Source organism: Pigmentiphaga soli, assembly GCF_039541095.1.
Taxonomy (GTDB): domain Bacteria; phylum Pseudomonadota; class Gammaproteobacteria; order Burkholderiales; family Burkholderiaceae_B; genus Pigmentiphaga; species Pigmentiphaga soli.
Genome location: NZ_BAABFO010000013.1, coordinates 1 through 56,299, shown reverse-complemented (window position 1 = coordinate 56,299; position 56,299 = coordinate 1). Strand labels below are relative to the sequence as shown.

The following is a 56,299-nucleotide window of genomic DNA, read 5'->3' as shown; positions in this document are numbered from 1 at the left end:
AGCAGCTGCGGCGTGGGTTCGGGCTCGGGCGCCGGGGCCTCGAACGCGCCGGCCACCTGGCGCAGGCTGAACTCGTCCTTGGCCAGCGCGATGTAGAGGTCTTCGGTGCAGGCGAAGCCGAGCTGCTGGGCAAGCTGGTCGAGATTGGCGGCCGTCTTGCCCAGGCGCTGCAATTCCTTTTCCAGCATCGCCTGGCCTTGCGCGATGCGCTCCTGGATGTCGATCGCGTTGAACCAGGCGCGCACCTTGGCGCGCGAGCGCTGGCTGGCCAGGTAGCCGAGCTGCGGGTTGAGCCAGTCGCGCGACGGGCCGCCCGACTTGGCGGCAATGATTTCCACCGTCTGGCCGGTGACCAGCCGCGTGTTCAGCGGCACCATCGCGCCGTCGACGCGCGCGCCGCGGCAGCGGTGGCCCAGGTCGGTGTGGACCTGGTAGGCGAAGTCGACCGGCGTGGCGCCGGGCGGCAGCTCGATCACGCGCGCCTGCGGCGTCAGCACGTAGATGTTGTCGTCCAGCGCGTCGAGCGCGGCCGGGCCGAGCTCGTCGTCCACCTGGACGTCGGACTTCCAGGCCAGCAGCTGGCGGATCCAGCCCAGCTTGCGGTCGTAGTCGGAATCGGCCGCCACCTGGCCGCCCTTGGCGCCGGCTTCCTTGTAGCGCCAGTGCGCGGCCATGCCGAACTCGGCGAACTGGTGCATTTCCTGAGTGCGGATCTGCACCTCGAACGGCCGGCCGTCGTCGTCGTACACCACCGTGTGCAGCGAGCGGTAGCCGTTGGGCTTGGGCCGGGTGATGTAGTCGTCGAATTCGTTGGGCACCGGGGTCCACAGGCTGTGGATCAGGCCGAGCGCGGTGAAGCAGGTGCGGATGTCGTCGACGATGATGCGCAGGGCGCGCAGGTCGTACAGCTGCGCGAAATCCATGTGCTTGGTGCGCATCTTGTTCCAGATGCTGTAGATGTGCTTGGGCCGGCCGGTCACGTCGGCCTTGATGCCGGCGGCCGACAGCGCCGCCTGCACGCGCTCGATGGCATGCGCTATGAAGGCCTCGCGCTCGACCCGCTTTTCTTCCAGCAGGCGGGCGATTTCCTTGTAGCGCACCGGTTCCAGGAAGCGGAAGGCGGTGTCTTCCATTTCCCATTTGATCTGCCAGATGCCCAGGCGGTTGGCCAGCGGCGCGTACAGATCGAGCGTTTCGCGCGCCAGCGAGGCCGGCAGCGGCACCTTGTGCTGGGCGTGCCAGCGCAGGGTCTGCAGCCGCGAGGCCAGCCGCATCAGCACGATGCGCAGGTCGGCCGCCATCGCCAGCAGCATCTTGCGCAGCATTTCCGACTGCGCGCCGCTGCCGGCCGAGGAATCGCTGGCGTCGCGCGTGACCTGGCCGAGCCGCATCAGCGCCCGGTAGCCGCGCACCAGGCGGCCCACCTCGGCGCCGAACTGCAGGGTGACGGGATCCTTGGCGGAGACGGCGAGCTCGCGGTCGGTTACCGCCATCGCCAGCAGCGCGGCCATGCGCGTGTGGCCGTCGACCTGCAGGCCGGCCAGGATCGCCACCAGCCCGGCGGCGTGGTCGGCCAGCGATTCGCCCTCTTCTTCTCCCGCCTGTCGCGCATAGCGCGGCAGCGCCCAGGCCAGCGCCTGGCGCAGCTCGCCGCACGCGGACGCCGACAACCCGGCGTCGGCCAGGCTTTGCCAGGCTTCGCCGAACGGCGCAGGAAAGATCGCCTGCGCGGCGGGAACCGAATCGTTCATCGTCTTACACTTCAGGTTGCGCCATCCGGCCAGCCCCCGCGGGCCGCGTCTGGCGCTGGCCGCATCGACCAGGAAAGATATATGTTGGGATGGCTGTTTGCGCGTGGCGCATCGAAAGCCGCCGCCGCGCGGATGCAGGCGCGCATCACCCCTGAATTATGGACCCAAACCGTTGCCGCGCATGCGTTTCTGCAGCGCCTGGACGAGGGCCGGCTCGAACGCCTGAAGGAACGCACGGCGTGGTTCCTGGCCAGCAAGACGATGACGGCCGAGGGCGGGCTGGTATTGAGCGACGAGATCCGGCTGTCGATCGCGGTGCAGGCGGCGCTGCCCATTCTCGAACTGGACCCGGCGCTGTACGAGGGATGGAGCGAGGTGATCGTCTATCCCGGCGGCTTCCTGATCCCGCGCACCGACCAGGACGAGGACGGCGTGGTGCACGAATACCTGCAGGAAGCCGCCGGCGAGGCCTGGGACGGCGGGCCGGTGGTGCTGTCGTGGGAAGACGCGGCCCCGCGCCCGGCCGACGGCGGCTGGCGCGGCGGCTTCAATGCGGTCATCCATGAGTTCGCCCACAAGCTCGACCTGGCATATGGCGGGGCCGACGGCATGCCCAGCCTGCACGCCCACCCGGGGTTGGCGGCGCGGCATTGGCGGCGCGTGCTGGACGATAGCTTCGGGCGCTTCGTGCGCCAGCTCGAAGAGGTCGAGGCGTCGATCCCGCCCGACGTCGATCCGGAATCGGACGCGGCCGACGCCTGGTACGACGAATTGCCGCTGGATCCCTACGCGGCGGCCGACGAGGCCGAGTTCTTCGCGGTCAGTTCCGAGGCGTTCTTCGTGCATCCCTGGCCCTTGAAGGAGGCCATGCCGGATTGGTACGGGCTGCTCAAGCAGTATTACCGGCAGGATCCGCTGGCGGAAGGCTGATCGCGGCCGGACGCCTGCGCGCCACGCAAGCGTCCGCCGGGGCCCGCCGGAGCGGACGGGCGCCCGGCCTGCCCGGCCTCATGGATTCTTCAGGAACGCGCGCTTGACGAACGGCAGCCACTTGTCGTTTTCGCCGTCGACGTAGGCGGCGAATTCCGCGCGCGGCAGCACGAAGGGCTGCAATCCTTGCGGCTGGTAGCCGCGCAGCAGATCCGGATCCTTCGATATCGCGCGCAGCGCGTCATTCATGCGTTCGAGGATGGAAACGGGCGTGGCGGCCGGCGCGAACAGCCCCGTCCAGGTCACTGCTTCCATGCCTTGCAGGCCCGCCTCGGCCAGCGTGGGCGTGTCGGGCAGCAGCGGCGAGCGCTCCCTGGACGACACCGCGATGGCCCTGATGCGCCGGTCCTTGATGAAGGGCAGCGCGGCGGAAATCTGCTCGATGCTGAAATCGACTTCTCCGCTGGACACCGACACCACGGTCTGGGCGTTGCCCTTGTACGGAACGCTGGTCCAGGCCACGCCGGTGCGCTCCTGGATCAGCTGGCTGAGCAGGTCGTTGGTGCTGCCGGTCCCGGCCGAGGCCATGAACAGCTTTCTTTCCTTGGCCAGCTTCAGCAGCTCGTCCATGCCCCTGGCGGGCAGCGCGGGATTGGCGACCACCACGATGGGCGTGAACGCCACCGGGCCGGCTACCGCGAAGTCGCGCTTCCATTCGAAGTCTTTCTTGCCGGCGATGACCGGGGCGAACAACAGGGGCCCGTTGCTGCCCACGAAGAACGTATAGCCGTCCGGCGCGGCGCGCGAGACCTGGTCGGCCGCGATCGCGCCGCCGGCGCCGGGCTTGTTGCTGACCACCACCGGTTGCCCCAGCACCTTCTGCAGTTTTTCGCCGATCAGGCGGGCGATGATGTCTACGTTGCCGCCGGGGGCGAACGGCACCACCAGCTGAACCGGATTGCGCGGCCAGTCCTGGGCGGCGACGCCGCCGCCCATACAGGCCATCGCGATCATTGCCAAAAGACGTTTCACGATTGTCTCCTCGTTATTGTGTCCGGCCGCTGCGCTAGGCCGGCGGCAGCTCTCGTCTCAGGTCCGCATCGGCGACCCGCCTGCCGATTTCCTTCAGCAATTCCGCATCGAGATCGGGCCTGGCCGCCCGCGGGGCGTCCAGCACCGTGTTCTGCGTCCTCGTCCGCAGCCGCTTCACGCCGTCGCGCGCGATGCCGGTGGGGTCGCGCCCGGCCTGCACGGCCCGTATCTCGCGGCGCAGGTGGTCGCGGAACAGGATGACGCCGCGGTCGCTGACGGCCAGGTTCTCGTAGGCGTGGATGTTGATGGGGCCCTGGCTGGTCATCGCGTCGTAGTCGCCCGGATGGCGCTGACGCTCGGCATAGGGGCGGTCGTTGGCCTGCCCGAAGGCGCGCACCTTCTGGTAGTCCTTCAGCGGCGCGCGCTCGTCTTCGAGCAGCAGGTAGAAACGCTTGGTGTTCCCGTCGTCGATCGGCACGGCCCAGATGATGGTGAACGGGCCTTGCGACACGCCGGCCTTCGCGCCTTCCTGGTCGTCCGGCGGGATCAGCGACATATTGCCCAGCATCAGGTCGACGATCCGCACCCACACGCGGTCCCCCACGCGGCGCGACGCGATGTAGTGCACGCCGTCGTCGAGCTCTCGGAACTCCAGTTCCGGCACGATGCCCATTTCTTCGGAAAAGCCGCGCTGCTTGCCGCTGACCAGCACGTGCAGGAAAGCGGTGTGCACCGGGTCCATGCCGTTTTCCTGGATCTGCAGCCAGTTGCATTCCATGATCCCGGTCCGCGCGGGCGCGGCCTCCACATGGATATGCTCGAAATCGTACACATCCAGCAGCGGGAACGGGGGTTTCTTGTCGGGCGGCCCCATGTACGCGAAGATCATGCCGTGGAACACGAAGGTCGGATAGGCGCCGTGCACCACTTCGCCGCCCAGCGGCGCGCCGCCGGGCGTTTCCAGCACGGTGCCATCGATGTCGTACTTCCAGCCGTGGTAGAAGCAGCGCACGCCCCGCTTCTCGATCACGGCATATTCCAGCGACGCGCCGCGATGGCTACAGTGCAGCGCCAGCAGGCCGATGTTGCCTTCCTGGTCGCGGAACAGGGCCAGGTCTTCGCCCAGGACGCGGATGCGGGTCGGCACGTCGCCCAGTTCCTCGACGAAACCGACGGGCTGCCAGAAACGGCGCAGGTATTCGCCGGCCGGCGTGCCGCGGCCGACCCGGGTCAGTTCCGCGTCTTCTTCGTATCCGCCCGTGGAAAGATAGGCGCCCCAGCGCGGCAAAGCTTGCTTGCTCATATCGCTCCTTCATGGTGATGGACGAGCCTGCCACGCCGTGGCCGACCGGCGATGCCGGCGTGCATGCGCTGTGCGCAGCGCGCAGCCAGGCAGGGCGTGTCGCCGATTTGAAACCCTTGCCACGCCTTTGCTCAAGGGATGTAATACAGTGTTCGGCATGCGCACATTTGGCGGACACGGCCGCCGGGCCGTGCCCTGCCGCCGGCCACACGAGGGATTCCGCCGATGCAATCGAAAGACTTCGTCGCCTCGCTCGAGCATGGCCTTGCGGTCATGGAAGCGTTCGACGCGACCCACCCTCGCATGACGCTTTCCGAGGTCGCGGCCCGCACCGGCCTGACCCGGGCCGCGGCGCGGCGCTATCTGCTGACGCTGGCAAAACTCGGCTATGCCGACTACGACGGCAAGCATTTCCGGCCGGCGCTGCGCGTGATGCGGCTCGGCTACAGCCTGCTGTCGACGTCTCCCCTGCCCTTGATGGCGCAGTCCATACTCGACGAACTGGCGCGCGAGACCGGGGAAGTCACGTCGCTGGCCGTGCTCGACGAGCGGGAAGTGGTATTCCTGGCCCGTTCGCAGAGCCAGCGCGTCCTCATGCCGACCATAGGCGTGGGAACGCGCCTGCCGGTGCATAGTTCGGCGTCGGGGCGCGCCATCCTCTCGCAGAAGAGCGACGCGGAGGTCCAGCTGCTGCTGGGCCATCTGCCCATCGCGGCCTGGACGCCCAAGACCGAACTGGACCCGCGCGCCATCCTGCGCCATGTCCAGCGCGCACGGCGGCTGGGCTACGCGATCAGCGAAGAGGAACTGGAACTGGGCGTGACCGGGCTCTCGATTCCCGTGCCCAGCCTGCGCGAGCGCCACCGGATCGCGCTCACCGTCAGCACCTCGGTCTTCAGGATGGGGACAGAGGAAATGATCGAGCGCTTCCTGCCGCCACTGCGCGACGGCCGGGACCTGCTGGCGCCCATGCTGTGAGGCGCGCCTACGCGCGCGGCTGCCGGATCCGCTTGGCCGCCAGCCTCAGGCGGGGCAGGATGTCTTCAGTGGCGCGCCGGCCGGCGTCGCGGTCGACCACCAGGCTGACGTTGAGCGCCGCGATCGCCCTGCCCGCGCCGTCGGCCAGCGGCACGGCGATGCCGCAGTAGTTTTCTTCGTATTGGCGCGAGGTCAGCGACCAGCCCTGGCGCCGGGCAGCCAGGATCTGTTCGCGCAGTTCGGCCTTGCCGGTGATCGAGAACGGCGTCACCGGCGAAAGCTCCACCTGGTCCAGGTAGGCGTCGAGATCGTCATCGGGCAGCGCGGCCAGCAGCAGGTGGCCGATGGAATGGAGGTGGGCCGGCACCCGGCTGCCGATGCTGGAATCGAAGGTCAGGAAACGCTTGGCCGGCACGCGCAGCACGAATACCACCTCGGTGGCGTCGAGCACGCCGATCGACACCGTTTCATTCAATTCGTCCGACAGGGCTTCCAGCACCGGATACGCGGCGGCCCAGAACGGCAGCGCGCCCAGGTAGTGGTAGCCGAAGGTCAGCACGCGCGGCGTCAGCGAGAACTTCTTGCCGGCCTGTCTGGTGTAGCCCAGGTGGGTCAGCGTCAGTACCGCGCGGCGGGCGGAAGCGCGGTCCTGCCCGGTTCTTTCGGCGATGTCGGCGATGCTCAGCTCGGGGGTGTCCACCGTGAACGCATTGAGCACCGCCAGGCCCTTTTCCAGCGATTGCAGATAGGCATCCTTGCGCAGGAGCGGCGCGGGCGTCCGCTTGCCGCCCGCCGGCGCCGCGGCGAGAGACGTCCCCTCGGCGGCAGCGCCGCCGCGCGGCGGCGAACGTGGGGGTCTTTTCTTGTCGGCGGTCATCGAAGCGTCGGGCGCGGCTTGCGGAGACAGGATTGTACGGGAACCCGCAAGCCGGGCGCGGCCGCGCAAGGCATCAGGCCAGGTGTTCCAGCACCCGCGCCAGCGTCTTGTCGCGATGCTCGCGCGCGGGGTTGTGGCCGCAGCGCGGGAATACGGCCAGTTCGCAGCCCGGGATGTGGCGCAGCAAATAGACGGCGTTGTCCTCGTACGGGCACGGCCGGTCGTCGCGGCCGTGGATCAGCAGCACCGGCGCGCGGATCCGGCCCAGCTGCTCCGGCGACAGGCGCGCCGAATCCAGCAGCGCTTGCCTGTCGCCCTCCATCATCGCGCGGAAATAAGGACCCGCGTCGCCGTCGCGCAGCGTCGCGAATCGGCCAGCGACCAGATCGTCGGTGACGGCCGCCGGGTCGAACATCGAGCCCAGCATGGCCGCCTTCAGCTCCGCTTCCGACGACGGGAACTGCCAGAAGGCATCGAGCGCGGGGTTGACCCTGTGCTGGCCGCCGCCAGTGCCGGTGGCCACCATGCTCGACAGCAGGCCGGTTTCGGCTGCCAGCCGCAGCGCGATCGCGCCGCCCATCGAATGGCCCCAGGCACGGATGGCGGCCTCGCCCGACCGCTCGGCGATGCGGGCTGCGGCGAACGCGGCCTGCCGCACCCATAGCTCGAAGTCGAACAGCGGCGCGGCAGTCTTGCGAGCCGAGGCGCCCATGCCGATCAGGTCGATGCCATAGACTTCGAAACGCTCGGCCAGGGCATCGAACACGCCCGAGAAATTGGCCGGGATCGAGGTACCGGGCCCGATGCCGTGCAACAGCAGCAGCGCCGGACCGCGGCCGCCGCGGTAGACGCGCATGTCGTAGTCTTCGAACTTCCAGTCTTCGGTTCGCATCGCTTGCTCCTAGGCGACCACCGCATCGTGCAGGTCCGGCAGCAGCCGGCACGACGGTTCGATGGGCCGCCCGGCGCGCACCGTCAGCCACGGCAGCAGCCGTTCCGACACGGCCAGCGATTCGCCCTGCCCGTCCATGAACTGCCAGGGCTCCTGCACCACGTCGAGGACCGACACGTCGGCCAGCGACCCCGGCGCCAGCGTTCCGATTTCGTGCGCCTCTCCCAGTACCTGCGCCGGATGCAGCGTGGCGCGCCGGATCACCTCGGGCAGCGGCATGCCCAGGCCCCACAGCCGGCTCATCGCGCCCAGCAGGCTGTAGTCGAGGATCGATACGTCGTGGTAGCTGTTGAAGTCGCCGTGGAGATCGCTGCTGATGGTGTGCGGGTAGACGCCGCCGGCCATCATCATGCGGGCGATGCGATAGCTGAAGTTGACCCCGTAGCCTATGTCGAAATGGATGCCGCGAGCCAGGGCCTCGCCCACCAGCGGCGGTATCTCGCTGCCGGCGCCGACGATGCCGTCGGGCATCGCGCTGTAAATGTGCGCCATGGTGTCGCCCGCCTTCAGCAGGGGCAGCACGGCCGCCAGCACGGTGTCGGGCTCTGGGCGGCGGTCTTCCATCACCGGGAACAGCTCGCCCGTGTGCACGTACAGCGGCACGCCCGCCTTGCGGCCGGCGGCGGCGGCGGCCTCCAGCACCTGCGTGCCCCAGTGCGACAGCGCCCCCGACTCGCCGTGGCATTTGATGCCCTTGACCAGGCGCGGGTGGCGGGCGATGAGCGCCAGCAGCGAGGGCTCGTCGGTCATGCCGGGGTTGTGCAGCACGTCGCCCTTCATGCCGCCCATCAGGGCGCCGGCCACGTTGACCGAGACGAAGGCGCGCACGTCGGTCTGGGACTTGTCGATCACGTGCGCCTTGAAGCCGCCGAAGGTCCAGGCGCCGCTGCTGCCCTGGTCGACCACGGTAGTGACGCCGGCATGCACGCCGGCCTCGTCGGCGCAGACGCCGAAGTTCGTCACCCATTCGTAGACGTGCACGTGCAGGTCGATCAGGCCGGGACAGACCAGCTTGCCGGCGGCGTCGATGCGGCGCGCGGCGCGCGGCGCCAGGTTCTTGCCGACGGCGGCGATGCGGTCGCCGGCGATGGCAACGTCGGCGACGGCGTCCAGGCCGCTGGCCGGATCGATGACCCGGCCGCCGGTGATGACGAGGTCGAACCCTGCCGCCGGCTCCGGTTGGGGGGATGATGAAAACGATTGGTGCATCGAGGTCTCCGGCCCCGTCCGCGCGGACGGGGCATGTGTCGAATCGGCGCGGCCGGCGTGCCGGTCGCGAACGTCGGAATGGCGGCCCGGGACCCCGCGGGCGCGGACCATGCCGCATGGCCCCCGGGGTGCGGACCCGGCGGCCGCGGTCAGTCGACCCGCAGCCCCGCCTTGTCGGCCACCGCCTTCCAGCGCAGGTTCTCCTGCCTGACGTAAGCGGCGAATTGCGCCGAATCGCGGATGTCGGGTTCGGCGCCCACTTTGCGTAGCGCCTCCTGCATCTGCGGTTCGCCGGCCATCCTGACCAGCATGGCCGACAGCTTGTCGACCACGCCCTGCGGTGTGCCGGCCGGCGCGAAGAAGCCGAACCAGCCGCGCACCACGAAATCGGGCATGCCGGCCTCGGCCGAGGTCGGCACCGACGGCGCAGCCGCCGAGCGGGTCGGCGAGGTGACGGCCAGCGCCCTCAGCTGGCCCGACTGCACATAGGGCAGAAGCGCAGGCAGGTTGTCGATCGTCATCTGGATCTGCCCGGCCACCAGGTCGACCACCGCGGCCGACGTACCTTTGTACGGAATGTGCGTGATGTCCACCCCGGCCTGGGACTTCAGCAGTTCGCCCGCCATATGGGCGGTGGTGCCGTTGCCGGCGGAGCCGTAGTTCAGCTGGCCGGGCTTGCTGCGCGCCAGGGCTACCAGCTGGCTCAGGTTGGCGGCGGGCAGCGACGGATGCACGGCCACCAGGTTGGGCACCGATGCCACCGAGGCCAGCGCGACGAACTGCTTTTCCACGTCGTAGGGCACGGTGGAGATGTGCGGACTCATCGACAGCGGGCCGGCCGCGCCCAGCAGCAGCGTATAGCCGTCGGGCGCCGCCTTGGCTACCATGACGCCGCCGATGGTGGCGCCGGCGCCCGGCTTGTTGTCGACCACCCACGGCTGGCCGGTGGCGGCCGCCGCGCGCTCGGCCACCAGGCGGGCCACGATGTCGCTGGCGCCGCCGGCAGGGAATGGCACGATGACGCGCACCGGCCGGCTCGGATACGACGCCGCCGGATCCTGCGCCTGCGTCGCGATGGAGAATGTGGCGGCCAGTGCGCCGAACAGCATGAACAACGGTTTCATGGCGGGAAGTCCTGTTCAGAGAGGAATCACTATCAGCATGTCGATCAGGGATGCGTCGCAGACCACCGTCCGCGACTTCAGCCTGGGCCCGCCGTCGTCCACCAGCAGGTCGTCGTAGTAGCCGCACAGAAAGGGTTCGGACTGGCGCGCGGCCATCGTGCGCATCACCATGAAAGCGGTCTTCACCCGCAGGCCGCCTGGCTCGCGGCCCAGCACGCGCGGCAGGCTCAGCACATGGCGGTAGGTGTGGGGCTCGAACACGTTGGCCGAGGTCAGCGCATAGATGCGATCGCGCATCATCGGCTTGCCGATGCAGTCGATCATCCCGGCCGGGTAGCCCTTGCTGCGGTTCTCGGCCGTGGTTACGCTGTAGCGGGCATCGTCGGTGAAGAACGACGGCCATTCGTCGAAATGCCCGTCGTCCAGGCTGTCGCAATAGGCGGTCAGGAAGTCGGCCAAGGTGTCGCGGTCGAAGGCCGGCCGGCCTGCAAGCAGGGCGCTCATTGCGGGTCTCCCATGCAATCCCGGTAGGCTTTCCAGAAGCCGCGCACCGCGGTTTCGGTCACGCGCGACTGCACACTGGCGACTTCGTCGCCGCCCATCCGGATGACCGCCTTGTCACCGGGGGCCGCGTGGCGGATGCCGCGCTGGATGAAGTTGCCGATGATGCCGTCCTCCAGCGAGACCAGCCCGGCCGGACCGACCAGGTTGGCCTGCTTGATGCGGGCCAGGTGGCGCTCCTGGTCGTCGTCCTGGGCGCCCAGCAGGATCCAGACCAGTTCGCATTCGCCCGGGCCGCGCGGGATCAATTGCCGCACCGCCAGTGAATTGCCGATCTGCTGCATGATCAGGTTGGGAAAGACCGACGTAATCGAGCTGACGATGCGATCGTCGAATTCCTTGAACTGCTTGACCATGCTCGGATCGGCCAGCTTCGTGCCGGACTGCAGCGCGCGATTGCCGTTGTAGGCGGCGTCGTCGAACGACTCGACCGATTCGGTATAGCTGATGCTGTTCCACTGGTTCTCGCTGATCGCCATGCCACCTTCCATGTCGAGCCGATTCAGGCGGAACGTGGTGAAGAACACGTGCAGCAGGCTCGCGTGGTACGAGTCTCGCGTGTTCTCCATGTACAGCTTCCAGTTGTTGTGCATCTGCTGGCGATAGGTGCCGATGATCTTCATCGGCCGCCCGATCGTGCGCCGGATGTGGTGCCGCACGCGGCTGCCCAGGTATTCCTCGATGGCGGGAGGCGAGGGATCGAAGCTGGCGAAGATCAGCCCGGCGAAGATGGCTACCGACAGGCGACGCAGGCCGTTCCGGGCATAGTCGAAATCGGCCGGCAAGCCGCCCTTGCCTCGCACTCCATTGGCAAACGCCACGCGCTCCAGGTCGCCTTTCAGGTCGTATACCCAGTTGTGGTACGGACAGCTCAGCGTCTTGGCCGTGCCTTCCTGCTGGAAGCAGATCAGCGAACCCTTGTGGGCGCAGCGGTTGACCAGCACGCGGATCTCGCCGTCCTCGTCCCTGAGGACGATCACCGGGGTGCTGCCGACCCAGGTCGTCTTGAAGCTGCCAGGGCCGGCGAGCTCCAGATCCAGCCCGACATAGACCCAGGCGCGTCCTTCGAAAATGCACCGCTGCTCCCGGACCTCGATATCGGGCGCGGTATGCAGCGCATAGGGGACCCGTGCGACATCGAGTTGGGCGATGTCGCGGGGCGAGAGGGTGGCTGTGGCAGTCATGGCCTTCTGCTCTGAGGAAACGGACTCCCTACAGAGCAGCAACCATGCCACCGGGTCTGTGAAGACCCAGTGGGAATGCCCTAAGGCATTGATTGCTCGGGACTTATTTTTTCGCGGTGCGGCAGGCGGCCTGCCCGGCGGATGACTTGGGCAGGGCAGGCCGGCACGGCGGGAGCCATTCTTTGCACCAAACTGGGTTTTTATGTTCTATGAATAAACATCACCGCACCTTAAGTGCACATTTAGAACCCTACACAACAAAATGTTCTAATATAGAACAATTACTCAGATCGCGGCGGTGACGACGATTTCGACCTGGTACTGCGGTGCGGCCAGGCGCGCCTCGACGGTGGCGCGCGCCGGCGTATCGCCCTGCGGCACCCAGGCGTCCCACACTTCGTTCATCGCGCCGAAGTTGGCCATGTCGGCCAGGAAGATCTCGGCGCGGATGATGCGGGTCTTGTCGGAACCGGCTTCGGCCAGCAGCTTGTCGATCTCGGCCAGCACCTGCCGGGTCTGGCCGGCCACGTCCTGGCTGGGATCGGCGGCCACCTGGCCGGCCAGGTAGGCGACGCCGTTGTGGACGACCATCTCGGACATGCGCTTGCCGGTGGCGTAGCGTTTCAGGGTCATGGGATTCCTCGGTTTCGTGGGGGTTGGCGGCCGCGGGGATGCGGCCGCGGAGGCGCGATCTTGACACAAGTCGCGGCAAAGGACGGTCAGTCGCCGGCCAGAAGAAAGCGGCGGGCGAGCCCGATCTGGTCTTCGTGCATGAAGGTAGGCGCGTGCCCGATACCCGCGATCTCCACCGTGTGGGTATGCGGGTTGCGGGCCGCCATCTCCGCCACGGTGTCGCGCCCGAGCAGATCGGACTGCGCCCCGCGCACCACCAGGATCGGGCAGGCGATGCTTGCGTATCCCTGCCACAGCGTCGTTTCCGCGGCGGCCAGCACTTCCGGCGCCATCGGCCGGAAAACCACCGCGATCGACGGGTCGTAGTGCAGCGTCCACCTGCCCTGCCCGCCTTCGGCCGGGCGCAGCGCGAAGCGGTTCAGTTCGCTCCATTCGTCGTCGGTGTGCGGGCCGAACGACGCATGCACGGAACGCAGATAGGCCAGCGCCGCGTCGACGCTGTCGAATTCGGGATGGCGGCCCACGTATTGGCCGATGCGGGCCAGGGCGGCCGGGTCGAGCCGGGGGCCGACGTCGTTGAGGACCAATCTGGAAATCGGCGTGCCGGGCAGGCTGGCCAGGCCCATGCCGATCAGGCCGCCCATCGAGGTGCCGAACCAGTGCAGCGTGGCGGCCTGCAGGCGGGCCAGCAACGGCATCATGTCGGACACGTACTGGGGCACGGTGTAGAAGGCCGGGTCGACCAGCCAGTCGGAGGCGCCGCGGCCGGCGACGTCGGGGCAGACCACCCGGTATTCGCCGCACAGGCTGCGGGCCAGGCGGTCGAAATCACGGCCGTTGCGGGTCAGGCCGTGCACGCACAGCAGGACTTTGTCGTTGCCGGGGTCGCCCCATTCCCAGTAGGCCATGCGGTGCAGGCCGGCGGGGCTCAGGCAGGTAACGAAATCGAGCCGGGGCTGGTCGTTGCTGGCGGTCGGATGCTGCATCGCTGGCTACCTGGAAAAGTCGTTGCGCCGTCCCGGACGGGCGGACGATGCTTCATTTTATGCCTCGGCGGCCGCGTGGCGCCGCGTCAGCGGGCCTGCCACATGCGGCGCCGCCGTTCGCGTTCGCGGACCACGTTCAGCGCACCGCCGGCGGACTCGGCCACCACCGCGCCGTCGCGGTCGGTGCGGTGCACCCGGGTGCCGGCGGCCTGCCAGCGGCCGATCGCGTCGGGATGCGGGTGGTGGTAGCGGTTCAGGTAGCCGGCCTGGGCGATCGCGTGGGCGGCGTGTACCGCGGCGACGAAATCGGCTCCCGAGGCATGGCGCGAACCATGGTGCGGCATCATTGCCACATCCGCGCGCAGGCCGCCTGACTGCCGGCTGCGGCGCAGCAGTTGCCGTTCCTCGGCCAGCGAAATGTCGCCCGTCAGCAGGGCGGCGTGCCGGCGGCCCTGTATTTTCAGGACGCAGCTGGCGGCATTGCGGTCAGCGGAGTTCGCGGCCGCGGCGCGCCGGCCCGGGGACGGCGCCAATACGGTGAACCGCACGCCGTCGCGCATCCACTCCTGGCCCGCCATGCAGGGGACGAAGCGCCAGGGCCGGGCTGCTTCTTGGCCTGCTGCCGCCTCCAGGCTGGCCGGCAGGTCGTACGAGGCGGTCAGGGCATCCACCGGCAAGGCCGCCACCAGCGACGCCGCGCCGCCGGCATGGTCCATGTCGCCGTGCGAAACCATCAGCGTCTGCACGCGGCCGATGCCACGCGCCCGCAGATAGGGCCAGACGATCCGCGCGCCGGCGTCGCCGCCCGCCCCGTAGCGGGGCCCGGTGTCGTAGACCAGCGTGGCGTGCGCGGTCTCCACGACGATCGCGGCGCCCTGGCCGACGTCGAGCGCGGTCAGGCGCCAGTCGCCCGGTGCCGGGCGCGGCGGGCGCCACACCAGCGCCGGCAGCAACAGCGCAAGCGCCGCGAACCGGCCCGGCAACCCGCGCGGCTGCAAGGCCCAGGCCACGCCGGCCAGCGCCAGCGCGGTCAGCGGCCACGGCGTGGCGGCGGTCGACCACGCGGCGACGGGCAGTTCGGACAAGGCCTGCATCGGCCCCATCATCCATTCGAACACCGCATGCGCGGCGCGCGCGAGCCATCCGCCTACCGGCGCCAGGCCCGGCGTCGCGCACAGCAGCATCGCCGCCAGCGCCAGCGGCGTGACCAGCAGGCTGACCAGCGGAATCGCCAGCGCATTGGCCAGCGGCGATACCAGCGAGACCTGCTGGAACAGCAGCGCGGTCAATGGGGTCATGCCGATCGTGATCGCCAGTTGCAGGCGCGCCGCCTCGCGCAGGTTGGCGACCAGGCCCCTTGCGCGGCCGCGCCAGCCCGTTGCGCCGGCCGTGGCCGGGCGCCGCCAACGCCCTTCGGCCAGCGTCAGCAGCATCGCGACCGCGCCGAACGAGAGCCAGAAGCCCGGCGCCACCGGCGCCCATGGGTCGAGCGCGCAGACCAGCGCGGCGGCGGCCACCAGCACCCGCGAGCCGGACCACGGCAGGCGCGCGATGGCGGCGCCGGCCACCACGGCCAGCATGAAGAACGTGCGCCGCGCCGGCACGCCCCAGCCGGCGATCAGGCAATAGGCGCCGGCCACCGCCACCGCGGCGGCCGCGGCGGCGATCTGCGCCGGCGTGCGTTCCGACAGCGCCAGCCCGCGCCACGACCAGCGTTTCCATTCCGCCAACACCGCGGCGGCGGCCAGCGCGGCCAGCATCGTCACGTGCAATCCGCTGATCGACACCAGGTGGGTGATGCCGACCCGGCTGAATACCGCCCAGTCTTCGGCCGGCACGCCGGCCTGGTCGCCCATCGCCAGCGCGACGACGACCGCGCCGTAGCGCGCCCGCGCCAGGGGTTCGCGCAAGGCGCGGCGCAATCCGTGGCGGATGCGCTGGACCGCGATGTCGGCATCGGCCCAGGGCCGGTCGCCGACCAGCCGGGGCGTGCCGCGCAGCGTGCCGGTGGCACGCAGGCCACGCTCGAACAGCAAGGCCTCGTAGTCGAAGCCGTCCGGGTTGGCATTGCCGTGCGGCCGCTTGAGCACGGCCTGCGCCTGCCACAGCTGGCCCGGCAGCATCTCGGGCACGCGGCCGGGCGGCGCGTACCACGACAGCAGTACGCGCGACGGAACGCCGCGGGGCGGCTCCAGCACCAGCGCCTCGAAACGCTGGCCCAGCGCGTCGGCCGAAGGCAGCGAAGCGACCTGGAAGCGCAAGGCCAGCGGCCGGTTCTCTCGCTGCGGCGCCAGCGCGTCGGCCAGGCGCAGGTCGGCGCGGATGGCGGTCCAGCCCGCGCCCAGCGCCAGGCACAGCAGCGCTGCGCCCGCCCGGCCGGCGTTGCGGCCGGCCGTTCGCGCCCACGCGGCCAAGACGGCGCAGGCGGCCAGCGCGCCCAGCGTGACGGGCCATGGCGGCACCGACGCAAACAGGTGCGCCGCGGCAATGCCGGCGACGAAGGCCAGGAGATGAATGCGGAACATGCGCGGACCGGGACGGAAGACCCCGGCATGCTAGGCGCAAGCCGACGTTGCGGGAGGCCTTTGGGGACGGGAATGTCCTTGAGGGTTAATACGGGCCGTGGCCGGCGCTGCCGCCGACGCCGCGATGGCGACGGCCCGGCGACGACCGCGGCTACGCGCGCTGGGCCTTCACGCGGTTGCGCGCGAACGGTCTTCCTATGCGCCGCGCATGCCCGCCAACGCCCCCAGCCGCGGCAACACCCGCAAGGCATTGGCCCCGGTGCGCGCGACCAGTTCCGCCACCGGCAGGCCGCGCAGCGCGGCCAGTTCGGACGCGATGCGGGCCACCTCCGCCGGCGCGTTGCGCCGCCGCGGATTCGACAGCCACGCCGGCGGGATGTCGGGCGCATCGGTTTCCAGCACCAGGCTGTCGATCCCGCACTGCGCGGCCAGCCGCCGGATGTTGCGCGAGCGTTCGTAGGTCAGTTCCCCGCCCATGCCCAGCGCGAAGCCGCGCTCGATGAAGGCGTCCGCCTGCTGGCGGCTGCCGTTGAAGGCGTGGGCGATGCCGCCCGGCACCGGCACGCGGCGCAGGTATTTGAGCAGGATGTCTTGCGAGCGGCGCACGTGCAGCAGCACGGGCAGGCCGAGCCCGGCAGCGATCTTCAACTGGGCTTCGTAGAAGCGTTCCTGCCGCTCGCGCGCGGCGCCCGAGGCGATTTCCTCGACGAAGAAGTCGAGTCCGATCTCGCCGATCGCCACGAAGCGCGGGTCGGCCATCGCCCGCCGCGCGGCCTCGCGCAAGGCGTCGAGGTCGCCGTCGGCCGACGCCATCACCCGCATCGGATGGATGCCCAGCGCATAGCAGCCGCCGTCGAAGCCGTGCGCCAGCCCGCGCACGGCTGCGAAATTGCCCGCATCGATGGCCGGGATGACGATGACGCGCACGCCGGCTTGCTGCGCCGCGCGGATCACGGCGTCGCGGTCGGCGTCGAATTCGCCGGCGTCCAGGTGGCAGTGGGTATCGATCAGCACGCCGCCTGCCCTCCCCGCCCTACCCGGCGTCGAGCGCCCCGGCCAGCTGCAGCAGCCCGTCGGCCATGCGCCATTGGCGATCGGCCTGGGCCGCCAGTTCCACGTCGTGGGTGACGATGACGAAGGCCATTCCCAATTCGCGGTTCAGGCGCTTGAGCAGGGCGAATACCTCGCGCGCGGTATGGCGGTCGAGATTGCCGGTGGGCTCGTCGGCCAGCACGCAGGCCGGCCGGGTGACCAGGGCCCGCGCCAGCGCCACGCGCTGCCGTTCGCCGCCGGACAACTGGCCCGGGTAGTGCGAGGCGCGCGCGGCCAGCCCCACCTGTTCCAGCATTTCGGCGGCGGCGCGGCGGGCGTCGTCGCGCGTCAGGCGGCGGATGATGAGCGGCATCGCCACGTTGTCGAGCGCCGAGAACTCCGGCAGCAGATGGTGGAACTGGTAGACGAAGCCCAGGCTGCGGTTGCGCACCGCGCTGCGCTCGCGTTCGTCCAGGCCGTCGGCGGAGCGGCCGTCGACCGCGACGCTGCCCGCCGTGGGCGTATCCAGCAGGCCCAGCAGATGCAGCAGCGTGCTCTTGCCCGAACCCGACGCGCCCACCAGCGCGACCATTTCGCCGGCGTGCACGTCAAGGTCCACGCCGCGCAGCACGGCGACCCGGGCGGGACCTTCCGCGTAGGTCTTGGCCAGGCCGCGGCCGGCCAGCACGATGCGCGGCGTCGTGGCTTCAGTCATGGTGGCTTCAGTCATGGCGCAGCACCTCCGCCGGCTGCAGGCGCGAGGCCCGCCAGCTGGGATACAAGGTGGCGAGGAAGGACAGCACCAGCGAGGTGACGGCGATCGCAATAATGTCGGACAGCTCCGGGGCGGACGGCAGTTCGGTGATGAGGTAGATGTCTTTGGGCAGGAACTGGATGCCGAGCACGTGTTCGATGGCCGGCACGATGACGTCGATGTTGTAGGCCACCAGCACGCCGCCGGCCACGCCCAGCAGCGTGCCGATCACGCCGATCAGCGCGCCCTGCACGACGAAGATGCGCGCCACTTCGCGCGGCCCCGCGCCCAGCGTGCGCATGATCGCGATGTCGGCCTGCTTGTCGTTGACCGCCATCACCAGCGATGAGAGCAGGTTGAACGCCGCCACCGCGACGATCAGGGCCAGGATGATGAACATCATGCGTTTTTCGGTCTGCACCGCGGCGAACCAGGTGCGGTTGTTGCGCGACCAGTCGGAGACCGCGATCGAAGGCGGCATCAGCTCGGCGATCTGGCGCGCCACCTGCGGCGCGCGCTGCATGTCGGCGATGCGCAGCCGCACGCCGCCGATGCCGGTGTCGCGGAACAGCCGCGCGGCGTCGTCGACGTTGACGAAGGCCAGGCTGGAGTCGTACTCGTAGTGGCCCACCTCGAACACCCCGGCCACGGTGAACTGCCGCATGCGCGGCGAGAAGCCGGCCGGCGATACCGAGCCCTGCGGCGCCAGCATCAGCACCGGGTCGCCCACCGATACGCCCAGGCCGTCGGCCAGCGCGCGGCCGAGGACCACGCCGTAGCTGCCGGGCGTGAGCGCGTCCAGCGAGCCTTCGCGCATCTGGCCGGCCACGTCGGACACGGCGCGTTCGGCCTGCGGGTCGATGCCGCGCACCTGCACGCCGCGCAGCACCTGGTCCCGCACCAGCATGGCCTGCGCCGCCACGTACGGGGCGCCGGCGCGGACTTCCGGATTCTGCTTGGCGACTTCGGTCAGGTGGCGCCAGTCGGCCAGCGCGGCGCCGCGGTCGCCGCTGGCCGCGTACAGCTCGATGTGGGGGAGCACGGCCAGCATGCGGTCCCGTACTTCTTTCTGGAAGCCGTTCATCACCGACAGCACGATGATCAGGGCGGCGACGCCGAGCCCGATGCCTGCCATCGAACTGGCCGAAATGAAGGAGATGAAGCGGTCGCGCCGCCGCCCGCGGCCGGCGCGCGTATAGCGCCAGCCGACCCAGAATTCATAAGGTAGTTTCACTCGACCATTATAGGATAGGCCCACCCCTGCGCGGCCTGCGGCCGCTCCCCCTCGAGGGGCGGCGCCGGCGGACCGCCGGAGCCGGATCCGCGGCGCCCTGGATCGGGTATCGCGCGGGCCGCGGCGGGGATGATGCGCAAGGCCGGGGACAACTACAATGTCGCGATTGTGTGGCCGCCGCGTGCGGCTTTTGTCCTATCGCGTTTTCGCCTAGAGCCGCCGTGTCCGATCCGTCCGTCCTGACCCTGGTGCTGCCGGGAGCCCTGCCTTCCGCGCCGATCGCGGCCGAACTGGCCCGCCAGCTGGAGGCGCCGGACGGTCCGGCTCCCACGCTGGTGCAGTGGCTGCGGCGCGCGCGTGTCGTCCAGGCCGCGTTCGATCCCGATGATGCCGGCTGCACCGCCACCGAGGCCTGGTTTTTTGCGCGGGCGGGCTTCGCGTCGGGCCATGCCGGCCTGCGGCCTGGCGCCGCGCTGGCTTCGCTGCTGGTGCCGGACGAGGCCGCCGCGCAGGCGGCCGAACCGGTGTGGGTCGCTGAACTGGCGCATGTGCAGGTCGGCCGCGACGGCCTGGTGCTGACCGATCCGGGCGGGCTGCGGGTCGATGCCGCCGAGAGCGCGGCGCTGCTCGATAGCGCGCGCGGCTTGTTCGACGAGGCCGGTTTTGGCGTCGAACCCGCCGCGCCGGGACGGTGGCGCGTACGGCCGCCGTCCGGCGTAGGCGTGCCGGCGGCCACGCCGGCGGTCGTGGCCGGCACCGGCCTGGACCGCTGGTGGCCGCGCGATGCCGGCGCGCGGCCTTGGCGCCGCCTGGTCAACGAGATCCAGATGACCTGGCACGAGCATCCCGTCAACCTGGACCGCGAAGCGCGCGGCGAAGTGGCCGTCAACGGCCTGTGGCTGCACGGCGGCGCGCCGGCGTGGACACCGCGCTGGCAGCCGGCCCCGGCCCGGCTGGTGGGCGGTCCGCCGTGGCTGCGCGCGCTGGCCGGGCGCGCTGGCTTGCCCTGGTCGCCCGCTGGCGCCTCTGCCGTCGACGTCTCGGCCGCCAGCGTCCCGCCTGTCCATGATCCGGCCGCTCATGTCCCTGCTTGCGCCTGGGAGCCGGGCACCATCGCCGCGCTGCCCGACCTCGACGTCCCCTGCCGCGACGCCGCTTGGGCCGAATGGCTCGACGCCTTGCGCCGGCTGCAACGCGACTGTTTCGCGCCGCTGGCCCGCCGCCAGGCCGCGGGCGAACTGGCGGCGATCGAACTGGTGCTGCCGGCGGCGCAGCGCATCGTCACCGCCCGCATCGACCGGCGGCCCGCGCTGCTGCGCTGGCTGCCGGCCCCCCGACACGACTGGAAAACCTGGTGGCTCCGCCCCGCATCCTGATCCGCAACGCCGAGCCCGGCGCCCGCCGCCGCCTGGAACAGGCCGGCATCCATCCGCTGCTGGCCCGCCTGTGGGCGGCGCGCGGCGTGGTTTCGCCGGCCGACACCCGCCCCGAATGGACCTCGATGCTGCCGCCGGCTTCGCTCACGCATGCCGGCCGCGCGGCCGCGCTGCTGGCCGACGCGATCGCGGCCGGCCGGCGCCTGCTGATCGTGGCCGACTACGACTGCGACGGCGCCACCGCCTGCGCGGTCGGCCTGCGCGGATTGCGGGCGATGGGCGCCGACGTCGATTTCATCGTGCCGAACCGGTTCGAGACCGGCTACGGCCTGTCGCCGGCCGTGGTACGCATGGCCGCGGCGCACCGGCGCGGCAAGCCCGACCTCATCATCACCGTCGACAATGGCATCGCCAGCATCGACGGCGTGGAGGCCGCGCGCCGGCTCGGCATCGGAGTCATCGTCACCGACCACCACCTGCCCGGCGAGCGCCTGCCCGACGCGCTGGCCATCGTCAATCCGAACCAGCCGGGCTGCGGCTTCCCGTCCAAGCATCTGGCCGGCGTGGGCGTCATGTTCTACCTGCTGCTGGCGCTGCGCGCCGAGCTGCGGCGGCGCGGCACCTACCCGCCGGACGGCGGGCCGCGGCTGGACGCGCTGACCGATCTGGTGGCCCTGGGCACCGTGGCCGACGTGGTCCGGCTCGACGCCAACAACCGGCTGCTGGTGGCGCAGGGCCTCAAGCGCATCCGCGCCGGCCGCATGCAGCCCGGGCTGCACGCGCTGTTCGCGGTCAGCGGCCGCGCCGCGCGCGCCGCCACCACCTTCGACCTCGGCTTCGCGCTGGGCCCGCGCATCAACGCCGCCGGCCGGCTGGCCGACATGAGCCTGGGCATCCGCTGCCTGGCCACCGACGACCAGGACGAGGCGGTAGAACTGGCGCGCGAACTCGACGCGATGAACCGCGAGCGGCGCGACATCGAGGCCGGCATGCGCGAGCAGGCGCTGGCCGAGGTCGAGCACCTGGCCGCGGCGATGAACGCCAGCCTGTGCGTCACGCATCCGTCCTGGCACCAGGGCGTGGTGGGGCTGGTGGCCTCGCGCCTGAAGGACAGGTTCTGGTGCCCCACCCTCGCCTTCGCGCCGGCCGGCGACGGCGAGCTGCGCGGCTCGGGGCGCTCGGTGCCCGACGTGCACCTGCGCGACGCGCTCGATCTCGTCTCCAAGCGCCACCCCTCGCTGATCCTGAAGTTCGGCGGCCATGCGATGGCCGCCGGGCTGACGCTGCGCGAGGGCGACCTGGAGATCTTCGCGCCGGCCTTCGACGCCGCCGTGCGGGAACTGACCGGCCGCAGCCGCTTCGAGCCCGCGCTGGAAACCGACGGCCCGCTCGAACCGGACTACGCCAATGCCGAGGTCGCCACGCTGCTGGAGCAGGAGGTGTGGGGCTCCGGCTTTCCGGCGCCGGTATTCGTCGACACTTTCGTGGTCCGCAGCCAGCGGCTGGTGGGCGAACGCCACCTGAAGCTGGCGCTGGAACGCGGCCCGCAGCGCTTCGACGCCATCTGGTTCGGCCACGACGAGCCGCTGCCCCCTTCGGTGGCGGTGGCCTACCGGCTGGGCCTGAACAACTGGAACGGCATGGTGTCCGTGCAACTGATGGTGGAGCACGCAGAGGAAGCCCCGGCCGGACCACGGCCGTAGGGACCTGCTGCGCTAAACTAGCGGATTCTTTATTTCGGTTCCCCACCGCCGCCCTCCAGGATGCGGCGGATCCGGCTCCGCCGGTCCGCTCGCATGGCCCCCTGGGGGGCGCGCGCAAGCGCGCAGGGGGGGCCACACTCGAGACCGATCCCAGCATGGAAGCCGAACGCATCAACCAGCTCCAGAACCACCTCCAGGACCTGGGTGCCCGCACCCAGGATCTTCGGAGGTATCTTTGACTACGATGTCAAGGATGAACGCCTGCAGGTCGTGAACGCCGAGCTCGAAAGCGCCGACGTCTGGAACGACCCCAAGCACGCCCAGGAGCTGGGCCGCGAAAAGAAAGCCCTCGAAACGGTGGTGCTGACCATCTCCGAGATCGAGTCCGGCCTGCGCGATGCCGCCGAGCTGTTCGAAATGGCGCGCGCCGACGATGACGACGCCACGCTCGAATCCATCGCGGCCGACGCCGCGGCGCTGGAACAAAAAGTGGGCGGCCTGGAATTCCGCCGCATGTTCGCCAACCCGGCCGACCCGCTCAACTGCTTCCTCGACATCCAGGCCGGCGCCGGCGGCACCGAGGCGCAGGACTGGGCCGCGATGCTGCTGCGCCAGTACCTGAAGTACGCCGAGCGCAAGGGCTTCAAGGCCGAGGTGATGGAAGAGTCCGAAGGCGAAGTGGCCGGCATCAAGTCGGCCACCATCAAGCTCGAAGGCGAGTACGCCTTCGGCTACCTGCGCACCGAAACCGGCGTGCACCGCCTGGTGCGCAAGAGCCCGTTCGATTCCTCCGGCGGCCGCCACACCTCGTTCGCCAGCGTCTTCGTCTATCCCGAGGTGGACGATTCCTTCGAGATCGAGATCAACCCGGCCGACCTGCGCGTGGACACCTTCCGCGCCTCGGGCGCCGGCGGCCAGCACATCAACAAGACGGACTCGGCGGTGCGCATCACGCACATTCCGACCGGCATCGTCGTGCAGTGCCAGAACGACCGCTCGCAGCACCGCAACCGCGCCGAGGCGATGCAGATGCTGAAATCGCGGCTGTTCGAACTGGAGATGCGCAAGCGCATGGCCGAGCAGCAGAAGCTGGAAGACTCCAAGACCGACGTCGGCTGGGGTCACCAGATCCGCTCCTACGTGCTGGACCAGAGCCGCATCAAGGACCTGCGCACCAACGTCGAAATCTCGAACACCCAGAAAGTGCTCGACGGCGACCTCGACCCGTTCATCGAGGCCAGCCTGAAACAGGGCGTCTGAGCGGCCCGCAGCCGCCCGCATGCCCGAACGTTCCGGGCGCGACCCCGGCTCCGGCCGGCCGCGCCGCCCGCATCCACCGATACCGCCATGACCGACAACCGGCCTACCCCGACCGACACCGCCGCCGACGAAAACCAGATCATCGCCGAGCGGCGCGCCAAACTCGCCCGCCTGCGCGCCGCCGGCCCGGCCTTCCCGAACGACTTCGTGCCCGCCGACCGCGCCGCCGACCTGCACGCCCGCTATGGCGAGCAGGACAAGGACGCGCTGGAGGCCGCGCGCACGCCGGCCAGCGTGGCCGGCCGCATGATGCTCAAGCGCGTGATGGGCAAGGCCAGCTTCGCCACGCTGCAGGACGCCAGCGGCCGGATCCAGGTCTACCTGAGCCGCGAAGCGGTCGGCGCCGAAGTCTACGAGGCCTTCAAGCACTGGGACATCGGCGACATCATCGGCGTGCGCGGCCACGTGTTCAAGACCAACAAGGGCGAATTGTCGGTGCATGCCGAGGAAGTGCGGCTGCTGACCAAGTCGCTGCGGCCGCTGCCCGACAAGTTCCACGGCATCGCCGACCAGGAAACCCGCTATCGCCAGCGCTACGTCGATCTCATCATGACCGAGTCGACGCGCCAGACCTTCGTCGCGCGCAGCAAGGCGGTCGCCTCGATCCGCCGCTACATGACCGACGCCGGCTTCCTGGAGGTGGAGACGCCGATGCTGCACGCCATTCCCGGCGGCGCCGCGGCCAAGCCCTTCGTCACCCACCACAACGCGCTCGACATGCAGATGTTCCTGCGCATCGCGCCCGAGCTGTACCTGAAGCGGCTGATCGTGGGCGGCTTCGAGCGCGTGTTCGAGCTGAACCGCAACTTCCGCAACGAAGGCGTCAGCCCGCGCCACAACCCCGAATTCACGATGATGGAGTTCTACGCGGCCTATGGCGACTACCGCTGGCTGATGGACTTCGTCGAGAAACTGATCCGCCAGGCCGCGATCGACGCCACCGGCAGCGCCGTGCTGAACTACCAGGGCCGCGAGCTGGACCTGGGCAAGCCGTTCGACCGCCTGACCATCACCGGGGCGATCCTGAAGTACGCACCGGAATACACCGCGGCCCAGCTGGAAGACGAGGCCTTCGTGCGGGCCGAACTGAAGCGCCTGGGCGCCCACGTGGACGGCCCGCAGCTGGCGCGCGCCGGCCTGGGCGCGCTGCAGCTGGCGCTGTTCGAGGAAACGGCCGAAGCCAAGCTGTGGGATCCCACCTACATCATCGACTATCCGGTGGAAGTGTCGCCGCTGGCCCGCGAATCGGACACCCGGCCCGGCATTACCGAGCGCTTCGAACTGTTCATGGTCGGGCGCGAGATCGCCAACGGCTTCTCGGAGCTGAACGACGCCGAAGACCAGGCCGAGCGCTTCCGCCGCCAGGTGGAGGCCAAGGACGCCGGCGACGAGGAAGCCATGTACTACGACGCCGACTACGTGCGCGCGCTGGAATACGGCATGCCGCCCACCGCCGGCTGCGGCATCGGCATCGACCGCCTGGTCATGCTGCTGACCGACAGCGCGAGCATCCGCGACGTCATCCTCTTCCCTCATCTGCGGATAGAGTCCCCCCCCACGCGCTGACGCTGCCCCCCCGGGGGCGATGCGGGCGGACCGGAAGGGGGGCCCACCCCGCGCGGCCTGCGGCCGCACCCGCTCAAGGGGATGATGCGGGCGGACCGGCGGAGCCGGATCCGCCGCATCCTGGGTGGCTCACGGCCAGGGGATCTGGTAGTTGAGCAAGGCCGAGATCGAGCGGGCGGCGCCGCCGGTGCAGGCGTCGGTGTAGCAGTAGGCCCAATAGTTCTGGGCGAACAGGTTGCTGGCGGTGGCGCGGAATTTGAGGCCTTTGAGGTCGGGGCTGAGGCGGCCGAAGTCGTAGCCGATGCCGGCGTCTACCAGCAGGTAAGAGGCCTCGACCGGCGCGCCCAGGCCGCCGTAGGCGGCGCCGGTGTGGCCGACGCGGCCGTCCAGAGTGAGGCCGGCCAGGGTGCCGTCCGATACCGCGTAGTTGGCGCGCAGCGATACCTGCTGCTGCGAAACCGAGGGATAGCGGTTGGTCAGCATCACCGTATAGGCGTCGGCGCTGGCCGACGACACCACCGAATTGCTGGCCGCGTAGGAGGCAGTCAGGTTCAGGCCGTCCAGCGGCTGGAAGCGGCTTTCGATCGAGGCGCCGCGGATGCGCAGGTCGGCCCAGGCGCGGCAGCCGCCGGCGGCGGCGCAGCCGGATTCGGCGTCGGGAGCCTGGGCGTTGTTCTGGAACTGGTTGTAGGCCGTCATCGTCAGCAGCTGGCCCAGCGCCGGGGGCTGGAAGCGAACGCCGGTTTCGATCTGCTGCCCGGTGCTGGTCGCGGCGGCGCTGCCCAGCAGCGTCGTGCTTTGCGAATAATTCAGGTAAGGCGACAGGCCGTTGTCGAACTGGTAGCGCAGCCCGGCGCGCGCGCTCAGCGCCTGGTCGTCCTGCAGGATGGCGTCGCCCTCGGGCGTGGCGAGGTCGACGGTCCGGTTGCCGAGCTGGTCGCGCCGGCCCACCAGCGACAGCGTCCAGCGGTGGAGCTGGATCTGGTCCTGCACGTACAGCCCGAGCGAGCTGCGTTCGGAATAGGCGCGCGCCGCCATGCGCGGCGCCGCCACCGCCGAGCCGTAGCGGGGGTCGAGGATGTCGAGCGAAGCCGAGGGTTCGACCCGGTTTTCGAAAATGTCGCGCGCCTTCAGGTAGTCGAATCCGAATTGCACCTGGTGCTGCAGGCCGAAGGTGCGGACCGTGCCATGGACCTGGCTGCCGACCGTATAGGTGCCCAGCCCCGGCAGCGTCGGGTCCTCGGGCCGGCCGGGGTCGACCCAATTGCCGGCGGGCTGGTTGTCGGGGCGGCCATAGCGCACCGATTGCTTGACCTGCCAGTCGTCGTCGAGCTTCTGCTCGAATTCGTAGGCCGCCTGGCTGGCAGCCGGCTGGCCTTGCCCCGTCACGTCGACTCCGGCCCCGAGCGAAGTACGCGGCCCCGGCGCCCAGCCCGGTCCCGCCTCCGGCACCCGGGCCCCCGGTACCGTGCCCGGCTCCAGCACCGCGAACGACTGCGCCACCGGCGCGCGCCACAGCCCCCGGTCGCGATCGGCGGCCGCCTCCGTGGCTTGCCTCTCGGCCACCACCCGGTCCGGCCCTCCAGCCGCGATCCGGCCCCGCCAGCCGGCCGCCCCGTCCTGCCCGGCGGCCGCGGCCCCGTCCTGGCCGCCGTCCGCGCCCTGCGGCGGCTCGTCGAGCGAAACCCGCGACGCGCAGCCCCACACACCCGCCAGCAGCGCCACCGCCAAGGCAGCCCGCCATTTACCTCTACTCAAGCGTGTCGGAAAAGAAACAGCCATTCTCCATCCCCGCGCCGGCCTGCAAACCGCGCCAACCAAAGCGCGATGCGCCTACATTTCCTCGATCCAGGCGGCCTGGATCGCCTCCAGCACCTTCTCGCCCGCGCGCTTGGGATCGCCCACGAACCCCGGAAGTTCCAGCACCCACCGATGCAATTCGATAAACCGCAGCTGCCGTGGATCGACATCGGGATGAGCATCCGCCAACGCCGCTGCAATCTCGTGAATATCAGTCCATTCCATAACGCCTCTCGCCCCCCGCAAAAACCCGACCCCACCCAGGATGCGGCGGATCCGGCTCCGCCGGTCCGCCCGCATCGCCCCCTTGAGGGGGGCGGCCGCAGGCCGCCGGGGGTGGGCTTCCCTTCCGGTCCGCCCGCATCGCCCCCTTGAGGGGGGCGGCCGCAGGCCGCCCGGGGGTGGGTTTCCCTTCCGGTCCGCCCGCATCGCCCCCTTGAGGGGGGCGGCCGCAGGCCGCCCGGGGGTGGGTTTTCCTTCCGGTCCGCCCGCATCGCCCCCTGGGGGGCGCGCGTAAGCGCGTAGGGAGGGCATTCTAGGAGGTCATTCTTTAGCGTGGTTGATGGTGTATTTGGGGATCTCTATCGTGAGGTCGGTATCGGCGATCACCGCCTGGCACGACAGGCGGGATGTGGAGGTCAGCCCCCAGGCCTTGTCGAGCATATCTTCCTCGTTGTCGCTGGCATCCGCCAGCGACGAAAACCCTTCCTTCACGATAACGTGACAGGTCGTGCACGCGCACGACAATTCGCAGGCATGCTCGATTTCGATATGGTTGTCGAGCAACACGCGGCAGATGGACTTGCCGCTCGGCGCGTCTTCGATTACGGCCCCTTGCGGGCACAGTTCCTGGTGCGGCAGCACCGTCAATTTGGGCATGTTCTGAACCTGATCCTTGCTGGAACGGCGCGCGGCCGGTGCCGCGCGCCGTTTCATGCGACTTCGTCGATGCGGCGGCCGGCCAGCGCGGCGCGTATGCTGCGGTCCATCCGGCGGGCGGCGAAGGCCTCGGTGGCATGCGACAGGGTTTCGACCGCCTGGCGCACGGCCTCGGCATCCTCGCCCTGCTCCGCCTGGCGGGCGCCGGCCAGCGCGGCGTCGATGACGGCGCGCTCGTCGGGCGCCAGCAGGTCGCCGTCGGCCGCCAGCGCGGCCTCCACCGATTCCGCCAGCCGGCGCGCCTCGACCTGCTGTTCCCGCAGCGCGCGCGAACGCATGTCGGCGTCGGCGCTCTGCATGCCGGCCGCCAGCATGGCGGCGATCTCGTCGTCGCCCAGGCCGTACGACGGCTTGACCGAGATCGACGCTTCCACGCCCGAGCTTTGTTCGCGGGCCGTGACGTTGAGCAGGCCGTCGGCATCGACCTGGAAGGTAACGCGGATGCGCGCGGCGCCGGCCACCATCGGCGGGATGCCATGCAGCTCGAAACGCGCCAGCGAACGGCAGTCGGACACCAGTTCGCGCTCGCCCTGGACCACGTGGATGGCCATCGCCGTCTGGCCGTCCTTGAAGGTGGTGAATTCCTGCGCGCGCGCCACCGGGATGGTGCTGTTGCGGGCGATGATGCGCTCGACCAGCCCGCCCATGGTTTCCAGGCCCAGCGACAGCGGAATGACGTCGAGCAGCAGCCAGTCGTCGCCCGGCGCGCGGTTGCCGGCCAGCATATTGGCCTGCATCGCCGCGCCCAGCGCCACCACCTGGTCGGGATCGAGGTCGATCAGCGGCTCGGTGCCGAACAGCTCGCCCACCATGCGGCGCACGATGGGCATGCGGGTGGCGCCGCCCACCATCACCACGCCCTTGACCTCGTCGGCGCGCAGCCCGGCGTCGCGCAGCGCGCGCCGCACGCTGGCCAGCGTGCGCGCCACCAGCGGCCGGGCCATCTCTTCGAACGCCTCGCGGGTGAGCCGGGCCGCCACCGGCTGCCCGGTGGACAGCGTCAGCGCACATTCGGCGACGTCCTGCGAAGACAGCGTTTCGCGCAGCGCGCGCGCCGCCACCAGCAGCGCGCGGCGGTCTTCCGGCACCAGCGCGCCGGCTTCCTCGTGGTGTGCCATCCAGTCGGCGATCAGGGCGTCGAAATCGTCGCCGCCCAGGGCGGTGTCGCCGCCGGTGGCGATGACCTCGAACACGCCCAGCGACAGCCGCAGGATGGAGATGTCGAACGTGCCGCCGCCCAGGTCGTAGACCGCGTAGATGCCCTCGGCGGCATTGTCGAGCCCGTAGGCGACGGCCGCCGCGGTCGGCTCGTTCAGCAGCCGCAGCACGTTCAGGCCGGCCAGCCGGGCCGCGTCTTTCGTGGCCTGGCGCTGGGCGTCGTCGAAATAGGCCGGCACGGTAATGACCGCGCCCACCAGTTCATCGCCCAGGCGGTCTTCGGCCAGCTGCCGCAGCCTGGCCAGGATCTGGGCCGAGACCTCGACCGGGCTCTTGTCGCCCTGCACCGTGCCGATGCGAACCATGCCAGGCGCCTCGACGAAGCGGTACGGCACGTTCTGCCGCTGCGCATCGTCCAGCCCGCGCCCCATGAAGCGCTTGACGGAAACGACGGTGTTGAGCGGGTCGGTGGCCTGCGCTTCGAGCGCGGCGCGGCCGATGCGCACGCCGCCGTCGGCCAGGTAGCGGACCGCCGACGGCAGCAGCGCATGGCCGTCCTCGTCGCGCAGCACTTCGGCCACGCCATTGCGCACCGAGGCCACCAGCGAATTGGTCGTGCCCAGGTCGATGCCCACCGCCAACCGCCGCTGGTGCGGGGCCTCGGACATTCCGGGTTCTGCGATCTGCAAAAGCGCCATGCGTCAGGTCTTTCTCAATTCAGGTCCGACAGAGTATCGGATGCGGTATCGATCTCTTCGGAAAATTTTTCCAGGAACATCCATTCGCGGATGCGGGCGGCCGCCGTGGCGTAGTCGTGCCGGTCGTCCAGCAAAGCGCTCACTTCGTCGGTCATGCGGCGGCGGGCGGCGGCCACGTCGTCGGCCAGGGCCTGGAGCGCCGCGGCGTCGCGCGCCGCGCGGGCGTCGTCGAGAGCCTCGCGCCATTCCATCTGCTGCATCAGGAAGGCCGGCGTCATCGCGGTGTTGGTCTCGACCTGCAGGTCGACCCCGGCACGCTCGCACAGGTAGCGCGCCCGCGCGAGCGGCGACCGCAGCGTGCGGTAGGCCTCGTTGGCGCGCGACGCCCATTGCATCGCGATGCGGCGCTCCTGCTCCGAACCGGCGGCGTGCCGGTCGGGGTGCACCTTGGACTGCACTTCGCGCCAGGCGGCGTCGAGCGCGTCGCGGTCGAGCGCGAAGCGCGCCGGCAGGCCCAGCAGTTCGAAATGATCGGGAACCTGCTGCATCAGACGGTGAAAGACTCACCGCAGCCGCAGGTTGCCTTCTCGTTGGGGTTGTTGAACTTGAAGCCTTCGTTGAGCCCTTCGCGGGTGTAGTCGAGCTGCGTGCCGGCCAGGTAAGGCAGGCTCTTGGGATCGACGAACACCTTCACGCCCTCGCTTTCGAACACCTGGTCGTCCGGCTCGGCCTGGTCGACGTACTCGAGCTTGTAGGCCAGGCCCGAGCAGCCGGTGGTCTTCACGCCCAGGCGCAGGCCGAGGCCCTTGCCGCGCTTTTCCAGGTAGCGGGTGACGTGCCGGGCGGCGCTGGCGGTCAGCGATACCGACATGGCTGTTTCCTTCAGTTGGACGACGACCCGCCGCGCTTGGCGCGGTAGTCGTTGACGGCGGCCTTGATGGCGTCTTCGGCCAGGATCGAGCAGTGGATCTTGACCGGCGGCAGCGCCAGTTCCTGCGCGATCTGCGTGTTGCGGATGTCGAGCGCCTGGTCGAGCGTCTTGCCCTTGACCCATTCGGTCACCAGCGAACTGGAGGCGATGGCCGAGCCGCAGCCGTAGGTCTTGAAGCGCGCGTCTTCGATGATGCCCTGCTCGTTGACCTTGATCTGCAGCTTCATCACGTCGCCACAGGCCGGCGCGCCGACCATGCCGGTGCCGACCGATTCGTCGCCCTTGTCGAAGGCGCCGACGTTGCGGGGGTTCTCGTAATGATCGATGACTTTTTCGCTATATGCCATTTCAGTTCTCCATTGCGCAGCGCGCCTTCCATGACGCATCGAGCTGCGCCGATCGACCCAGGGCACCGCGGACCCGGCTCTGCCGGTCCGCCGGTGCCGCCCCCTCGAGGGGGCGCGCGAAGCGCGTAGGGGGTGGGTTCATCCAATGCTCCTGGTTCAGTGTGCAGCCCACTGCACCGTATTGATATCGATGCCGTCCTTGGCCATTTCCCACAGCGGCGACATGTCGCGCAGTTTGCCGACCTTGTCGCGCAGCAGCGCGACGGCGAAGTCGATTTCTTCCTCGGTCGTGAAACGGCCCAGCGTGAAGCGGATCGAGCTGTGCGCCAGTTCGTCGCTGCGGCCCAGCGCGCGCAGCACGTACGAGGGCTCCAGGCTGGCCGAGGTGCAGGCCGAGCCGCTGGAGACGGCGATGTCCTTGACGGCCATGATCAGCGATTCGCCTTCGACGTAGTTGAAGCTGACGTTCAGGTTGTGCGGGATGCGCCGCTCCATGTCGCCGTTGAGGTAGACCTCTTCGATGGCCGACAGGCCCGCCCACAGGCGGTCGCGCAGCATGCGGACGCGATCGTTCTCGACCGCCATTTCTTCGCGCGCGATGCGGTAGGTCTCGCCCATGCCGACGATCTGGTGCGTGGCCAGCGTGCCCGAGCGCATGCCCCGTTCGTGGCCGCCGCCGTGCATCTGCGCCTCGATCCGCACGCGCGGCTTGCGCCGCACGTACAACGCGCCGATGCCCTTGGGGCCGCACATCTTGTGCGCGCAGAATGACATCAGGTCCACCTTCAGTTGCTGGAGGTCGATCACGACCTTGCCGGTGGCCTGCGCCGCGTCGACGTGGAAGATGATCTTGCGTTCGCGGCAGATCTCGCCCAGCTGTTCGATGTCCTGGATCACGCCGATTTCGTTGTTGACGTACATCACCGAGGCCAGGATGGTGTCGGGCCGGATCGCCGCCTTGAAGGCGTCGATGTCGAGCAGGCCGTTTTCCTGCACGTCGAGGTAGGTGACCTCGAAGCCGTCGCGTTCCAGTTCGCGACAGGTATCGAGCACGGCCTTGTGCTCGGTCTTGACGGTGATGATGTGCCGGCCGCGTTCCTTGTAGAAGGCGGCCGCGCCCTTGATGGCGAGGTTGTCGGACTCGGTGGCGCCGGAGGTCCACACGATTTCGCGCGGATCGGCGTTGACCAGCGCGGCGACCTGCTCGCGCGCGTTTTCCACCGCCTTTTCGGCGTCCCAGCCGTAGGCGTGGCTGCGCGAGGCCGGGTTGCCGAATTTCTCGTACAGCCAGGGGACCATGGCGTCGACCACGCGCGGGTCGACCGGCGTGGTGGCCGAGTAGTCGAGATAGACAGGTTTCTTGATCATGACTTCGATTGCCTCATAACTTGGCGTTCCGGCAGCGCCGGAACCGCGCGCCGGATGCGACCCGCCCACGCCTACAGCGCGGCGCCGGTGGCTTCCGGGCTGCCCGCGCGGCGGTCCACCATGACCGACTTGGCGGCGGTGGCCTCGTGCAGTTCGCGCATGCGTTGCTGGTCGACCAGGTCCTGCAGCGACACCGAATCGAGGTACTCGACCATCTTGCGGTTGAGCGTGGCCCACAGCTCGTGCGTCATGCACTTGCCGGCCTTGCCGTCGTTGCCGCGGGTACAGTCCTGCTTGCCGCCGCAATCGGTGGCGTCGAGCGGTTCGTCGACCGCGAAGATGATGTCGGCCACCGTGACGTGCCGCGCCAGCTTGGCCAGCGAATAGCCGCCGCCGGGGCCGCGCATGCTGTCGACCAGTTCGTGTCGCCGCAGCTTGCCGAACAGTTGCTCGAGGTAGGACAGCGAAATGTTCTGCCTCTGGCTGATTGCGGAAAGCGTGACCGGGCCACTGTGCTGGCGCAGGGCCAGGTCGATCATGGCGGTGACGGCGAACCGTCCTTTCGTGGTGAGTCGCATTCAGAACCCCTGTTGATGCTGACACCGCCGGGAAATGCGCCGTGTTTGCGGCACAATTCCCTAACGTTTTCGTCAAGTATAGCGAAATCCCGAATATTTTTCTAGGGATTCAGTCGGGAAATTTCGCTCGGGGTGCGGCGGGCGCAGCGGACGCTGCCCGCAAAGAGCAAGGCCCGGACATACCGGGCTTATGGCGGTTGGGATGGACCAGGCCGCCCGCGGCGGCCTGGATCAGGCTGCCTGGTACTGGGTGGCGCGCTTGCGCACGACTTCGAGCAGGCCCTGGCAGGCGTCTTCGATATAATCGAGGACTTTGGAGAAACCTTCGGGGCCGCCGTAGTACGGATCGGGCACCGTGGCTTCTTCATACTCGTTGGCGAAGCGCATCAGCAGCATCAGCTTATGCTGGTACTGCTTGGGCGACTGCTGCTGCAGCAGCGACAGGTTGTCCCAATCCATCGCGAGGATCATGTCGAACTCGCGGAAATCTTCCGGACGGACCTGGCGCGCGCGGCATTCGCCGATGTCATAGCCGCGTTTCCTGGCGGCTGCCTGCGCTCTGGCGTCGGGCGGCTCTCCGAGGTGGAACGCATGCGTCGCGGCCGATTCGATTCGGACAACGTCGGAAAGACCGGCGTCTTTCACCAGGCGGCGAAACACGCCCTCTGCGCTCGGCGAGCGACAGATGTTGCCCATGCACACAAAGAGTACCTTCGTCATCATGTCCGAAAGTGTGCGGGAAAACCCCGGATAGTTCAAGCTTTTTTTAAATTCATGCAGAAAACTGGTGCAAAAAAATTCCCTTTAAAATCAATAAGTTATAAGCACTTACACTAGGTTTCGAGGTTTTACCGGGCAAGCGCGCACAACTGTGGTACGAAAAGCGCAACAATTCTGTCACCGGCTGCCGCCCCAAAATGGGGCCGATTCATCTCGCGATGCACCATTGCGATCCGCGGCTCAATTGCCGGCATCCAGCGCTTCCTGGTCGGCCTGCTGGCCGCCGGCGCCGAACGCTTTTTCCTTCAGCGCGAGCAATTGATCGCGGGCCTTGGCGGCCTTTTCGAATTCCAGATTGCGGGCATATTCCAGCATGGCCTTTTCCAGTTTGCGGATTTCCCTGGCCATCTGTTTTTCGCCCATTGCCTCGAACCGGGCCTCGTCGGCCAGCCGCGCGATGTCTACGTCGCCGGCGGCGTAGACGCCGTCGATCAGCTCCCGCACTTCCTTGCGCACCCCCTTGGGGGTGATGCCGTGTTCCTGGTTGAAGAGCAATTGCTTTTCGCGCCGGCGATTGGTTTCGTCGATCGCCCGCCGCATCGAATCGGTGATGCGGTCGGCGTACAGGATGGCCTTGCCGTTCAGATTGCGCGCGGCGCGGCCGATGGTCTGGATCAGGCTGCGTTCGGAGCGCAGGAAGCCCTCCTTGTCGGCATCGAGAATGGCCACCAGCGACACTTCCGGGATGTCGAGCCCTTCGCGCAGCAGGTTGATGCCGACCAGCACGTCGAAGGTGCCCAGCCGCAGGTCGCGCAGGATCTCCACCCGCTCCACCGTGTCGATGTCGGAATGCAGGTAGCGCACCTTGACCCCGTGGTCGGTCAGGAAGTCGGTCAGGTCTTCGGCCATGCGCTTGGTGAGCGTGGTGATCAGCACCCGCTCCTGCTTGGCCACGCGTTCGGTGATCTCGCCCAGCACGTCGTCGACCTGGGCCACCGCCGGACGCACCTCCACTTCCGGGTCGACCAGGCCGGTGGGCCGCACCACCTGTTCGACCACGTTGTCGGCGTGCTCTTTCTCGTAGGCGGCCGGGGTGGCCGAGACGAAAATGCACTGGCGCATCTTGGCCTCGAACTCGGTGAACTTCAGCGGCCGGTTGTCGAGCGCCGACGGCAGGCGGAAACCGTAGTTGACCAGGGTTTCCTTGCGCGAGCGGTCGCCCTTGTACATGGCGCCCACCTGGCCGATGGTGACGTGGCTTTCGTCGATGATCATCAGCGCGTCGGCCGGCAGGTAATCCACCAGCGTGGGAGGCGGCTCGCCCGGCCGGGCGCCGGACAGGTGGCGCGAGTAGTTTTCGATGCCTTTGCAGAACCCCAGTTCCTGCAGCATTTCCAGGTCGAACCGGGTGCGCTGCTCCAGCCGCTGGGCCTCGACCAGCTTGCCTTCGTCCACGAACGAGCGGCTGCGCTCGCGCAGCTCGGCCTTGATGGTGTCGATCGCCCGCATCACGGTGGCGCGCGGGGTCACGTAGTGCGAACCCGGGTAGACCGTGAAGCGCAGGATCTTCTGCCGCACGCGGCCGGTAAGCGGATCGAACAGCTCCAGCGATTCGATTTCGTCGTCGAACAGGGTGATGCGCAGCGCGAGCTCTGCGTGTTCGGCCGGGAACACGTCGATCAGCTCGCCGCGCACGCGGAAGGTGCCGCGCATGAATTCGGTGTCGTTGCGCGTGTACTGCATGGACACCAGGCGCGCGATCACGTCGCGCTGGCCGATGCGGTCGCCCGTGCGCAGGATCAGCACCATGTCGTGGTAGTCGCTGGGATTGCCGATGCCATAGATGCACGACACGCTGGCCACGATCACGGTGTCGCGCCGCTCCAGCAGGCTCTTGGTGGCCGACAGCCGCATCTGCTCGATGTGCTCGTTGATGGACGAGTCTTTCTCGATGAACAGGTCGCGCGTCGGCACGTAGGCCTCGGGCTGGTAGTAGTCGTAGTACGACACGAAGTACTCGACGGCGTTGCGCGGGAAGAATTCGCGCATTTCGGCGTAGAGCTGGGCCGCCAGCGTCTTGTTGGGCGCCAGCACCAGCGCCGGCCGGCCCATCCGGGCGATCACGTTGGCCATCGTGAAGGTCTTGCCCGAGCCGGTCACGCCCAGCAGGGTCTGGTACATCAGGCCATCGTTCAGCCCTTCGCACAGGGCGTCGATCGCGGTGGGCTGGTCGCCCGAGGGGGGGTACGGCTGGTAGAGCTGGAACGGGCTGCCTTCGAACGTCACGAAGCGTGGCTCGAACTGGCCGGCCATGATCGCGGTGGTGGGGTCGCTGCCTTCCACGGCCTCGGCCGCGACGGGTTGCGGGGCGGCCTCCTCGGGCTCGCGTGGCGACGGCGCGACAGCATTGCCGGCGGCGGCGCGGCGCCTCCCGGCAGGCGCCTGAAGCGCCGGAATTCGGGCATCGCGCATGATAGACTGATGCTCCATCAGGAAACGCAACCTGTCATTATCTTCCAGACCTTCCGCTTACCACAACCCCGCGCGCTTTAACGGACGCTTTTTCATGACCTCGCTCTTCGCCGCCGTCGAACTGGCACCCCGCGACCCCATTCTCGGCCTCACCGAGCAATACAACGCCGACACCCGCAGCAAGAAAGTCAACCTGGGCGTGGGGATCTACTACGACAACGAAGGCAAGATTCCGTTGCTCAAAGCCGTGCGCAAGGCCGAACTGGCGCGCGTGGAAGCCGCCGCCACGCGCGGCTACCTGCCGATCGAAGGCATTCCCGGCTACAACCAGGCGGTGCAGAAGCTGCTGCTGGGCGACGATTCCGCGCTCATCCGTGAAGGCCGCGTACTGACCGCGCAGACGCTGGGCGGCACCGGCGCGCTGAAGATCGGCGCCGACTTCCTGAAGCGGCTGGCGCCCCAGGCCAAGGTCGCGATCAGCGACCCGAGCTGGGAAAACCACCGCGCGCTGTTCGAATACGCCGGCTATGAGGTCATCTCCTACCCGTACTACGACGCCGCCACCAACGGCCTGAACTTCGACGGCATGATCGGCGCGCTGGAAAGCTATCCGGCCGGCACCGTGGTCGTGCTGCACGCCTGCTGCCACAACCCCACCGGAGTCGACCTGTCGCCCGGGCAGTGGCAGCGCGTGGTCGAGGTCGTCAAGGCGCGCGACCTGGTGCCCTTCCTAGACATCGCCTACCAGGGCTTCGGCGACGGCATCGAGGCCGACGCCGCCGCGGTGCGCCTGTTCGCGGCCTCGGGCCTGATGGTGCTGATCAGCTCGTCGTTCTCGAAGTCGTTCTCGCTGTACGGCGAACGCGTGGGCGCGCTGACCATGATCGCCGCCGACAAGGACGAAAGCCTGCGCGTGATGAGCCAGCTCAAGCGCGTGATCCGCACCAACTATTCCAACCCGCCCACGCACGGCGGGTCGGTGGTGGCGCAGATCCTCAACACGCCCGCGCTGCGCGCCGAATGGGAAGAAGAACTGGCCGGCATGCGCGAGCGCATCCGCGCCATGCGCGCCGCGCTGGTGGCCAAGCTGAAAGAGCGTGGCGTGCGGCGCAACTTCGATTTCGTGCTGAAGCAGCGCGGCATGTTCTCGTATTCGGGACTGACCGCCCAGCAGGTGGACCGCCTGCGCGAAGAGCACGGCATCTACGCCGTCAGCACCGGCCGCATCTGCGTGGCCGCCCTCAACGACGGCAACATCGACGCCGTAGCCGACGGCATCGCCGCAGTATTGTCTTAAGCCTATCCCTATTCGGGACGCCGCGGATCCGGCTCCGCCGGTCCGCCGGCGTCGCCGCTCGAGGGGCGCGCGAAGCGCGTAGGGGTGGGCCTTTCCTCCGCGCGCAGCCGGCCGCCGTACGCGCTCCACGCGAAGGTCAGCGCGATGCCGAAGGCTCCGGCCGCCAGATAGGCCAGCCAGCCGCCGGCCAGCGCCAGCCAGCCCGGCCCGCCGCCGCTGCCGGCCGGGTCGCCCGCCGCGGCCAGCAGCCGCAGCAGCAGCGTGGCCAGCGAAGCCGGGGCGGCCAGGTCTTCGATCCGCACGTAGGGCGCCGTCAGGCTCAGATGCTCGGCGGACCATATCGCCAGTACGGCGCCGGCCACGCCTACCCATGCCGCCGTCATCCCGTGCTCGATGATGGACGGCCACAGCCGGCGCCGCCCCGGCATGCGGGCGCCGAAGAAATACCGCAGCACGACGCCGGCCGTGCCCGCCGCGCGGCGCGGCAGGCGCCGCCATCCGGGCGCATCCATCCAGCCGCCGGCGCGCGGCTCGTAGCGGATGTCCCAGCCGCCGGCGCGCAGCCGCCAGCTCAGGTCGACGTCGCTGGCCGCGGTGGCGCGCCAGTAGCCGACGTCTTCCAGCGCGCGGCGGCGGAACGCGCCGAGCTTGCCCGACACCACGCAAACGCCGCCGTAGGCGGTGCGCGCGCGCCGGATCAATCCGCCCGCCAGCCGAACGGCCAGTCCGGCGTCCAGGCCCAGCGGACCGTTGTCGCGGCGCAGCGAGCCGGCCACCGCGCCCACCTGCGCACAGGCGGCCAGCGGCGCCACCAGCCGCGTACAGGCGTCGGCGTCGAGCACCACGTCGCCGTCGACGCAGACCAGGTAATCGCCGTGCGCGGCCAGCGCGCCGATGCGCAGCGCCATCGCCTTGTCCTGGCCGGGCGCCAGGTGGATCACACGCATCGGTTCGTTGTCCTGGGCCAGCGCGTCGAGCATGGCGGCGGTGCCGTCGTCGGGCCCGTAGCTGACGGCGATCACTTCGAGCCGGGGGTAGTCCTGGCCCAGCGCCGCGGCGATCGCATAGCCCAGTTGCGGCTGCGCGCCGCTGCACGGCATGACGATCGACGCCGGCGGCAGCGCCGCCTCGCCGCCCGGCTCGCCTTCCGTCTCGCCGAACGCGCGGCGCCACCAGAATCGGGCCGCTCCCGCCATCCAGGCACAGCACAGGCACAGGGGATACAGCAGCAGGAAGGCCGCCACCAGCATGCCCGGGATGCCGGCCGCGTGCGGCGCGGCGACGCCGGTCAGGACGGCCGCCAGCCGGGCCAGGGGTGCTATGCAGATCGAGGCAGGAATCATGGTGAGGAATCCGATGGCCGGTCGTTGCCGGCTACTCCGCTGCTCTGAACCGCAACCGGTAGCCGGCGTAGGGACCGCGGCGCACGAAACCGCTGCCCGCCCCTCCATCCGCTTGCAAAACTCCCGGCCGCGTCCGCCCTTCCTCGTTCATCTCCATCCCGCCGGATCCTTGCCCGTGTTCCGCCCGCTACGGCGGCACGGAGCTCCCGGTGGCGAAGAACGGCGGCGCGCCGCCACGGCTGGCCCGCCGGCCGCGTGCGATGCCGGGATGGCGCACAGCATAAGCAGCCTGGCCGGGACGGCAAACAATAGTTGACAATTGTTTGCAGATGGCGCGTCGCCGTTCATGCCCCGCCGTCCTCCGGCTGCGCGCTGCCCGGCAGGCAGAGGCGGAACTCGGTGCCTTCGCCGGGACGGCTGTCGACTTCGACGCGGCCGCCATGGCGCTCGACCACGGTCTTGGTGAAGGTCAGGCCGAGCCCGATGCCCGGCGGCTCGCCGTCGCCCTCTCCGCCCAGCCGCGCGAAGGGCTCGAACAGGCGCGCCCGGCCGGCCTCGTCGATGCCCCGGCCGCGGTCGCGCACGGCCAGGCACCAGCCGCCCTGGACCGGCCTGACGTCGCAGTCGACCGGACTGCCAGGCGGACTGTACTTGATCGCGTTCGACACGACGTTGATCAGCGCCCGCGCCAGCAGCGTGCGGTTGCCCTCGCCCCAGGCGCCGTTGGGCGGCAGCGCGGTGCGCAGGCGGATGCGGCGCGCCTCGGCCTGCTCCCAACAGGCGTCGACCGCATCGAGCACGATGTCGGAGTAGTCGAGCGGTTCGGTGCCGAACGGCATCGATTCGACGCGGGCCGCCTGCACGAAGGCCTCGGCCAGTTCCAGCGTGCGGCCGGCATGGGCCCGGATGCGGGCCAGCAATTCGTGCTGCGGCAGCGAATCGGAATCGGCCTCGTACAGATCGAGCAGGGTCTGGATCGAAGTTTGCGGCGCGCGCATGTCGTGCGACAGGAAACGCAGCGCCTCGTCGCGCTTGCGCTCGGCCTGGCGCAGCGCGTGCAGGTCGACCAGACAGACGATCCATACCCTGCCGCGGCCGGGCAGGCCGGGGCTGGCGATGCGCTTGTACAGGAACTCGCCGCCGCGGTCGTCGCGGCATTCCAGGCCCAGCGCGCCGGTGTCGAGCCGCTCGAGCGGCGTGCCGACGGCCGCCGCGCCGGCCTGCAGCGGCCGCAATCCGCGCAGCAGCCGCCCCAGGGCCGCGCCGCGCAGCTCGGCCGGCGGCAGGCCGAAATAGCGCGCGGCGGCACGGTTGCCCAGCAGCACGGCGCCGTCGTCGCCGGCCACCAGCGTGGCGTCGGGCAGGCTTTCCAGCGTCGAGGCGATGAACAGGTGCAGCGCGCGCAGCTGGTCGGCCGCCTGCCGCAGCGCTTCGATGCGGCGGTCCACCAGGTCGCCGGCGGCCGGCGCCGCGCGCGGCAGGACCGGATCGTGCCGGTGCAGCCGGTCCAGTTCGGCCCCCAGGTAGGCCACGGCAGCCTCCAGCCGCCGCCATACCCATAGCGGATACAGCAGCAGCATCACGGCCAGCGGCGCGCCCGGCGGCAGCCACAGGCCGGCGTGCAAGGCCAGGAAGCCGACCGCGGCCGTGGCGACCATCAGCGCGGCAGTCAGCGCCAGCGCCCGCCGCGGCGACGCCAGCCACAGCCCGGGCAGCAACAGCGCCACCATCGCCAGCGCGAAGGCAGCACTCTGCCACGGCAGCGCGCGCATCCGCATGCGGCCTGCCAGCAGGTCGTCGGCGATGCTGGCCGAGATCTCGACACCGGACATCGGTATCGATTGGCCGGACACCGGCGTCGGGTAGACATCGCCCAGGCCGATCGCGGTCGGGCCTACCAGCACGATCTTGTCGCGGAACGCGTCGGCGGCCGCCTTGCCGCTCAGCACGTCGGCCGCCGACACCGTGCGATAAGTGCCCGGCGGGCCGGCGAAGGCGATGTGCGCCCAGTTGTCTCGATGCCAGAAGCCGTCGTCCGCGGGGGGCGCGGCCGGCGCGCCGCCGTGTTCGTGCCGGCCGGGCAGCGTGCGCACGGCATCGCCGTGGCCGGCGGCGCGCAGCAGCGCCACCGCGAAGTGGTCGTACCAGCGGCCGCGCGCCCCCTCTCGCAGGAACACGCTGCGCACGATGCCGTCGGGATCCATCTCGACCGATACGTGGCCCAGCGCGCCGGCGGCTTCGGCCAGCGGCGGGATCGGCGGCACCGCGTCGTAGCCGCGCGACGACAGGCTGGCCATGAATACGGGCAGCACTACCGCGCCGCTGCGGCGCAAGGCGGCCGCCAGCGCGCGGTCGCCCTGCGGATCGGTGGCGTCGGGCTCGGACAGCAGTAGGTCCAGGCCGATGGCGCGCGGTCCCTGGGCCGCGATGCGTTCGATCAGGTCGGCGTCGCGCTCACGGTTCCAGGGCCAGCGGCCCAGTTGCGCCAGGCTGCGGTCGTCGATCGCGACGATGACGATGTCGGGAGAAGGCCGGTGCCGCAGCGCGTTGACGGCGGCGTCGTACAGCACGGCGTCGGCGCGCCCCAGCCCGTTCTGCCAGCCCAGGCCGGCGGCCAGCAGCAGCGCCGCGGCGGCCAGCAGGAGACGGTCGAGGCCGCCGGACAGGCGCGCGGCCATCATCGCGTCAGGGCCTCAGGGCCGGTCGACGGCCGAGCCGTCCGAGGCATTGAGCGGCTGGCCGCTGCCCGAACGGACGACGTTCAGGACGCGGAACCGCTGCGGCGTGGTGAAGCGGCGCACGTAGCCGTCGGGGTCGGTGGCCTGTACCCGCAGGTAATAGGTGCCGCCCTCCAGCCCGCCCAGCGTGGCCTGGCGCTCCCCGGTGCGGATTTCCTGCACGATCGACGTGAATTCCGGATCGCGCCCGATCTGCAGCAGGTAGCGCTGGCCCGGCTCGCCGTCCCAGCGGAACAGCAGTTCGTCGCCATGCTGCTCGGGCGCCGACGGCGGGGCGGCCTCGCGGCGCATCGAGAACTTGCGCGGATCGCCGTAGGGGCCGGCGTCGGCCTGGCCGGTGGCGTCGAGCCGGTAGGTGCGCACGCGCCAGTAATAGACGCCCGAGGGCAGCTGCGGCGTTTCGAGCGAACCGTCGCCGGCGTCGTGGCGGTCGAGCAGCAGGTCGGCGAACCGTGGGTCGCGCGCCAGCTGCACGTCGTAGCCGCCCGCGCCGGCGCCGGTCGTCCAGCGCAGCGTGACCGTGCCGCCAGACACCTCGCCGCCGTCCTGCGGCGCCAGCGTGACGGGCGGCTCGGGCCGCGCCTTCAGGCGGAACGCGCGGATCGACGGCCGCCCTTCGATGCCGTTGGCGTCGATGGCCCGCACCACGGCCACGTAGTCGCCGTCGTCGATGCCTTCGAAGCGCAGGCGGGGGCCGGGAAACACCGCGTTGGCGACCACGAAGTCCAGTTGCGCGTCGCGCGACAGGAAACCGCGGTACGAGGCCGCGCCCGGCACGGCGGGGAAGGACAGGTCGATCAGTGGCCGCTGCTGCAGCTCGGGGATCGCGCCCAGGTCCGGCGCGGGCAGCAGCGGGACCGGGGCCGAGGCGCCGGCGCCGGTGACGGCCACCCCCTGCCCCGCCGCCACCAGCGTGCCGCCGGAGGCCGGCGGCGCCACGCGCGCGGCCGCGTCGCGGTCCAGCAGCTGGACGCTGCCGTCGAGCACGTCGGCCGTCATCGCGCCGCCCGCCGTCAGCGACACGCCGAACTCGGTGCCGCGCACGCCGGCCGCCATCAGCGGCGTGCGCACGCGGAAGCGGCTGCCGCCGGGCGCCTGCGGAGTGACGCTGGATTCGACCCGGCCGCGGCCGAGATCGAGCACGGTATCGGCGCGCTTGCTGCGGATCATGTAGCGGGCGCGGTGCATTTGCAGTTCGGAGTCGCCGGTGATCCGCACCACCGAGCCGTCCAGCAGCTCCAGCGTGGCGAAGCCGCTCTGCTCGGTGCGCACCACGTCGCCGTCGCGCACCCGCATGCCTACGGCCAGCGCCTGGCCGGCGCCGTCGCGCACCAGCGTGACGGCGCCCGATACGTGCACCACCGAGGCGCCGCGCGTGCGATCCAGCAGGTCGGCCGGAATCGTGATGGTGGAGCCGGGTTCGAGCCGGCGCGGGTTGGGCACGTCGTTGGCGCGCTGCAGCTCGGGCCACAGCAACGGATCTTCCAGGTAGGACTCGGCCAGCCCGTACAGCGTGTCGCCCGGCCGCACCACGTGCGTGAGCGGCGGCGCATCGGCCGCGCCGGCCGCCTGCGCGGCCAGCCACATCGCGGCCGCAGAGGCCCACCGGCGCCAGGAGGCGGCGCCCCGCCTGCTTTCGATTGGGATCATGCTTTACTCGTGCCGTGCATCGACCTGCTCGAGGCGATAGCCCAGGCTGTAGACCGGCGTGAGCCGAAACCCGTTGCCGGGATGGATGTCGAGCTTTCTGCGAAGCTGCGATACGTGGGTGACCACGGTGCGCGAATCGATGTCGCCGCTGCCCCACAGCTCGGCCATCAGGTAGTCCTTCGACAGCAGCCGGCCGGTATTGCGGAACAGGAACAGCGCGAGCTGGTATTCCTTGGGCTTGAGCGGCACCGGAATGCCGTGCAGGCTGACTTCGCGGCGGTGCAGGTCGAACCGGTAGGGGCCGAATTCGGTGGTGGCCTGCAGCACCGCCGACGGATAGGCGCGCCGCATCAGCGCGACGATGCGCGCTTTGAGTTCCTGCACCCGCAGCGGCTTGATCATGTAGTCGTCGGCGCCGCAGGTCAGGCCTTCGACCACGTCGGCCTCCTCGTCGCGATTGGTGACGAACAGCACCGGCACCCGCTCGTCGACGTTGCGCCGGATCCAGCGGACGATGTCCGGCCCCTGCACGTGCGGCACGCCCCAGTCGACCACGTACAGGTCGTAGCTGTCGCGGTGCAATTCGCGCAACAGGGCCCTGCCGTCGCCGAAAATGAAGCCTTCGTGGCCCAGTTCGGCCACCGCCTTGTGGATCATGGTGGCCGGGCCGGTGTCATCTTCCAGGATGACGATGCGCATTGGCGTCTTCTTCCCTTGCCGGTGTATTGCGCTGCGCATATCGCGGCGCGGCGTGCGGCGCAACATGCGCCTGCCGATGTGTTCCCCGACACACCGGGCGTGGGAATGATAGACGAAAACTGCAACGAATCGTGCCATTTGCCCACAGGCATGCGGGGGTACGGCGAGGCGGGTACCCGCTACGGGGGCATGCTTCCAGTGCTATGGAATCTTCTGATAAAATAGCTGGCTATTCCCCGATAGCTCAGTCGGTAGAGCGACGGACTGTTAATCCGCAGGTCACTGGTTCGAACCCAGTTCGGGGAGCCAAGAATGCTCGCGCCACGCCTTCTCCAAGCGGTGCGCTATCATCGCCGCATGGGAAAGATCGTCGGTCTTCGCACGGCATGGCTCGCGCTGGCATGCGCGCTGTTCGGTGCGCTGCTGCCTACGCTGTACGCCGCCCGCCCGCAAGGCGATTTCGTCGCCGCCATCTGCTCCGCACAGGGCGCGTCGCTGCATCCGGCCGGGCCGGACACCGGCGGCGATCCCGCCCTGCCTGCCGCCTTCCACTGCCCCTTGTGCTCGGCCGCCGCCATCGCGGTCCCGCCGCCGGCACCGCCGGCCTGGTCCGCCGCGCGCGGCCTGTCCTACCTGCTGCGCGACGCGCCGTCGGGCACGCCGCGCGAGCCCATCCTGTTGCTGTCCTTCCTGTCGCGGGCGCCGCCCGTCTGAACGCGTGCCTCTCGTCACCCCGTCGTCCGCCGCGGACGACCTCCGCGCATTCACAGGAAACAGGAACATCGCCATGAAATTCCGTACGCTTTTCGCCGCCCTGCCGCTCGCGCTGGCGGCCTTCGGCGCCCATGCCCACGGCTACAAGCTGGGCCAGATCGACATCGGCCACCCGTGGAGCCGCGCCACCGTGGCCGGCCAGCCCACCGGCGGCGGCTTCATGAAGCTGACCAACCACGGGGCCGACGACAAGCTGGTCGCCGTCCGCAGCGACATATCGGCCAGCGCCGAACTGCACACGATGAAGATGGAAGACAATGTGATGCGCATGCGCCAGGTCGACGGCATCGCGCTGCCCGCCGGCAAGACCGTCGAACTCTCGCCGGGCGGCCTGCACATCATGTTCATGAAACTCAAGGCGCCGCTCAAGCAGGGCGAAAGCTTCCCGGCCACGCTGGTGTTCGAGAAGGCCGGCCAGATCAAGGTGGACTTCAAGATCGAAGCGCCGGGAGCCGGCGCCGGCGGCCACGACATGCACGGCATGGAAGGCCACGGCATGCACGGCGATCACGGCATGCGGATGAACTGACAGCCTTTTCAGTCCGATACTTCGAGCGCGATCCGGCCGCGGCTCAGCCCGGCCAGCGCCTGCGCCAGCGCGCCGGCGTGCTCGCGCGGCAGTTCCAGCCGCACGGCCACGCCGGCCGCGCCGAAATCCTCGCCGGTAACGATGGCGCCGAACTCGCCCAGGCGCGACTTCAGCAGGCGCAGGTCGGCGAACGGGCATTCGAAGCGCGCGGCCACGGTATCCACCACCGGCAGCTTGTCGGCCAGCCGCAGGCAGCTGGCGGCGCAGCCGCCGTAGGCGCGCATCAGGCCGCCGGCCCCCAGCAGGATGCCGCCGAACCAGCGCACCACCAGCACCGCCACCCGGTCGCAGGACTGGCCGTCGATCGCCTGCAGGATGGGACGGCCGGCGGTGCCGCCCGGCTCGCCGTCGTCGTTGAAGCGGTAGGCCGCGCCGATCCGGTAGGCCCAGCAATTGTGGGTGGCGGCGGGATCGGAGCGGGACGCGAAAAATGCCAGCGCCTGTCCGGCGTCGGACACCGGCGCGGCATGGGCCACGAAACGGCTCTTGCGGATCTCTTCGCGGTACGTGGCGGGCGCCGCCAGCGTGAAAAGTCGACTCATGGCGCGCAGGATATCGCGGCGCGCGCGGCCGGTCCACGCATGAGTTTTTCTTGAGTCTGGTTCGAAGAATCCTCGCGCTACGCTCAACGCCGGCGGCCTATCATGGAGGGCTTCCCAACAGCGACCTGCCAAACAGGCATACCGAGGAGATGCCCCCATGAGAGACGATTCCCTTCACGATGCCGCGCGCCGCCGCTACCTGGGCGCGGGCCTCGGACTGCCCCTGGCCTCGGCGCTGGCACCCTCGCTGGCGCGCGCCGCCGAACCGCTCGATCGCTATCCCTCGCGTCCGGTCACGCTGGTGGTGCCGTTCGCGCCGGGCGGCACCAGCGACGTGGTGGGCCGCGTGGTCGGCCAGATGCTGACCGAATCGCTGTCGCAATCGTTCGTGGCCGAGAACCGCGCCGGCGCGGCCGGCATCGTCGGCTGGAACACCGTCGCGCGGGCCGACCCCGACGGCTATACGCTGCTCGTCACCGACATGTCGCTGGCCATCGCGCCGGGCCTGCAGCCCAACCTGCCGTTCGACCCGGCGCGCGCCTTCAAGCAGGTGGTCACGATCTCGACCGTGCCGCACGTGCTGGTGGTCAACCCGAAGCTGCCGGTGAATACCGTGCAGGAATTCATCGCGCTGGCCAAGGCACGCCCCGGCAAGCTGTTCTACGGTTCGGGCGGCATCGGCACCAATACCCATCTCAGGTCCGAACTGTTCAAGAGCGTGACCGGCACCGACATCGTCCACGTGGCCTACAAGGGCGGCGGCGCCGTCCTGCCCGACCTGATGGCCGGCCAGGTGCAGTCCATGGTGTCGTCGGCGCCCACCGTGCTGCCCTACATCCGCTCCGGCAAGATCAAGCCGCTGATGGTCACCAGCAGCACGCGCATGTCGGTGCTGCCCGACGTGCCCTCGGCGGTCGAGGCCGGGCTGCCGAAGATGGTGATGCTGTACTGGTCCGGGCTGGCCGCGCCCGCCGGGGTGCCGGACCCGCTGATCCACCGCATCAACGGCAACGTGGTCAAGGTGCTGCGGCAGCCGGCGGCGCAGAAGCGCTTCACCGAGATGGGGCTGGACATCCGCGCCGACACGCCGGAAGAGGCCACCCAGCTGGTGAACGACGAGATCGCCCGCTGGACCGACGTGGTCAAGACCGCGCACATCAAGGCCGATTGAGAAAGGCTGTACGGGCAATGCAAGAACTCATCATCGATCGCATCGAGGCGATTCCGCTTCGCATGCCCCTGCCCCGGCCGCTGCGCGCCGGCACCGTCGTGGTCCAGAGCCGGGCCTCGGTGCTTGCGCGGGTCCATACGCGCGACGGCATCGTCGGCGAATGCTTCGGCAACAACGAATACCTCGGGCAGGCCGAGATCGTGCGCATCATCCGCGAAGAGATCGCGCCGCGGCTGATCGGCCGCAGCGCCTTCCACGTGGAGGCCTGCTGGCAGGCCATGTATCCGCTGACCCGCGATTTCCTGCGCGACCGGCGCATGCCCATCCGGGCCATTTCCTGCGTCGACGCGGCGCTGTGGGACGCCCTGGGCAAGGCACTGGGCGCGCCGCTGCACCGCGTATGGGGCGGCATGGCCGACGAGGTGCCGGCCATGGCGATGGGCGCCTACTACAACGACGAGAACGACCTGCGGACGGTGCGCAAGGAAATGGAGTCCCTGAAGGCGCAGGGCTTCGCCGGCTGCAAGCTGAAGGTGGGCCGGCTGTCGCCGGAGGCCGATGCCGAGCGCGTGAAGGCGGCGCGCGATGGCGCCGGGCCGGACTTCTGGCTGGTCCCCGATCCGAACCAGGGCTACGACTTCGACCAGGCGATCCGCTTCGCGCGGCTGGTCGAGCCGCTGGACGTGCGCTGGCTCGAAGAGCCCTGCCACTGGCACAACGACAAGCGCGACCTGGCTCGCCTGCGCGCGCTGACCGGCACCAAGGTGTCGGCCGGCCAGAGCGAGGTGACCAGCGCCGGCTGCCGCGACCTGATGGTCGCCGGCGCCATCGACGTCTGCAATTTCGATCCGAGCTGGGGCGGCGGGCCGACTGAATGGCGGCGGGTGGCGGCTACCGCGGCCGCTTTCGGACTGCCGATCTACCCTCACCTCGAAACCCAGGTATCCGCGTCGCTGGCCGCCTCGGTGCCCAACGGACTGTATGTCGAAGTCATGCAGCCCGACCGCGATCCGCTGTACCACGCGCTGATCCGCAACTTGCCGCCGGTGGCCGGCGGCCTCATGCGCGTGCCGTCCGGGCCGGGCTGGGGCATGGAACTCGACGAAAAACTGATTGCCCGCATCCGTGCCGACTAGCCTGAATGTGTGATATAGTTTTGGGCTCGATTCCCCGATAGCTCAGTCGGTAGAGCGACGGACTGTTAATCCGCAGGTCACTGGTTCGAACCCAGTTCGGGGAGCCAAAACACGAAGGCCTTGGCGCTGCTGCGCCAAGGCCTTTTGCTTTGCGCCGTGCTCCTGCCTACGGCGCTTTCTTCTGCCGGGCCACGCGCAGGAAAGGCCGCACCACGATCTGGTGGACGAAGCGGCGATAGCCGTACATGTACAGGTAATAGCGCCAACCCCGCCGCTCGCGCGCTTCCCTCATGAACTCGGCCCTGTGCTCCTGCAGCGTGGAATCCGCGGCGCGCGGCGACAGGCCGATGCAGTACGGCACCACGGCACGCAGCGCGACGATGCCTTGCCTCTCGAAGCGCGCCCACGAATCGGCCGCCGTGCGCACCGGCCGCAAGGCCTCCAGCATCCGCTGCGCCGCGGCGCGGGTGACCACGTAGCCGTGCGCCAGCCACCAGTCGCCGTAGCGCCGCACGAGCCGGTGCGTCTGGTCCAGGCGGCGGGCACCATGGCGCGTGTACTTGTCGACATGGGTGAGCAGGGTCACGTCCGGCCTCCCGGCATCGAGCGCATCCTCCAGCGCGCGCAACACGGCCGGCAGGCGCTCGCCGAGCTGGGCGTCGTCTTCCAGCACCAGCGCCCACGGCCTGCCTTCTTCGAGCAGCCGGCGATAGACGCCCAGGTGGCTCAGGGCGCAGCCGATCTCGCCGCGGCTCATGTCGCGGTATTGGCGCCGCGCCGCGTCGCCGTCGTAGCAGCGCGCCAGTTCATCGGCACCGAGCGCGCGGCCGTCGACCGCGTCGAAGATCGTGAACGGCAGCCCGGCCGCTTCCAGCTGGCGCACGATGTCGCCGCGCCGCGCCGCGGCGTCGGCCAGGCTGATGACGTAGACGTGCACCGCCTACCCCTGCGCGGCCGCGGCGGCGGCGCGCAACTGCGCCTCGCGCCGGATCGCGTAGGCCACGAAGGCGGCGGCCATCAGGCTGTAGAAGGCGTTGGTCAGCGTGATGACGAACATCGATTCGGTCAGGCCGAATATCAGGAACCCGGCGCACAGCGCCAGCCCCATCGCGGCGGCCGTGCGCAGCCCGGCGTCGCGATGGCGGACGCGCCGCGCGAAGAACAGCGCCGGCGCCAGATAGGTGGCCAGGATGGCGGCCAGCCCCGGCAGGCCGAGCGTGGCCAGCGCGAACAGCACGTCGTTGTGCGAATGGCTGTAGGCCGTGGCGGCCGGCGTCACGATGCCGCGCTGCGCCAGGCGGACGAGTTCGGGCTGGTAGCCCTTGGGACCCACGCCGATCAGCGGGTGGTCGCGGAACATCAGCAACGATGCCCGCCACATCTGCAACCGGTTGCCTTCCGACGAATCGAGATCCTGGCCGTGCTGGAATTCTTCGAGCGACGACACGGCCTGTTCGACGCGCTGGCTGACCCAGCCATTGGCGTAGCCGCCGGCCCCCAGGCCGAGCACGATGGCGGCCAGCAACCCGGCATATATGCGGGGGCGCAGCCGGAACGGCAGCAGCACGATGACGGCGAACGCCGGCAGCGCGATCCAGCCGCCGCGCGTGCCGCTCAGATAGGACGCATAAAGCCCTGCGGCGCCGCCGACCAGCCGCAGCGCGATCCCCCCGCAGGCAAGCGCGGCGTTCGATGCCGGCCGGCGCCAGCCGATCGACAGCAGCGCCAGCACGCCCATCAGCAGCGACAGATTGCCGAACGGAATGGCGTTATTGATGCCTATGTGGTTCAACCGCCCCGGGCCCGCCAGGCCGTGGATCCATGCCGCCGACACGATCGCGCCGGCCGCGCAGCCCCATTGCAGCCATTCGATGCGGCCCGGCCCGGCCAGGTACAAGACCCACAGCAGCAGCCCGAACAGCGCGAAGCGCAGGTACAGATAGGGGATGTGCGGCACGGCGCCCGTGAAGACCGTTTCGTGCAGCGCCAGGGCCAGCGGCAGCCCGGCCATGGCCAGCATCAGCGGCCAGCAGCGCCGCAGCAGGCCGGCCGCGCCGATGCCGTCGGCGCGGCGGCGCATCGCCAGCGCTGCGCACGCCAGCGCGAGCAGGAGGCTATAACAGGCATTGGCCGGATTGGGGCGCGACAGCATCAGCGCCGGGAACAGCGCCAGCGCCAGCGCCCCCAGCGCATCAAGCGGCGCGGCCGCGCGCGAGCCGCGGTGGAGGGAAGATGTCGTCATTGGGAATCCGCCGCCCGGGAAGGCCAGGCGGCCATGCCGCAAGCGGCGCCGCGGATTATAGCCGATGGCCCCGCGCAGCGCCGGCCGCCGGACACGGCGCGCGGCCCGCTGCTAGACTATCGGTTCGGTTTCAGACTGGTCCCGCCTCCACCATGACGCCCATCCTCGTCATCACCCACCTTCCCGACCGCCACCTGGCCCAGGCGCGCGAACGCTACGAGATCATCTACGCGCCGGACCGCGAAAGCCGCGCCAAGGCGGTGGCCGAACACGGCCACCGGATCCGCGCCGCGCTGACCATCGGCTCGATCGGGCTGACCGGCGAAGAGATCGCCGCGATGCCCAAGCTGGAATTGATCAGCGCGCTCGGCGTCGGCTATGAATTGATCGACCTCGACGCCGCGCGGGCGCGCGGGATTGCGCTGAGCAACGGCGCCTTCACCAACGACCGCACCGTGGCCGACCACGCCTTCGCGCTGCTGCTGGCCATCGTGCGCCAGATCCCGCTGCGCGACCGCACCACGCGCCAGGGCGCATGGCGCACCGGCGTGCGACCGCCACCGCAGGTCAGCGGCAAGCGGCTGGGCATACTTGGCATGGGCGCCATCGGCGGCCAGATCGCGCGCCGCGCCGCCGGCTTCGATCTCGAGGTCGGCTACCACAATCGCCGGCCGCGCGCCGACAGCCCGCATGCCTATTTCGATTCGCCAGCCGCGCTGGCCGCCTGGTGCGACTACCTGATCGTGGCCACGCCGGGCGGCGCCGGCACCCGTCATCTGGTCGACGCCGAGGTGCTGCGCGCGCTGGGGCCGAAAGGCTATCTGGTCAACATATCGCGCGGCAGCGTGGTCGACGGCGAGGCGCTGGCGGCCGCGCTGCGCGACGATGCCATCGCCGGCGCCGGCATCGACGTGTTCGACGTCGAGCCGCCCACGCCGGCCATCCTGGCCTCGCTCGACAAGGCCGTGCTGTCGCCGCACCTGGCCGGCTCGTCGCCGGAGTCGCAGGACGCGATGGTCGACCGCTGGCTCGACAACGTGGCCCGGCATTTCTCCGGCCAGCCCTTGACCACGCCCATCTGAAGGCGGCTTCCACTTATCCCCACAAACTGTGGACAAGGCTGGGGAAAGCGCTTTGACAACGCCGCGCGAGCCGCCTGGGGCCTGGCGTTGAGGTACCCGTGACAAATTGCGTGCAGCCGCGCGGCGGCCCCGTGCGGCCGCCGCCGCGCTTGACACGATGGCGCGGCGGCGCTTATGGTCACGCCCCCGCATCGCAGGTGACACCATGATCGTCTGGCTGAAGGTTCCCTTCGCCGAAAAAGACCAGGCCAAGGCGCTCGGCGCCCGCTGGTCGCCGGCCCGCAAGCAGTGGTACGTGCAGGACCGCGCCGATCTCGCGCCGTTCGCGCGCTGGCTCGATGGCACGGCCCCCGCGCCCGCGGCCGAGGCGGCGCCCGAGATGCCCGCCAGCGGCCACATCGTGTTCTGCGACGGCGCCTGCCGCGGCAATCCCGGCGGCCCCGGCGGCTGGGGGGCGGTGGTGCGCACGCCGGCCGGCGAGACCGAACTGTTCGGCGGCGCGCCCGACACCACCAACAACCGAATGGAACTGACCGCCGCCATCGAGGCCTTGCGCTGGCTGGCCGAGCCGGCCGAGGTGGCCGTCTTCACCGACTCGCAGTACGTGGTCAAGGGCATGAACGAGTGGCGCCACGGCTGGGTCCGCAAGAACTGGAAGGACGTCAAGAACGTCGAGCTGTGGCAGGCGCTGATCGCCGAGGCGCAGCGCCATCGCGCCACCTTCCGCTGGGTGCGCGGCCATGCCGGCCACGACGGCAACGAGCGCGCCGACGCCTTGGCCAACGAAGGGCTGGAGCACGCGCGCCGCACCGGCAGCGTACAGGGCGTGGTGCGGCAAAGATGAGCGTGCCCGGCCGCCGGGCGGCGGCGCCGCTCAGCGCGCGGCCAGCGCGGCCGTCAGGTCGCTGCCGGTGGGCAACTGGTACAGCCGCAGGCCGAGGTCGGGCAGGATGGCCAGCAGATGGTCGAATATGTCGCCCTGCACCTTTTCGTAGTCGACCCAGGCGGTGCTGGCGGTGAAGCAGTACAGCTCGATCGGGATGCCCTTGTCGCCGGGCTCGAGCATCCGCACCATCAGGATCATCTCGCGATTGATGCCGGGGTGGTTGCGCAGGTAGGCGTCGACATAGGCGCGGAAGGTGCCGATGTTGGTCAGCCGCCGGCGATTGACGGCCTCGCCGGCCGGCTCGCCCAGGCCGGCATTGGCATCGGCGATCTCTTTCTGCTTGTTGTCCAGGTAGCCGGCCAGCAGATTGAAGCGCTTCAGGCGCTCGCATTCTTCGTCGCTCAGGAAACGCACGCTGCCGGCGTCGATCCGCAGCGTGCGCTTGATGCGCCGGCCGCCCGACGTGAACATGGTGCGCCAGTTGCGGAAGCTTTCGGCGAACAGGCGATAGGTCGGAATGGTGGTGATGGTCTTGTCCCAGTTCTCGACCTTGACGGTATGCAGCGCGACGTCGATCACGAAGCCGTCGGCGCCGACCTGCGGCATCTCGATCCAGTCGCCCACCCGCAGCATGTCGTTGGAGGCCAGCTGCACGCTGGCCACGAACGACAGCAGCGTATCCTTGAACACCAGCAGCAGCACCGCCGACATCGCGCCCAGTCCGGAAAGCAGCAGCAGCGGCGAGCGGTCGATCAGCGCCGCCACCACCACGATGACGCCGAAGGCCCACAGCACGATCTTGCCCAGCTGCACATAGCCCTTGGCCGAGCGCACATGGGCCTGCGGATGGCCGGCGGTGGCATCGATGACGGCATCGAGCGCGGCCGACAGCGTCAGCAGCCCGAACAGCACCGTCAGGGCGACCGCCAGGCTGCGCAGGGTGTCCGCTGCCGCCGCCGGCAGCTCGGGCACCAGATGGATGCCGAGCTGGACGACCACGAACGGCGCCATGCCCGCCAGCCGGCGGTAGAAGCCGCGGCGGCCCAGCGCCTGGTCCCAGTCCTGCCGGTGCAGGCGGCCGAGCAGGCCGCTCAACAGGCCGGTCACCACGCGCCGGACGACGAACTGGACGGCCCAGGCGGCCAGCGCCAGCAGCGCCAGGCCGCAGAACATGCGGGCCCAGGAATCGGAAAGAAGGGTATCGGAGAGTGCGTGCAGGGCGTCAGTCATCTTTTCCTTTCGAAGAAAGCGGTCGATCGAACCCGTGATTATGCTGTCTCGCACAGAAGACGATCGCCGGCACCGTCCGGCCTCGGAGTAACATAGCTGCAAGGCCCCGCCACTCCGCCTCCCAGCCATGCCCTTCCTGCTTGCCACGCCCACCGCCGAAGAGCCTCGCGAACTGCTGCGGGCGCTGGAGCTGCTGGACGCGCAGCCCGATCCGATGTTCGACCTGGTGGCCCGCATGGCCGCGCATGCGCTCGGCGTGCCCATCGTGCTGGTGACGCTGCGCGACGGCGACCGCCTTTGGCTCAAGAGCCGGATCGGGCTGGATCTGGCCGACATCCCGCTCGACGTGGCTTTCTGCCGCCACTGCATCGAAAGCGATTCGCCGCTGGTGCTGGCCGACGCGCGCGACGATCCGCGCTTCGCCGACCATCCCATGGTGCGGGGCATACCCGGCATCCGCTTCTATGCCTCGTTCCCGCTGCACAGCATCGGCGGCCTGGTGCTGGGCACGCTGTCGGCCATCGATACCGTGCCGCGCCGGGCCACCCAGCGCGAGCTGGATTTCCTCGACGACGCCGCGCGCCTGCTCCGGCACGATCTGCGGCGGCGCGAAGAGGCGCTGCGGATCCGCCTCAGCCACGAGCGCTCCTTCGCCGACGGCCTCGACAGCGAAACCCGCCTGCGCTCGGTATTCGAAGGCGCGGCGATGGGCATCGCGCTGGTCGCGCCCGACGGCGGCTGGATCGACGTCAACGATGCGCTGTGCGAGATCATCGGCTACGGCGCCGACGAACTGCATGGCCTGACCTTCCAGGACATCACCCATCCCGACGACCTGCAGGCCGACCTGGCCCAGCTGCAGCGGCTGGCTGCCGGCGAGATCGATCGCTACGCGCTGGAAAAGCGCTACATCCGGAAGGATGGCGGCATCGTATGGGCCAATCTGACGGTGACCGCCCGGCGCACCGCGCAGGGCCGCCTGTCCTACTACATCTCGATCGTCGAGAACATCGATGCCCGCATCCAGGCGCAGGCCGCCCTGCAGGCGCTGCAGCAGACGCTGGAGCAGCGCGTGGCGCAGCGCACGGCCGAACTGCGCCAGGCCAATGCCCGCCTGGAAGCCCTGACCGGCGAACGCGAACGCGAGGCCCGGCAGGACGTGCTGACCGGCCTGCCCAACCGGCGCGCCTTCCAGGAGATCCTGCCGCAGGCGCTGGAACAGGCCGACCGCTCGGGCGGCACCGTGCACGTGCTGTTCATCGACCTCGATGGCTTCAAGGCCATCAACGACACGCTGGGCCATGCCTACGGCGACCTGCTGCTGCGCGAAGTCGCCCGCCGGCTGACGGCCACGCTGCGCCCCAGCGACATCATCGCCCGGCTCGACGGCGACGAGTTCGTGGTGATCGCCGGCAACGAGCCCGGCCCCGACGAAACCGACCTGCTGGCGCGCCGGCTGCTGCAGGCCATCGCCGCGCCGATCCGCTTCGACGGCCGCGAGGCGGCCGTCAGCGCCAGCATCGGCATCGCCAGCTACCATCCGCACGACACGACCACGCCGGTGGAGCTGCTGCGCACGGCCGACATGGGCATGTACGCCGCCAAGCGCGGGGGCAAGAACCGCTACTGTTTCGGGCCGGCTTGACATGATCGCCATCGGCCGGATACTGTACATCCATACAGTATCCGGTTTCCCACTTTCATGTCTTCCGTTTCTGCCGAAGCCCTGCACCCCGCCCTCTGGCGCGGCTCGCAGCTCGGCCGCAATCCGCGGCATTGCGTGGCCACGGGCCATGCGGCGCTGTCGGCCGTCCTGCCCGGCGGCGGCTGGCCGCTGGGCGCGCTGACCGAACTGCTGGCCGCCCGCCCCGGCATCGGCGAACTGCGCCTGCTGCAGCCCGCGCTGGCCCGGCTCGACAGCACCCGCCGCATCGTGCTGCTGCGGCCGCCCTGCGTGCCGCATGCCGCCGCCTGGGCCGCCGGGCCGCTGCCGGCCGAACGCCTGCTGTGGCTGCGGCCCGAACGCGACGGCGATGCCCTGTGGGCCGCCGAACAAGTCCTCAAGAACGGCAGCTGCGGCGCCTTGCTGTACTGGCAGCCGCAATTGCGCGCCGCCTCGCTGCGCCGCCTGCACCTGGCCGCCCAGGCGCACGACATGCTTTTCTTCCTGTTCCGGCACGATGCCGCCGCGCACGAGTCCTCGCCCGCCCCGTTGCGCCTGCAATTGCAACCCGCCGGCAACGACCTGCGCATCGAGGTCGTCAAGCGGCGCGGACCCCGCTACGAATCGTCCATCCTCGTGCCGCTGCTGCCCCGCCTGGGCAGGCGTGCGCCGGCGGCACCCCAGCCATCCCTTCCCGACCCGCTCCATGCGCCTCTGGATCAGCGTCCATCTGACGCAGCTCAGCCTCGACGCCCTGCTCCCGCCCAGCCTCTGGCCACGCGCTGAGGGCGGACCGCCGCGGGTGGTGCTGGACCAAGACCGGGTCGTGGCCATGACGCCCGACGCCGCCCTGGCCGGCGTGCGGCTGGGCATGCGCAAGGCCGGCGCGGCCGCGGTGCTGCCGGACGCCGTGCCGCTGGCGCGCGACGCCGCGCGCGAGGCGGCCCTGCTGCAGGCGGCCGCACTGGCGCTGCTGCAATACACGCCCGAACTGGCCACGGCCGAAGACGACAGCCTGCTGCTCGACGTCGGCGCCAGCCTGCGCCTGTTCGGCGGGCCGCGCGCGCTGTGCCGCCGCATACGCCGGACGCTGTCCCGGCTGGGCTGCCGGGCGCGCCTGGGCATGGCGCCCACCGCGCAAGGCGCCTGGCTGCTGGCGCGCCATCCGCGCCCCGGCCGGCGGCGCGTGCTGGCGCCGTCCACGCTGGCGCGCCGG

The 56,299-nt window shown here is 69.8% G+C and carries 50 protein-coding genes, 2 tRNA genes and 1 pseudogene (1 of these 53 cut by a window edge); 19 read left to right on the top strand and 34 right to left on the bottom strand.

Features of this window, described 5'->3' with window-relative positions; all coding sequences use genetic code 11:
* A protein-coding gene (locus tag ABD927_RS14385) for a RelA/SpoT family protein (protein WP_345250519.1) crosses the window boundary here: on the bottom strand, positions 1 to 1,751 show its 5' portion. Its footprint begins 481 nt before the window's first position; only the first 1,751 of its 2,232 coding nucleotides appear in the window; it begins with the start codon at positions 1,749 to 1,751; the stop codon falls past the left edge of the window.
* 81 nt (positions 1,752 to 1,832) lie between these two features.
* Here ABD927_RS14385 and ABD927_RS14380 point away from each other — a divergent pair, with 81 nt between their 5' ends.
* A complete protein-coding gene (locus ABD927_RS14380) occupies positions 1,833 to 2,681 on the top strand; it encodes a M90 family metallopeptidase (protein WP_345250518.1) in 849 nt (282 codons plus the stop codon).
* 78 nt (positions 2,682 to 2,759) lie between these two features.
* On the opposite strand, the gene ABD927_RS14375 is transcribed toward ABD927_RS14380, so the two are convergent.
* Together ABD927_RS14375 and ABD927_RS14370 are read right to left on the bottom strand one after the other, a co-directional pair.
* Positions 2,760 to 3,713, bottom strand: a complete 954-nt coding sequence (locus tag ABD927_RS14375; RefSeq protein ID WP_345250517.1) for a Bug family tripartite tricarboxylate transporter substrate binding protein — start codon at positions 3,711 to 3,713, stop codon at positions 2,760 to 2,762.
* Positions 3,714 to 3,747: 34 nt separating this feature from the next.
* Complete coding sequence (locus tag ABD927_RS14370) at positions 3,748 to 5,016, bottom strand: Rieske 2Fe-2S domain-containing protein (RefSeq protein ID WP_345250516.1); 1,269 nt, start codon at positions 5,014 to 5,016, stop codon at positions 3,748 to 3,750.
* Positions 5,017 to 5,241: 225 nt separating this feature from the next.
* Here ABD927_RS14370 and ABD927_RS14365 point away from each other — a divergent pair, with 225 nt between their 5' ends.
* Positions 5,242 to 5,994: an IclR family transcriptional regulator domain-containing protein gene (locus ABD927_RS14365; RefSeq protein ID WP_345250515.1), complete on the top strand. Its 753-nt coding sequence runs from the start codon at positions 5,242 to 5,244 to the stop codon at positions 5,992 to 5,994.
* 7 nt (positions 5,995 to 6,001) lie between these two features.
* Here the strand turns inward: ABD927_RS14365 and ABD927_RS14360 are convergent, their stop codons facing one another.
* The 12 genes from ABD927_RS14360 to ABD927_RS14305 all read right to left on the bottom strand — a co-directional run bounded on the left by ABD927_RS14360 (position 6,002) and on the right by ABD927_RS14305 (position 19,065).
* The gene (locus ABD927_RS14360) at positions 6,002 to 6,871 is read right to left on the bottom strand and encodes an IclR family transcriptional regulator domain-containing protein (protein ID WP_345250514.1); all 870 of its coding nucleotides are present in this window, start codon (positions 6,869 to 6,871) and stop codon (positions 6,002 to 6,004) included.
* 73 nt (positions 6,872 to 6,944) lie between these two features.
* Complete coding sequence (locus ABD927_RS14355) at positions 6,945 to 7,763, bottom strand: alpha/beta fold hydrolase (protein WP_345250513.1); 819 nt, start codon at positions 7,761 to 7,763, stop codon at positions 6,945 to 6,947.
* Between the two features lie 9 nt (positions 7,764 to 7,772).
* Complete coding sequence (locus ABD927_RS14350) at positions 7,773 to 9,032, bottom strand: amidohydrolase family protein (RefSeq protein WP_345250512.1); 1,260 nt, start codon at positions 9,030 to 9,032, stop codon at positions 7,773 to 7,775.
* Positions 9,033 to 9,181: 149 nt separating this feature from the next.
* Positions 9,182 to 10,156 (bottom strand): Bug family tripartite tricarboxylate transporter substrate binding protein, encoded by a 975-nt coding sequence (locus ABD927_RS14345; RefSeq protein ID WP_345250511.1) that lies wholly within the window; start codon positions 10,154 to 10,156, stop codon positions 9,182 to 9,184.
* A 15-nt stretch (positions 10,157 to 10,171) separates the two neighbouring features.
* Positions 10,172 to 10,660: an aromatic-ring-hydroxylating dioxygenase subunit beta gene (locus tag ABD927_RS14340; protein WP_345250510.1), complete on the bottom strand. Its 489-nt coding sequence runs from the start codon at positions 10,658 to 10,660 to the stop codon at positions 10,172 to 10,174.
* On the bottom strand, positions 10,657 to 11,901 hold the full coding sequence (locus ABD927_RS14335) for an aromatic ring-hydroxylating oxygenase subunit alpha (protein ID WP_345250509.1): 1,245 nt from the start codon (positions 11,899 to 11,901) through the stop codon (positions 10,657 to 10,659). The genes ABD927_RS14340 and ABD927_RS14335 overlap by 4 nt, the downstream gene beginning before the upstream one ends.
* A gap of 285 nt (positions 11,902 to 12,186) precedes the next feature.
* Positions 12,187 to 12,534, bottom strand: coding sequence for a RidA family protein (locus ABD927_RS14330; protein WP_345250508.1), 348 nt, complete (start codon positions 12,532 to 12,534; stop codon positions 12,187 to 12,189).
* Between the two features lie 86 nt (positions 12,535 to 12,620).
* The gene (locus ABD927_RS14325) at positions 12,621 to 13,520 is read right to left on the bottom strand and encodes an alpha/beta fold hydrolase (RefSeq protein WP_345250507.1); all 900 of its coding nucleotides are present in this window, start codon (positions 13,518 to 13,520) and stop codon (positions 12,621 to 12,623) included.
* An 86-nt stretch (positions 13,521 to 13,606) separates the two neighbouring features.
* A complete protein-coding gene (locus ABD927_RS14320) occupies positions 13,607 to 16,045 on the bottom strand; it encodes a DNA internalization-related competence protein ComEC/Rec2 (protein ID WP_345250506.1) in 2,439 nt (812 codons plus the stop codon).
* Between the two features lie 195 nt (positions 16,046 to 16,240).
* Positions 16,241 to 17,059, bottom strand: coding sequence for a TatD family hydrolase (locus tag ABD927_RS14315; RefSeq protein ID WP_345250505.1), 819 nt, complete (start codon positions 17,057 to 17,059; stop codon positions 16,241 to 16,243).
* A gap of 19 nt (positions 17,060 to 17,078) precedes the next feature.
* Positions 17,079 to 17,792: a lipoprotein-releasing ABC transporter ATP-binding protein LolD gene (lolD, locus tag ABD927_RS14310; protein ID WP_345250598.1), complete on the bottom strand. Its 714-nt coding sequence runs from the start codon at positions 17,790 to 17,792 to the stop codon at positions 17,079 to 17,081.
* Between the two features lie 7 nt (positions 17,793 to 17,799).
* Positions 17,800 to 19,065 carry a lipoprotein-releasing ABC transporter permease subunit gene (locus tag ABD927_RS14305; protein ID WP_345250504.1) on the bottom strand — a complete coding sequence of 422 codons (1,266 nt, stop codon included), beginning with the start codon at positions 19,063 to 19,065 and terminating at the stop codon, positions 17,800 to 17,802.
* 221 nt (positions 19,066 to 19,286) lie between these two features.
* Between ABD927_RS14305 and ABD927_RS14300 the strand changes: the two genes are divergently transcribed.
* The 4 genes from ABD927_RS14300 to lysS all read left to right on the top strand — a co-directional run bounded on the left by ABD927_RS14300 (position 19,287) and on the right by lysS (position 25,030).
* Entirely contained in the window at positions 19,287 to 20,441 is a 1,155-nt protein-coding gene (locus ABD927_RS14300) for a hypothetical protein (RefSeq protein ID WP_345250503.1), read from the top strand.
* A complete protein-coding gene (gene recJ / locus ABD927_RS14295; RefSeq protein WP_345250502.1) occupies positions 20,420 to 22,144 on the top strand; it encodes a single-stranded-DNA-specific exonuclease RecJ in 1,725 nt (574 codons plus the stop codon). The genes ABD927_RS14300 and recJ overlap by 22 nt, the downstream gene beginning before the upstream one ends.
* A 270-nt stretch (positions 22,145 to 22,414) precedes the next feature.
* Positions 22,415 to 23,404, top strand: coding sequence for a peptide chain release factor 2 (gene prfB, locus ABD927_RS14290; protein ID WP_345250605.1), 990 nt, complete (start codon positions 22,415 to 22,417; stop codon positions 23,402 to 23,404).
* Between the two features lie 87 nt (positions 23,405 to 23,491).
* Positions 23,492 to 25,030 carry a lysine--tRNA ligase gene (gene lysS, locus ABD927_RS14285; protein WP_345250501.1) on the top strand — a complete coding sequence of 513 codons (1,539 nt, stop codon included), beginning with the start codon at positions 23,492 to 23,494 and terminating at the stop codon, positions 25,028 to 25,030.
* A 129-nt stretch (positions 25,031 to 25,159) separates the two neighbouring features.
* Here lysS and ABD927_RS14280 read toward each other — a convergent pair whose 3' ends face one another.
* The 11 genes from ABD927_RS14280 to uvrB form a co-directional block, all read right to left on the bottom strand.
* A complete protein-coding gene (locus tag ABD927_RS14280; RefSeq protein WP_345250500.1) occupies positions 25,160 to 26,788 on the bottom strand; it encodes a TonB-dependent siderophore receptor in 1,629 nt (542 codons plus the stop codon).
* A gap of 75 nt (positions 26,789 to 26,863) precedes the next feature.
* On the bottom strand, positions 26,864 to 27,055 hold the full coding sequence (gene iscX, locus ABD927_RS14275; RefSeq protein ID WP_345250499.1) for a Fe-S cluster assembly protein IscX: 192 nt from the start codon (positions 27,053 to 27,055) through the stop codon (positions 26,864 to 26,866).
* 318 nt (positions 27,056 to 27,373) lie between these two features.
* Positions 27,374 to 27,709 (bottom strand): ISC system 2Fe-2S type ferredoxin, encoded by a 336-nt coding sequence (fdx, locus tag ABD927_RS14270; RefSeq protein ID WP_345250597.1) that lies wholly within the window; start codon positions 27,707 to 27,709, stop codon positions 27,374 to 27,376.
* Between the two features lie 53 nt (positions 27,710 to 27,762).
* Positions 27,763 to 29,625, bottom strand: coding sequence for a Fe-S protein assembly chaperone HscA (gene hscA, locus ABD927_RS14265; protein ID WP_345250498.1), 1,863 nt, complete (start codon positions 29,623 to 29,625; stop codon positions 27,763 to 27,765).
* 14 nt (positions 29,626 to 29,639) lie between these two features.
* Positions 29,640 to 30,173 (bottom strand): Fe-S protein assembly co-chaperone HscB, encoded by a 534-nt coding sequence (hscB, locus tag ABD927_RS14260; RefSeq protein ID WP_345250497.1) that lies wholly within the window; start codon positions 30,171 to 30,173, stop codon positions 29,640 to 29,642.
* Complete coding sequence (iscA, locus tag ABD927_RS14255; RefSeq protein ID WP_345250496.1) at positions 30,173 to 30,496, bottom strand: iron-sulfur cluster assembly protein IscA; 324 nt, start codon at positions 30,494 to 30,496, stop codon at positions 30,173 to 30,175. Before iscA ends, hscB begins: the two co-directional genes overlap by 1 nt.
* Before the next feature lie 11 nt (positions 30,497 to 30,507).
* Positions 30,508 to 30,903, bottom strand: a complete 396-nt coding sequence (gene iscU, locus ABD927_RS14250) for a Fe-S cluster assembly scaffold IscU (protein WP_345250495.1) — start codon at positions 30,901 to 30,903, stop codon at positions 30,508 to 30,510.
* Between the two features lie 156 nt (positions 30,904 to 31,059).
* On the bottom strand, positions 31,060 to 32,271 hold the full coding sequence (locus ABD927_RS14245) for an IscS subfamily cysteine desulfurase (protein WP_345250494.1): 1,212 nt from the start codon (positions 32,269 to 32,271) through the stop codon (positions 31,060 to 31,062).
* Positions 32,272 to 32,342: 71 nt separating this feature from the next.
* Positions 32,343 to 32,849, bottom strand: coding sequence for a Fe-S cluster assembly transcription factor (locus ABD927_RS14240; protein ID WP_345250493.1), 507 nt, complete (start codon positions 32,847 to 32,849; stop codon positions 32,343 to 32,345).
* A gap of 231 nt (positions 32,850 to 33,080) precedes the next feature.
* The gene (locus ABD927_RS14235) at positions 33,081 to 33,572 is read right to left on the bottom strand and encodes a low molecular weight protein-tyrosine-phosphatase (RefSeq protein WP_345250492.1); all 492 of its coding nucleotides are present in this window, start codon (positions 33,570 to 33,572) and stop codon (positions 33,081 to 33,083) included.
* Positions 33,573 to 33,809: 237 nt separating this feature from the next.
* Positions 33,810 to 35,882, bottom strand: coding sequence for an excinuclease ABC subunit UvrB (uvrB, locus tag ABD927_RS14230; protein ID WP_345250596.1), 2,073 nt, complete (start codon positions 35,880 to 35,882; stop codon positions 33,810 to 33,812).
* A gap of 253 nt (positions 35,883 to 36,135) precedes the next feature.
* Here uvrB and ABD927_RS14225 point away from each other — a divergent pair, with 253 nt between their 5' ends.
* A complete protein-coding gene (locus ABD927_RS14225) occupies positions 36,136 to 37,338 on the top strand; it encodes an amino acid aminotransferase (protein ID WP_345250491.1) in 1,203 nt (400 codons plus the stop codon).
* 8 nt (positions 37,339 to 37,346) lie between these two features.
* On the opposite strand, the gene ABD927_RS14220 is transcribed toward ABD927_RS14225, so the two are convergent.
* The 4 genes from ABD927_RS14220 to ABD927_RS14205 form a co-directional block, all read right to left on the bottom strand.
* A complete protein-coding gene (locus tag ABD927_RS14220; protein ID WP_345250490.1) occupies positions 37,347 to 38,681 on the bottom strand; it encodes a glycosyltransferase family 2 protein in 1,335 nt (444 codons plus the stop codon).
* 344 nt (positions 38,682 to 39,025) lie between these two features.
* A complete protein-coding gene (locus tag ABD927_RS14215) occupies positions 39,026 to 41,362 on the bottom strand; it encodes a CHASE2 domain-containing protein (protein WP_345250489.1) in 2,337 nt (778 codons plus the stop codon).
* A 12-nt stretch (positions 41,363 to 41,374) separates the two neighbouring features.
* Positions 41,375 to 43,069 (bottom strand): FecR family protein, encoded by a 1,695-nt coding sequence (locus ABD927_RS14210; RefSeq protein WP_345250488.1) that lies wholly within the window; start codon positions 43,067 to 43,069, stop codon positions 41,375 to 41,377.
* 3 nt (positions 43,070 to 43,072) lie between these two features.
* The gene (locus ABD927_RS14205) at positions 43,073 to 43,768 is read right to left on the bottom strand and encodes a response regulator transcription factor (RefSeq protein ID WP_345250487.1); all 696 of its coding nucleotides are present in this window, start codon (positions 43,766 to 43,768) and stop codon (positions 43,073 to 43,075) included.
* A 233-nt stretch (positions 43,769 to 44,001) separates the two neighbouring features.
* Between ABD927_RS14205 and ABD927_RS14200 the strand changes: the two genes are divergently transcribed.
* From ABD927_RS14200 to ABD927_RS14190, 3 genes are all read left to right on the top strand, one after another.
* Positions 44,002 to 44,077, top strand: a tRNA-Asn gene (locus ABD927_RS14200).
* A 48-nt stretch (positions 44,078 to 44,125) separates the two neighbouring features.
* Positions 44,126 to 44,482, top strand: coding sequence for a DUF2946 family protein (locus ABD927_RS14195; RefSeq protein ID WP_345250486.1), 357 nt, complete (start codon positions 44,126 to 44,128; stop codon positions 44,480 to 44,482).
* Positions 44,483 to 44,555: 73 nt separating this feature from the next.
* Entirely contained in the window at positions 44,556 to 45,071 is a 516-nt protein-coding gene (locus ABD927_RS14190; RefSeq protein WP_345250485.1) for a copper chaperone PCu(A)C, read from the top strand.
* An 8-nt stretch (positions 45,072 to 45,079) separates the two neighbouring features.
* On the opposite strand, the gene ABD927_RS14185 is transcribed toward ABD927_RS14190, so the two are convergent.
* On the bottom strand, positions 45,080 to 45,673 hold the full coding sequence (locus ABD927_RS14185; RefSeq protein ID WP_345250484.1) for an IMPACT family protein: 594 nt from the start codon (positions 45,671 to 45,673) through the stop codon (positions 45,080 to 45,082).
* Between the two features lie 157 nt (positions 45,674 to 45,830).
* Here ABD927_RS14185 and ABD927_RS14180 point away from each other — a divergent pair, with 157 nt between their 5' ends.
* The 3 genes from ABD927_RS14180 to ABD927_RS14170 all read left to right on the top strand — a co-directional run bounded on the left by ABD927_RS14180 (position 45,831) and on the right by ABD927_RS14170 (position 48,087).
* Complete coding sequence (locus ABD927_RS14180) at positions 45,831 to 46,844, top strand: Bug family tripartite tricarboxylate transporter substrate binding protein (protein ID WP_345250483.1); 1,014 nt, start codon at positions 45,831 to 45,833, stop codon at positions 46,842 to 46,844.
* Positions 46,845 to 46,861: 17 nt separating this feature from the next.
* Positions 46,862 to 47,980 (top strand): mandelate racemase/muconate lactonizing enzyme family protein, encoded by a 1,119-nt coding sequence (locus ABD927_RS14175; RefSeq protein ID WP_345250482.1) that lies wholly within the window; start codon positions 46,862 to 46,864, stop codon positions 47,978 to 47,980.
* A 31-nt stretch (positions 47,981 to 48,011) separates the two neighbouring features.
* Positions 48,012 to 48,087, top strand: a tRNA-Asn gene (locus ABD927_RS14170).
* 59 nt (positions 48,088 to 48,146) lie between these two features.
* Here ABD927_RS14170 and ABD927_RS14165 read toward each other — a convergent pair.
* Together ABD927_RS14165 and ABD927_RS14160 are read right to left on the bottom strand one after the other, a co-directional pair.
* A complete protein-coding gene (locus ABD927_RS14165) occupies positions 48,147 to 48,917 on the bottom strand; it encodes a glycosyltransferase family 25 protein (RefSeq protein WP_345250481.1) in 771 nt (256 codons plus the stop codon).
* A gap of 3 nt (positions 48,918 to 48,920) precedes the next feature.
* Positions 48,921 to 50,222: an O-antigen ligase family protein gene (locus ABD927_RS14160; RefSeq protein ID WP_345250480.1), complete on the bottom strand. Its 1,302-nt coding sequence runs from the start codon at positions 50,220 to 50,222 to the stop codon at positions 48,921 to 48,923.
* 152 nt (positions 50,223 to 50,374) lie between these two features.
* On the opposite strand from ABD927_RS14160, the gene ABD927_RS14155 reads away from it, so the two are divergent.
* The 3 genes and pseudogenes from ABD927_RS14155 (at position 50,375) to rnhA (ending at position 52,148) form a co-directional block, all read left to right on the top strand.
* Complete coding sequence (locus ABD927_RS14155) at positions 50,375 to 51,304, top strand: 2-hydroxyacid dehydrogenase (RefSeq protein ID WP_345250479.1); 930 nt, start codon at positions 50,375 to 50,377, stop codon at positions 51,302 to 51,304.
* A 157-nt stretch (positions 51,305 to 51,461) separates the two neighbouring features.
* Positions 51,462 to 51,629 (top strand): annotated as a pseudogene (locus tag ABD927_RS14150) (DUF5710 domain-containing protein); the annotation flags it as partial.
* A 54-nt stretch (positions 51,630 to 51,683) separates the two neighbouring features.
* Positions 51,684 to 52,148, top strand: coding sequence for a ribonuclease HI (gene rnhA, locus ABD927_RS14145; protein WP_345250595.1), 465 nt, complete (start codon positions 51,684 to 51,686; stop codon positions 52,146 to 52,148).
* 30 nt (positions 52,149 to 52,178) lie between these two features.
* On the opposite strand, the gene ABD927_RS14140 is transcribed toward rnhA, so the two are convergent.
* Complete coding sequence (locus ABD927_RS14140; protein WP_425570258.1) at positions 52,179 to 53,420, bottom strand: mechanosensitive ion channel family protein; 1,242 nt, start codon at positions 53,418 to 53,420, stop codon at positions 52,179 to 52,181.
* 127 nt (positions 53,421 to 53,547) lie between these two features.
* On the opposite strand from ABD927_RS14140, the gene ABD927_RS14135 reads away from it, so the two are divergent.
* The 3 genes from ABD927_RS14135 to ABD927_RS14125 all read left to right on the top strand — a co-directional run.
* Positions 53,548 to 55,065 (top strand): diguanylate cyclase domain-containing protein, encoded by a 1,518-nt coding sequence (locus ABD927_RS14135; protein WP_345250478.1) that lies wholly within the window; start codon positions 53,548 to 53,550, stop codon positions 55,063 to 55,065.
* Positions 55,066 to 55,122: 57 nt separating this feature from the next.
* Positions 55,123 to 55,869, top strand: coding sequence for a translesion DNA synthesis-associated protein ImuA (gene imuA, locus ABD927_RS14130; protein WP_345250477.1), 747 nt, complete (start codon positions 55,123 to 55,125; stop codon positions 55,867 to 55,869).
* A 19-nt stretch (positions 55,870 to 55,888) separates the two neighbouring features.
* A partial coding sequence (locus tag ABD927_RS14125) for a Y-family DNA polymerase (RefSeq protein ID WP_486357921.1) occupies positions 55,889 to 56,299 on the top strand: 411 nt, incomplete at its 3' end.

Bases quoted from the DNA above. Each gene is read 5' to 3' on its own strand.
- ABD927_RS14245 (WP_345250494.1), bottom strand. From the start codon at position 32,271: ATGATCAAGAAACCTGTCTATCTCGACTACTCGGCCACCACGCCGGTC.
- ABD927_RS14225 (WP_345250491.1), top strand. From the start codon at position 36,136: ATGACCTCGCTCTTCGCCGCCGTCGAACTGGCACCCCGCGACCCCATT.
- hscA (WP_345250498.1), bottom strand. From the start codon at position 29,625: ATGGCGCTTTTGCAGATCGCAGAACCCGGAATGTCCGAGGCCCCGCAC.
- ABD927_RS14345 (WP_345250511.1), bottom strand. From the start codon at position 10,156: ATGAAACCGTTGTTCATGCTGTTCGGCGCACTGGCCGCCACATTCTCC.
- ABD927_RS14340 (WP_345250510.1), bottom strand. From the start codon at position 10,660: ATGAGCGCCCTGCTTGCAGGCCGGCCGGCCTTCGACCGCGACACCTTG.
- iscX (WP_345250499.1), bottom strand. From the start codon at position 27,055: ATGGAATGGACTGATATTCACGAGATTGCAGCGGCGTTGGCGGATGCT.
- ABD927_RS14325 (WP_345250507.1), bottom strand. From the start codon at position 13,520: ATGCAGCATCCGACCGCCAGCAACGACCAGCCCCGGCTCGATTTCGTT.
- ABD927_RS14140 (WP_425570258.1), bottom strand. From the start codon at position 53,420: ATGACTGACGCCCTGCACGCACTCTCCGATACCCTTCTTTCCGATTCC.
- ABD927_RS14350 (WP_345250512.1), bottom strand. From the start codon at position 9,032: ATGCACCAATCGTTTTCATCATCCCCCCAACCGGAGCCGGCGGCAGGG.
- ABD927_RS14155 (WP_345250479.1), top strand. From the start codon at position 50,375: ATGACGCCCATCCTCGTCATCACCCACCTTCCCGACCGCCACCTGGCC.
- ABD927_RS14240 (WP_345250493.1), bottom strand. From the start codon at position 32,849: ATGCGACTCACCACGAAAGGACGGTTCGCCGTCACCGCCATGATCGAC.
- ABD927_RS14215 (WP_345250489.1), bottom strand. From the start codon at position 41,362: ATGATGGCCGCGCGCCTGTCCGGCGGCCTCGACCGTCTCCTGCTGGCC.
- ABD927_RS14195 (WP_345250486.1), top strand. From the start codon at position 44,126: ATGGGAAAGATCGTCGGTCTTCGCACGGCATGGCTCGCGCTGGCATGC.
- ABD927_RS14160 (WP_345250480.1), bottom strand. From the start codon at position 50,222: ATGACGACATCTTCCCTCCACCGCGGCTCGCGCGCGGCCGCGCCGCTT.
- iscU (WP_345250495.1), bottom strand. From the start codon at position 30,903: ATGGCATATAGCGAAAAAGTCATCGATCATTACGAGAACCCCCGCAAC.
- ABD927_RS14175 (WP_345250482.1), top strand. From the start codon at position 46,862: ATGCAAGAACTCATCATCGATCGCATCGAGGCGATTCCGCTTCGCATG.
- ABD927_RS14210 (WP_345250488.1), bottom strand. From the start codon at position 43,069: ATGATCCCAATCGAAAGCAGGCGGGGCGCCGCCTCCTGGCGCCGGTGG.
- ABD927_RS14135 (WP_345250478.1), top strand. From the start codon at position 53,548: ATGCCCTTCCTGCTTGCCACGCCCACCGCCGAAGAGCCTCGCGAACTG.
- ABD927_RS14220 (WP_345250490.1), bottom strand. From the start codon at position 38,681: ATGATTCCTGCCTCGATCTGCATAGCACCCCTGGCCCGGCTGGCGGCC.
- ABD927_RS14235 (WP_345250492.1), bottom strand. From the start codon at position 33,572: ATGATGACGAAGGTACTCTTTGTGTGCATGGGCAACATCTGTCGCTCG.
- uvrB (WP_345250596.1), bottom strand. From the start codon at position 35,882: ATGGCCGGCCAGTTCGAGCCACGCTTCGTGACGTTCGAAGGCAGCCCG.
- ABD927_RS14360 (WP_345250514.1), bottom strand. From the start codon at position 6,871: ATGACCGCCGACAAGAAAAGACCCCCACGTTCGCCGCCGCGCGGCGGC.
- imuA (WP_345250477.1), top strand. From the start codon at position 55,123: ATGTCTTCCGTTTCTGCCGAAGCCCTGCACCCCGCCCTCTGGCGCGGC.
- ABD927_RS14380 (WP_345250518.1), top strand. From the start codon at position 1,833: ATGTTGGGATGGCTGTTTGCGCGTGGCGCATCGAAAGCCGCCGCCGCG.
- hscB (WP_345250497.1), bottom strand. From the start codon at position 30,173: ATGCAGCAGGTTCCCGATCATTTCGAACTGCTGGGCCTGCCGGCGCGC.
- ABD927_RS14320 (WP_345250506.1), bottom strand. From the start codon at position 16,045: ATGTTCCGCATTCATCTCCTGGCCTTCGTCGCCGGCATTGCCGCGGCG.
- ABD927_RS14365 (WP_345250515.1), top strand. From the start codon at position 5,242: ATGCAATCGAAAGACTTCGTCGCCTCGCTCGAGCATGGCCTTGCGGTC.
- ABD927_RS14190 (WP_345250485.1), top strand. From the start codon at position 44,556: ATGAAATTCCGTACGCTTTTCGCCGCCCTGCCGCTCGCGCTGGCGGCC.
- lysS (WP_345250501.1), top strand. From the start codon at position 23,492: ATGACCGACAACCGGCCTACCCCGACCGACACCGCCGCCGACGAAAAC.
- fdx (WP_345250597.1), bottom strand. From the start codon at position 27,709: ATGCCCAAATTGACGGTGCTGCCGCACCAGGAACTGTGCCCGCAAGGG.
- rnhA (WP_345250595.1), top strand. From the start codon at position 51,684: ATGCCCGCCAGCGGCCACATCGTGTTCTGCGACGGCGCCTGCCGCGGC.
- iscA (WP_345250496.1), bottom strand. From the start codon at position 30,496: ATGTCGGTATCGCTGACCGCCAGCGCCGCCCGGCACGTCACCCGCTAC.
- ABD927_RS14335 (WP_345250509.1), bottom strand. From the start codon at position 11,901: ATGACTGCCACAGCCACCCTCTCGCCCCGCGACATCGCCCAACTCGAT.
- ABD927_RS14205 (WP_345250487.1), bottom strand. From the start codon at position 43,768: ATGCGCATCGTCATCCTGGAAGATGACACCGGCCCGGCCACCATGATC.
- ABD927_RS14185 (WP_345250484.1), bottom strand. From the start codon at position 45,673: ATGAGTCGACTTTTCACGCTGGCGGCGCCCGCCACGTACCGCGAAGAG.
- ABD927_RS14370 (WP_345250516.1), bottom strand. From the start codon at position 5,016: ATGAGCAAGCAAGCTTTGCCGCGCTGGGGCGCCTATCTTTCCACGGGC.
- ABD927_RS14355 (WP_345250513.1), bottom strand. From the start codon at position 7,763: ATGCGAACCGAAGACTGGAAGTTCGAAGACTACGACATGCGCGTCTAC.
- lolD (WP_345250598.1), bottom strand. From the start codon at position 17,792: ATGACTGAAGCCACGACGCCGCGCATCGTGCTGGCCGGCCGCGGCCTG.
- ABD927_RS14330 (WP_345250508.1), bottom strand. From the start codon at position 12,534: ATGACCCTGAAACGCTACGCCACCGGCAAGCGCATGTCCGAGATGGTC.
- ABD927_RS14180 (WP_345250483.1), top strand. From the start codon at position 45,831: ATGAGAGACGATTCCCTTCACGATGCCGCGCGCCGCCGCTACCTGGGC.